Annotated in this window: 60 protein-coding genes, 2 tRNA genes and 2 pseudogenes (2 of these 64 running past the window's edge); 32 read left to right on the top strand and 32 right to left on the bottom strand. The window is 65.5% G+C overall.

Annotation, left to right across the window (positions count from 1 at the left end):
• Positions 1-886, top strand: the 3' portion of a protein-coding gene (glpK, locus tag ACFOWB_RS21635; RefSeq protein WP_261402204.1) for a glycerol kinase GlpK. Its footprint begins 605 nt before the window's first position; only the last 886 of its 1,491 coding nucleotides appear in the window; its start codon lies off the left edge, out of view; the stop codon is at positions 884-886.
• A 4-nt stretch (positions 887-890) separates the two neighbouring features.
• Here glpK and ACFOWB_RS21640 read toward each other — a convergent pair whose 3' ends face one another.
• Positions 891-1,418 carry a flavin reductase gene (locus tag ACFOWB_RS21640; RefSeq protein ID WP_261402203.1) on the bottom strand — a complete coding sequence of 176 codons (528 nt, stop codon included), beginning with the start codon at positions 1,416-1,418 and terminating at the stop codon, positions 891-893.
• A gap of 118 nt (positions 1,419-1,536) precedes the next feature.
• Between ACFOWB_RS21640 and ACFOWB_RS21645 the strand changes: the two genes are divergently transcribed.
• Positions 1,537-1,773: an Lrp/AsnC family transcriptional regulator gene (locus ACFOWB_RS21645; RefSeq protein WP_261402202.1), complete on the top strand. Its 237-nt coding sequence runs from the start codon at positions 1,537-1,539 to the stop codon at positions 1,771-1,773.
• 223 nt (positions 1,774-1,996) lie between these two features.
• Here the strand turns inward: ACFOWB_RS21645 and hisS are convergent, their stop codons facing one another.
• Entirely contained in the window at positions 1,997-3,475 is a 1,479-nt protein-coding gene (gene hisS, locus ACFOWB_RS21650; RefSeq protein WP_261402201.1) for a histidine--tRNA ligase, read from the bottom strand.
• Positions 3,476-3,765: 290 nt separating this feature from the next.
• Here hisS and ACFOWB_RS21655 point away from each other — a divergent pair, with 290 nt between their 5' ends.
• Both ACFOWB_RS21655 and bfr read left to right on the top strand, forming a co-directional pair.
• Positions 3,766-4,080 carry a (2Fe-2S)-binding protein gene (locus ACFOWB_RS21655; RefSeq protein ID WP_261402200.1) on the top strand — a complete coding sequence of 105 codons (315 nt, stop codon included), beginning with the start codon at positions 3,766-3,768 and terminating at the stop codon, positions 4,078-4,080.
• A gap of 150 nt (positions 4,081-4,230) precedes the next feature.
• Positions 4,231-4,716: a bacterioferritin gene (gene bfr / locus ACFOWB_RS21660; RefSeq protein ID WP_261402199.1), complete on the top strand. Its 486-nt coding sequence runs from the start codon at positions 4,231-4,233 to the stop codon at positions 4,714-4,716.
• Positions 4,717-4,857: 141 nt separating this feature from the next.
• On the opposite strand, the gene ACFOWB_RS21665 is transcribed toward bfr, so the two are convergent.
• Positions 4,858-5,697, bottom strand: a complete 840-nt coding sequence (locus ACFOWB_RS21665; protein WP_261402198.1) for a hypothetical protein — start codon at positions 5,695-5,697, stop codon at positions 4,858-4,860.
• Positions 5,694-6,143, bottom strand: a complete 450-nt coding sequence (locus ACFOWB_RS21670; RefSeq protein WP_261402197.1) for an ABA4-like family protein — start codon at positions 6,141-6,143, stop codon at positions 5,694-5,696. Before ACFOWB_RS21670 ends, ACFOWB_RS21665 begins: the two co-directional genes overlap by 4 nt.
• Positions 6,144-6,181: 38 nt before the next feature.
• Here ACFOWB_RS21670 and ACFOWB_RS21675 point away from each other — a divergent pair, with 38 nt between their 5' ends.
• A complete protein-coding gene (locus ACFOWB_RS21675; RefSeq protein ID WP_261402196.1) occupies positions 6,182-6,826 on the top strand; it encodes a TetR/AcrR family transcriptional regulator in 645 nt (214 codons plus the stop codon).
• Here the strand turns inward: ACFOWB_RS21675 and ACFOWB_RS21680 are convergent.
• Positions 6,823-7,440 (bottom strand): glycoside hydrolase family 25 protein, encoded by a 618-nt coding sequence (locus ACFOWB_RS21680; protein WP_261402195.1) that lies wholly within the window; start codon positions 7,438-7,440, stop codon positions 6,823-6,825. The two genes, ACFOWB_RS21675 and ACFOWB_RS21680, sit on opposite strands and share 4 nt — an antisense overlap.
• Positions 7,441-7,670: 230 nt before the next feature.
• Here ACFOWB_RS21680 and ACFOWB_RS21685 point away from each other — a divergent pair, with 230 nt between their 5' ends.
• From ACFOWB_RS21685 to ACFOWB_RS21700, 4 genes and pseudogenes are all read left to right on the top strand, one after another.
• Entirely contained in the window at positions 7,671-8,846 is a 1,176-nt protein-coding gene (locus tag ACFOWB_RS21685) for a CobW family GTP-binding protein (RefSeq protein WP_261402194.1), read from the top strand.
• 172 nt (positions 8,847-9,018) lie between these two features.
• Positions 9,019-10,029, top strand: a complete 1,011-nt coding sequence (locus tag ACFOWB_RS21690; RefSeq protein ID WP_261402193.1) for a WD40 repeat domain-containing protein — start codon at positions 9,019-9,021, stop codon at positions 10,027-10,029.
• Positions 10,030-10,402: 373 nt separating this feature from the next.
• Positions 10,403-10,756, top strand: a complete 354-nt coding sequence (locus tag ACFOWB_RS21695) for a hypothetical protein (RefSeq protein WP_315855072.1) — start codon at positions 10,403-10,405, stop codon at positions 10,754-10,756.
• A pseudogene (locus ACFOWB_RS21700) lies at positions 10,702-11,676 on the top strand (alpha-hydroxy acid oxidase). Before ACFOWB_RS21695 ends, ACFOWB_RS21700 begins: the two are co-directional and overlap by 55 nt.
• Before the next feature lie 44 nt (positions 11,677-11,720).
• On the opposite strand, the gene ACFOWB_RS21705 reads toward ACFOWB_RS21700, so the two are convergent.
• Positions 11,721-12,353 (bottom strand): S24 family peptidase, encoded by a 633-nt coding sequence (locus ACFOWB_RS21705; RefSeq protein ID WP_378149294.1) that lies wholly within the window; start codon positions 12,351-12,353, stop codon positions 11,721-11,723.
• Between the two features lie 212 nt (positions 12,354-12,565).
• Here ACFOWB_RS21705 and ACFOWB_RS21710 point away from each other — a divergent pair, with 212 nt between their 5' ends.
• On the top strand, positions 12,566-12,934 hold the full coding sequence (locus ACFOWB_RS21710; RefSeq protein WP_261402192.1) for a DUF952 domain-containing protein: 369 nt from the start codon (positions 12,566-12,568) through the stop codon (positions 12,932-12,934).
• Positions 12,931-14,025 carry a quinone-dependent dihydroorotate dehydrogenase gene (locus ACFOWB_RS21715; protein ID WP_261402191.1) on the top strand — a complete coding sequence of 365 codons (1,095 nt, stop codon included), beginning with the start codon at positions 12,931-12,933 and terminating at the stop codon, positions 14,023-14,025. The genes ACFOWB_RS21710 and ACFOWB_RS21715 overlap by 4 nt, the downstream gene beginning before the upstream one ends.
• 7 nt (positions 14,026-14,032) lie before the next feature.
• On the opposite strand, the gene ACFOWB_RS21720 is transcribed toward ACFOWB_RS21715, so the two are convergent.
• The 4 genes from ACFOWB_RS21720 to ACFOWB_RS21735 form a co-directional block, all read right to left on the bottom strand.
• A complete protein-coding gene (locus ACFOWB_RS21720; RefSeq protein ID WP_261405806.1) occupies positions 14,033-14,341 on the bottom strand; it encodes a DUF6460 domain-containing protein in 309 nt (102 codons plus the stop codon).
• An 89-nt stretch (positions 14,342-14,430) separates the two neighbouring features.
• A complete protein-coding gene (locus ACFOWB_RS21725) occupies positions 14,431-16,008 on the bottom strand; it encodes a S8 family serine peptidase (RefSeq protein ID WP_378149297.1) in 1,578 nt (525 codons plus the stop codon).
• A gap of 553 nt (positions 16,009-16,561) precedes the next feature.
• A complete protein-coding gene (locus ACFOWB_RS21730) occupies positions 16,562-18,205 on the bottom strand; it encodes a lysine--tRNA ligase (RefSeq protein WP_378149299.1) in 1,644 nt (547 codons plus the stop codon).
• Positions 18,206-18,445: 240 nt separating this feature from the next.
• Positions 18,446-19,318: a transporter substrate-binding domain-containing protein gene (locus tag ACFOWB_RS21735; RefSeq protein ID WP_378149301.1), complete on the bottom strand. Its 873-nt coding sequence runs from the start codon at positions 19,316-19,318 to the stop codon at positions 18,446-18,448.
• 93 nt (positions 19,319-19,411) lie between these two features.
• On the opposite strand from ACFOWB_RS21735, the gene ACFOWB_RS21740 reads away from it, so the two are divergent.
• Genes ACFOWB_RS21740 through ACFOWB_RS21750 form a run of 3 tightly spaced genes read left to right on the top strand, consistent with a single transcriptional unit; the run spans position 19,412 to position 21,099 of the window.
• On the top strand, positions 19,412-20,392 hold the full coding sequence (locus ACFOWB_RS21740; protein ID WP_378149303.1) for a hypothetical protein: 981 nt from the start codon (positions 19,412-19,414) through the stop codon (positions 20,390-20,392).
• A gap of 9 nt (positions 20,393-20,401) precedes the next feature.
• Positions 20,402-20,824 carry a hypothetical protein gene (locus ACFOWB_RS21745; protein WP_261402185.1) on the top strand — a complete coding sequence of 141 codons (423 nt, stop codon included), beginning with the start codon at positions 20,402-20,404 and terminating at the stop codon, positions 20,822-20,824.
• Positions 20,809-21,099 carry a hypothetical protein gene (locus ACFOWB_RS21750; protein ID WP_261402184.1) on the top strand — a complete coding sequence of 97 codons (291 nt, stop codon included), beginning with the start codon at positions 20,809-20,811 and terminating at the stop codon, positions 21,097-21,099. The genes ACFOWB_RS21745 and ACFOWB_RS21750 overlap by 16 nt, the downstream gene beginning before the upstream one ends.
• A gap of 343 nt (positions 21,100-21,442) precedes the next feature.
• Here ACFOWB_RS21750 and ACFOWB_RS21755 read toward each other — a convergent pair whose 3' ends face one another.
• Positions 21,443-22,402, bottom strand: coding sequence for an IS1595 family transposase (locus ACFOWB_RS21755; RefSeq protein ID WP_261402183.1), 960 nt, complete (start codon positions 22,400-22,402; stop codon positions 21,443-21,445).
• Positions 22,403-22,508: 106 nt separating this feature from the next.
• Between ACFOWB_RS21755 and ACFOWB_RS21760 the strand changes: the two genes are divergently transcribed.
• The 7 genes and pseudogenes from ACFOWB_RS21760 to ACFOWB_RS21790 all read left to right on the top strand — a co-directional run bounded on the left by ACFOWB_RS21760 (position 22,509) and on the right by ACFOWB_RS21790 (position 25,625).
• Entirely contained in the window at positions 22,509-22,736 is a 228-nt protein-coding gene (locus ACFOWB_RS21760; protein WP_261402182.1) for a DUF6471 domain-containing protein, read from the top strand.
• A gap of 60 nt (positions 22,737-22,796) precedes the next feature.
• Positions 22,797-23,279, top strand: coding sequence for a Panacea domain-containing protein (locus ACFOWB_RS21765; RefSeq protein ID WP_378149308.1), 483 nt, complete (start codon positions 22,797-22,799; stop codon positions 23,277-23,279).
• The gene (locus ACFOWB_RS21770; RefSeq protein ID WP_261402180.1) at positions 23,203-23,565 is read left to right on the top strand and encodes a hypothetical protein; all 363 of its coding nucleotides are present in this window, start codon (positions 23,203-23,205) and stop codon (positions 23,563-23,565) included. Before ACFOWB_RS21765 ends, ACFOWB_RS21770 begins: the two co-directional genes overlap by 77 nt.
• Positions 23,534-23,716: a DUF6471 domain-containing protein gene (locus tag ACFOWB_RS21775; RefSeq protein WP_378149310.1), complete on the top strand. Its 183-nt coding sequence runs from the start codon at positions 23,534-23,536 to the stop codon at positions 23,714-23,716. Before ACFOWB_RS21770 ends, ACFOWB_RS21775 begins: the two co-directional genes overlap by 32 nt.
• The gene (locus ACFOWB_RS21780; RefSeq protein ID WP_378149365.1) at positions 23,668-24,564 is read left to right on the top strand and encodes a hypothetical protein; all 897 of its coding nucleotides are present in this window, start codon (positions 23,668-23,670) and stop codon (positions 24,562-24,564) included. The genes ACFOWB_RS21775 and ACFOWB_RS21780 overlap by 49 nt, the downstream gene beginning before the upstream one ends.
• Before the next feature lie 70 nt (positions 24,565-24,634).
• Positions 24,635-25,060 (top strand): annotated as a pseudogene (locus ACFOWB_RS21785) (glycosyltransferase); the annotation flags it as partial.
• Between the two features lie 55 nt (positions 25,061-25,115).
• The gene (locus ACFOWB_RS21790; RefSeq protein ID WP_261402177.1) at positions 25,116-25,625 is read left to right on the top strand and encodes a hypothetical protein; all 510 of its coding nucleotides are present in this window, start codon (positions 25,116-25,118) and stop codon (positions 25,623-25,625) included.
• On the opposite strand, the gene ACFOWB_RS21795 is transcribed toward ACFOWB_RS21790, so the two are convergent.
• The 3 genes from ACFOWB_RS21795 to ACFOWB_RS21805 all read right to left on the bottom strand — a co-directional run bounded on the left by ACFOWB_RS21795 (position 25,551) and on the right by ACFOWB_RS21805 (position 27,755).
• A complete protein-coding gene (locus tag ACFOWB_RS21795; RefSeq protein WP_378149312.1) occupies positions 25,551-25,850 on the bottom strand; it encodes an HVO_A0114 family putative DNA-binding protein in 300 nt (99 codons plus the stop codon). The two genes, ACFOWB_RS21790 and ACFOWB_RS21795, sit on opposite strands and share 75 nt — an antisense overlap.
• A gap of 267 nt (positions 25,851-26,117) precedes the next feature.
• On the bottom strand, positions 26,118-26,666 hold the full coding sequence (locus ACFOWB_RS21800) for a DUF6036 family nucleotidyltransferase (protein ID WP_261402176.1): 549 nt from the start codon (positions 26,664-26,666) through the stop codon (positions 26,118-26,120).
• A gap of 75 nt (positions 26,667-26,741) precedes the next feature.
• Positions 26,742-27,755 (bottom strand): IS1595 family transposase, encoded by a 1,014-nt coding sequence (locus ACFOWB_RS21805; RefSeq protein ID WP_378149314.1) that lies wholly within the window; start codon positions 27,753-27,755, stop codon positions 26,742-26,744.
• Between the two features lie 98 nt (positions 27,756-27,853).
• Here ACFOWB_RS21805 and ACFOWB_RS21810 point away from each other — a divergent pair, with 98 nt between their 5' ends.
• Positions 27,854-28,108: a helix-turn-helix domain-containing protein gene (locus tag ACFOWB_RS21810; RefSeq protein ID WP_378149317.1), complete on the top strand. Its 255-nt coding sequence runs from the start codon at positions 27,854-27,856 to the stop codon at positions 28,106-28,108.
• Positions 28,109-28,187: 79 nt separating this feature from the next.
• Here the strand turns inward: ACFOWB_RS21810 and ACFOWB_RS21815 are convergent.
• Both ACFOWB_RS21815 and ACFOWB_RS21820 read right to left on the bottom strand, forming a co-directional pair.
• Positions 28,188-28,262 (bottom strand) — tRNA-Gly (locus tag ACFOWB_RS21815).
• A gap of 41 nt (positions 28,263-28,303) precedes the next feature.
• A complete protein-coding gene (locus ACFOWB_RS21820; RefSeq protein WP_261402175.1) occupies positions 28,304-28,777 on the bottom strand; it encodes a hypothetical protein in 474 nt (157 codons plus the stop codon).
• 130 nt (positions 28,778-28,907) lie between these two features.
• Between ACFOWB_RS21820 and ACFOWB_RS21825 the strand changes: the two genes are divergently transcribed.
• Positions 28,908-29,750 carry a glycosyltransferase family 2 protein gene (locus tag ACFOWB_RS21825; protein ID WP_261402174.1) on the top strand — a complete coding sequence of 281 codons (843 nt, stop codon included), beginning with the start codon at positions 28,908-28,910 and terminating at the stop codon, positions 29,748-29,750.
• Here the strand turns inward: ACFOWB_RS21825 and ACFOWB_RS21830 are convergent.
• Both ACFOWB_RS21830 and ACFOWB_RS21835 read right to left on the bottom strand, forming a co-directional pair.
• Positions 29,741-30,337: an SCO family protein gene (locus ACFOWB_RS21830; protein ID WP_378149320.1), complete on the bottom strand. Its 597-nt coding sequence runs from the start codon at positions 30,335-30,337 to the stop codon at positions 29,741-29,743. The genes ACFOWB_RS21825 and ACFOWB_RS21830 overlap by 10 nt on opposite strands.
• Positions 30,338-30,350: 13 nt before the next feature.
• The gene (locus tag ACFOWB_RS21835) at positions 30,351-30,554 is read right to left on the bottom strand and encodes a hypothetical protein (protein ID WP_261402173.1); all 204 of its coding nucleotides are present in this window, start codon (positions 30,552-30,554) and stop codon (positions 30,351-30,353) included.
• 141 nt (positions 30,555-30,695) lie between these two features.
• Here ACFOWB_RS21835 and ACFOWB_RS21840 point away from each other — a divergent pair.
• Positions 30,696-30,769, top strand: a tRNA-Gly gene (locus tag ACFOWB_RS21840).
• A 267-nt stretch (positions 30,770-31,036) separates the two neighbouring features.
• Here ACFOWB_RS21840 and ACFOWB_RS21845 read toward each other — a convergent pair.
• From ACFOWB_RS21845 to ACFOWB_RS21870, 6 genes are all read right to left on the bottom strand, one after another.
• On the bottom strand, positions 31,037-31,315 hold the full coding sequence (locus ACFOWB_RS21845) for a DUF6634 family protein (protein ID WP_261402172.1): 279 nt from the start codon (positions 31,313-31,315) through the stop codon (positions 31,037-31,039).
• Positions 31,315-33,291: an AAA family ATPase gene (locus ACFOWB_RS21850; RefSeq protein WP_378149323.1), complete on the bottom strand. Its 1,977-nt coding sequence runs from the start codon at positions 33,289-33,291 to the stop codon at positions 31,315-31,317. Before ACFOWB_RS21850 ends, ACFOWB_RS21845 begins: the two co-directional genes overlap by 1 nt.
• Positions 33,263-33,673 (bottom strand): hypothetical protein, encoded by a 411-nt coding sequence (locus tag ACFOWB_RS21855; RefSeq protein ID WP_261402169.1) that lies wholly within the window; start codon positions 33,671-33,673, stop codon positions 33,263-33,265. Before ACFOWB_RS21855 ends, ACFOWB_RS21850 begins: the two co-directional genes overlap by 29 nt.
• Before the next feature lie 31 nt (positions 33,674-33,704).
• Positions 33,705-34,256 carry a hypothetical protein gene (locus ACFOWB_RS21860; protein WP_378149325.1) on the bottom strand — a complete coding sequence of 184 codons (552 nt, stop codon included), beginning with the start codon at positions 34,254-34,256 and terminating at the stop codon, positions 33,705-33,707.
• A 411-nt stretch (positions 34,257-34,667) separates the two neighbouring features.
• On the bottom strand, positions 34,668-34,934 hold the full coding sequence (locus ACFOWB_RS21865) for a helix-turn-helix domain-containing protein (protein ID WP_261402167.1): 267 nt from the start codon (positions 34,932-34,934) through the stop codon (positions 34,668-34,670).
• 146 nt (positions 34,935-35,080) lie between these two features.
• Complete coding sequence (locus ACFOWB_RS21870) at positions 35,081-35,818, bottom strand: SOS response-associated peptidase (RefSeq protein ID WP_261402166.1); 738 nt, start codon at positions 35,816-35,818, stop codon at positions 35,081-35,083.
• A gap of 95 nt (positions 35,819-35,913) precedes the next feature.
• On the opposite strand from ACFOWB_RS21870, the gene ACFOWB_RS21875 reads away from it, so the two are divergent.
• Complete coding sequence (locus ACFOWB_RS21875; RefSeq protein ID WP_261402165.1) at positions 35,914-36,234, top strand: hypothetical protein; 321 nt, start codon at positions 35,914-35,916, stop codon at positions 36,232-36,234.
• Positions 36,235-36,255: 21 nt separating this feature from the next.
• On the opposite strand, the gene ACFOWB_RS21880 is transcribed toward ACFOWB_RS21875, so the two are convergent.
• From ACFOWB_RS21880 to ACFOWB_RS21890, 3 genes are read right to left on the bottom strand one after another with little or no spacing between them, the layout of a single operon-like run.
• Positions 36,256-39,525, bottom strand: coding sequence for an error-prone DNA polymerase (locus ACFOWB_RS21880; RefSeq protein WP_378149328.1), 3,270 nt, complete (start codon positions 39,523-39,525; stop codon positions 36,256-36,258).
• Positions 39,522-41,042, bottom strand: a complete 1,521-nt coding sequence (locus ACFOWB_RS21885; RefSeq protein WP_261402164.1) for a Y-family DNA polymerase — start codon at positions 41,040-41,042, stop codon at positions 39,522-39,524. Before ACFOWB_RS21885 ends, ACFOWB_RS21880 begins: the two co-directional genes overlap by 4 nt.
• Complete coding sequence (locus ACFOWB_RS21890; RefSeq protein WP_378149331.1) at positions 40,957-41,709, bottom strand: ImuA family protein; 753 nt, start codon at positions 41,707-41,709, stop codon at positions 40,957-40,959. Before ACFOWB_RS21890 ends, ACFOWB_RS21885 begins: the two co-directional genes overlap by 86 nt.
• 74 nt (positions 41,710-41,783) lie before the next feature.
• Between ACFOWB_RS21890 and ACFOWB_RS21895 the strand changes: the two genes are divergently transcribed.
• Entirely contained in the window at positions 41,784-42,233 is a 450-nt protein-coding gene (locus ACFOWB_RS21895; RefSeq protein ID WP_378149333.1) for an HNH endonuclease, read from the top strand.
• Between the two features lie 172 nt (positions 42,234-42,405).
• Complete coding sequence (locus ACFOWB_RS21900) at positions 42,406-43,509, top strand: NADH:flavin oxidoreductase/NADH oxidase (protein WP_378149335.1); 1,104 nt, start codon at positions 42,406-42,408, stop codon at positions 43,507-43,509.
• Positions 43,510-43,695: 186 nt separating this feature from the next.
• Here ACFOWB_RS21900 and ACFOWB_RS21905 read toward each other — a convergent pair whose 3' ends face one another.
• The 5 genes from ACFOWB_RS21905 to ACFOWB_RS21925 form a co-directional block, all read right to left on the bottom strand.
• Positions 43,696-43,803, bottom strand: a complete 108-nt coding sequence (locus ACFOWB_RS21905; RefSeq protein WP_261402162.1) for a hypothetical protein — start codon at positions 43,801-43,803, stop codon at positions 43,696-43,698.
• A gap of 38 nt (positions 43,804-43,841) precedes the next feature.
• Positions 43,842-44,750, bottom strand: coding sequence for a LysR family transcriptional regulator (locus ACFOWB_RS21910; RefSeq protein ID WP_261402161.1), 909 nt, complete (start codon positions 44,748-44,750; stop codon positions 43,842-43,844).
• Between the two features lie 75 nt (positions 44,751-44,825).
• The gene (locus ACFOWB_RS21915; protein ID WP_261402160.1) at positions 44,826-45,740 is read right to left on the bottom strand and encodes a bifunctional 5,10-methylenetetrahydrofolate dehydrogenase/5,10-methenyltetrahydrofolate cyclohydrolase; all 915 of its coding nucleotides are present in this window, start codon (positions 45,738-45,740) and stop codon (positions 44,826-44,828) included.
• 7 nt (positions 45,741-45,747) lie between these two features.
• Positions 45,748-46,596 carry a formyltetrahydrofolate deformylase gene (gene purU, locus ACFOWB_RS21920; RefSeq protein ID WP_261405804.1) on the bottom strand — a complete coding sequence of 283 codons (849 nt, stop codon included), beginning with the start codon at positions 46,594-46,596 and terminating at the stop codon, positions 45,748-45,750.
• Between the two features lie 207 nt (positions 46,597-46,803).
• On the bottom strand, positions 46,804-47,763 hold the full coding sequence (locus ACFOWB_RS21925) for a LysR family transcriptional regulator (RefSeq protein ID WP_261402159.1): 960 nt from the start codon (positions 47,761-47,763) through the stop codon (positions 46,804-46,806).
• Positions 47,764-47,974: 211 nt separating this feature from the next.
• Between ACFOWB_RS21925 and ACFOWB_RS21930 the strand changes: the two genes are divergently transcribed.
• From ACFOWB_RS21930 to ACFOWB_RS21950, 5 genes are all read left to right on the top strand, one after another.
• Entirely contained in the window at positions 47,975-48,868 is an 894-nt protein-coding gene (locus tag ACFOWB_RS21930; protein ID WP_378149339.1) for a 3-methyl-2-oxobutanoate hydroxymethyltransferase, read from the top strand.
• 42 nt (positions 48,869-48,910) lie between these two features.
• A complete protein-coding gene (locus tag ACFOWB_RS21935) occupies positions 48,911-50,095 on the top strand; it encodes an ABC transporter substrate-binding protein (RefSeq protein WP_378149341.1) in 1,185 nt (394 codons plus the stop codon).
• Positions 50,096-50,355: 260 nt separating this feature from the next.
• Positions 50,356-51,108: an ABC transporter permease gene (locus ACFOWB_RS21940; protein ID WP_378149343.1), complete on the top strand. Its 753-nt coding sequence runs from the start codon at positions 50,356-50,358 to the stop codon at positions 51,106-51,108.
• Positions 51,105-51,923: an ABC transporter permease gene (locus ACFOWB_RS21945; protein WP_378149345.1), complete on the top strand. Its 819-nt coding sequence runs from the start codon at positions 51,105-51,107 to the stop codon at positions 51,921-51,923. Before ACFOWB_RS21940 ends, ACFOWB_RS21945 begins: the two co-directional genes overlap by 4 nt.
• Before the next feature lie 83 nt (positions 51,924-52,006).
• Positions 52,007-53,098, top strand: the 5' portion of a protein-coding gene (locus tag ACFOWB_RS21950) for an ATP-binding cassette domain-containing protein (RefSeq protein WP_378149347.1). The gene runs 102 nt beyond the window's last position; the window shows 1,092 of its 1,194 coding nt (coding positions 1-1,092); the start codon lies at positions 52,007-52,009; the stop codon falls past the right edge of the window.

Here is a 53,098-nt window from a genome sequence, read left to right on the forward strand (position 1 = left end):
GTGCGAACGGTTCGGCGTGCCGGCCGCACTACTGCCGGAGATCCGCGACTCCTCCGGCTCGTTCGGCGAGACGCTTCCGGGCCTTTTCGGCGGCCCGATCAGAATCCTGGGCGTCGCCGGCGACCAGCAGGCCGCCACCGCCGGCCAGGCCTGTTTCGAGCCCGGAATGGCGAAGGTCACCTACGGCACCGGCGCCTTCGCGCTGCTCCACACCGGCGACGCTCCGGTGTTCTCGGACAACAAGCTGCTGACGACCGTCGCGCTGCAGCTCGGCGGGCGGAGGACCTTCGCGCTCGAAGGCGCGATCTTCGTCGCCGGCGCGGCCGTGCAGTGGCTGCGCGACGGGCTGAAGCTCGTGCGCGAGGCGAGCGAGACCGAGGCGCTGGCGAAGGCGGCCGATCCCGAACAGGACGTCTATCTCGTGCCGGCCTTCGTCGGCCTCGGCGCGCCGCATTGGGACCCGGAGGCGCGCGCCGCGCTGATCGGACTGACGCGCGGGACCGGACAGGCCGAAATCGCCCGCGCGACGCTCGAAAGCGTCGGCTACCAGACCGCCGATCTCATGGACGCGATGCGGGCGGACTGGCCGCGCGGCGAGGTCGGCCGCGCGCTGCGCGTCGACGGCGGCATGGTCGCGAGCGACTGGACCATGCAGTTCCTCGCCGACATCCTCGACGTCGAGGTCGACAGGCCGGAAATCCGCGAGACCACGGCGCTCGGCGCCGCCTATCTCGCGGGGCTTGCGGCGGGAGTTTGTCCGGAGCCTGCGGAGTTCGCGAAAGCCTGGCGGCTCGAACGGCGGTTCTCGCCCGCGATGGACGCCGAGACGCGCCGCCGCAAGCTCGCGGGATGGGCGGACGCAGTCGGGCGCGTGAAGAGCCGGTGAGGCCTCAGCCGGCCGCGCCCGAATAGGGGCGATAGCGGCGGCGGTGATAGGACAGCCCGTCGGTCGGCCCCTTGGCGAAGCGGACCGCCTCGAGCTGCACCACCATGGCGGCGTGGGTGCCCACCACGATCTCGGAGACGATGCGCCCGTCGAACACCGCGAGCGCATGTGCGAGCGTCGGCGCGCCGGTGATGAGCGGCGCCCATTCGCCATGGGCGAAGCGGTCGTCGCCCGCGCCGCCCGACGAGCGCGAGAACGCCCGGGCGATGTCCTCCTGGTCGGCCGAGAGCGCGTTCACGGCCACGATGCCGTTCTGGCTCGCGATGCGGTGGCTGCGGCTCGACAGGTTGAGGCAGACGACGAGCGTCGGCGGCTGGTCGGTGAGGCTGACCACCGAGGTCGCGGTGGCGCCGTGGCGTCCCGCCGGCCCATCGGTCGTCACGACATGGACGGTGGCGGCGATGCGCGACATCGCTTCCCGGAAGCGTTCGGCCTCCGGCGAGGGTTCGGTCACGGCGATTTTCGTCTTCATCGATCCGCCTTCAACGTGACGTCGCGACTTTGCGCGCCCAACATGGCATGAGCGCGGTTGTGGCCCAGTTAATCCGGCCGCGGAATCACCGCCATCGCGAACCGAAGACGACCCCGCCATGCAGACCTTCTTCGTCCAGATCAAATGCGAACTCGGCCGCACCTACGAGGTCGCGGAAATGCTCGCCGATCAAGAGCTGCATTCGGAGATCTATTCGACCGCGGGCGACTACGACCTGATCGTGAAGTACCATGTCGAGGACGGCGTCGACGTCGGCCACTTCATCGGCGAGAACGTCCACGCGATCGACGGCGTCCGCGACACCTACACGCTCGTGACCTACAAGGCGTTCTGAGGCTTTCGCGCTCTCTCCGCAGACTGAATCCGGGCTCGGAACCGAACCGCGTGCTTCGAGACGCAGCCCGGTCGGGCCGCTCCTCAGCATGAGGAGCGTCGGCGCGGCGCCCCTCATCCCGGCCGAAGAGCCGGGATCCAGAACCGAGCCGGTCCGCCCAGATTTCGAAAGCGCGTCGGTTCTGGGTCCCGGATCAAGTCCGGGACAAGAAAGGCGGCTCGCCTCACGCCTGCCGGGCGAGGATCGCCTTCACTTCCTCGACGAGCCGGTCCTCCGCCACCGTCACCTGCGCGGGGCGGCTCTCGGTCCATTCGGCGCGGTCGGCGATCGCCTTGGCGGCGGCGGCGCCTGCGACGAGGTCCTTCAGCGTCACCTCGCCCTTCTCGCGCTCGTCCGAGCCCTGGATGACGACGCAGGGGGAGCGGCGCCGGTCGGCGTATTTCATCTGCGCCTTCATGCCCGAGCCGCCGAGATAGACCTCGGCCGTGATCCCGGCGTCGCGCAGGCGCTTGGCCTGGGCCATCGAGTCGCCGATGCGGTCCCGGTCCATGACGAGCACCACGACCGGGCCGTCCGCCCGGGTCTCCTCCTCGCCCTTCAGCGCCGAGAGCGCGGCGAGCAGGCGCGAGACGCCGATGGAGAAGCCCGTGGCGGGAACGTTCTCGGCCATGAAGCGGCCGACCAGCCCGTCATAACGCCCACCGCCGCCCACAGAACCGAACTGGATCGGGCGGTCCTCGTCGTCGTGGACGGTGAAGGTAAGCTCGGCCTCGTAGACCGGGCCGGTGTAGTATTCGAGGCCGCGCACCACCGCCGGATCGACCGAGACGCGGCCTGAGTAGCCCGCCGCATCGACGAGCTTGGCGATCGTCGCCAGTTCTTCGGCGCCTTCGCGGCCGGTCGCGGTCTCGGCGAAGGCTTCCGCGAGCGCCGCGGCCGTCTCCTCGTTCGAGCCGCGCTTTGCCTCGAGGATCGACAGCACGCGGCTCGCCGCCGCCTCATCGAGCCCCGCGCCCTTAGTGAAATCCCCGCTCTCGTCCTTGCGGCCGGCGCCCAGCAGCGCCCGCACCCCGTCCGGCCCCAGCCGGTCGAGCTTGTCGATCGCGCGCAGCACCGTCAGCCGGCGACCCGCGTTCTCCTCGCCGCCGAGGCCGATCGCCTCCATGACGCCGTCGAGGATCTTGCGGTTGTTGACCTTGATGACGTAGTCGCCGCGCTTGACGCCCACGGCCTCCAGCGTGTCGGCCATCATCATGCACATCTCGGCGTCCGCCGTGACGTTCGGCGCGCCCACGATGTCGGCGTCAAACTGCAGGAACTGGCGGAAGCGGCCCGGGCCCGGCTTCTCGTTGCGGAACACCGGCCCGAAGCGATAGCTGCGATAGGGCTTCGGCAACCGCTGAAAGTTCTCCGCCACGAAGCGCGCGAGCGGCGCGGTGAGGTCGTAGCGAAGCGACATCCACTGCTGGTCGTCGTCCTGAAGCGAAAACACGCCGGCGTTCGGACGGTCCTGGTCCGGCAGGAACTTGCCGAGCGCGTCGGTGTATTCAAACACCGGCGTCTCCAGCCCCTCGAAGCCCCAGAGCTCATAGGTCGCGCGGATCGCCTCGGCCATCTCGCGCACGGCTTTCAGCTCGGCCGCGCCGCGGTCGGCGAATCCGCGCGGCGAACGCGGCGCGATAAGGTCTGAGCGAGAAGCCATCGAAAACGTCCGGATTCTGGAAAGCCGCCGGGGCCACGACGGCCCCTGCCCGGCTGCTCCTAGAGAAAATCAGCTTCGCGCGAAAGCCTGAGGTCCGAAGGAGGATGGGGAAGCGCACGGTTGCGGGGCGTTGCAAAAACACCCACCTACCGTGGGGAAGTTGTGGGACGACGCCCCCGACATTGACGCGGGACGCCTCCGCCGGTATCAATAAAATGCAGTTGGATCAGTAGTTTATAGCTATTCTAATCTGCATTCGAGAGACGTCAGACACCACCGTTGGACGCCCAATGATCGTCTGCTCCTGTAACGTACTGAGCGACGCCCAGATTCGGACGACGATCGGCGACGTCGAGGCCAAGCCTCAGACGCCCGGTCAGGTCTATCGCTGCCTCGGCTGCAGCCCGCAATGCGGGCGCTGCGCGCGCACGATCCGGGCCATGCTCGCCGACATCAAGGGTCTGCAGCCGCGCACCGACGAGGCTTCGGCTTGCGGAACGTGCCCTGCCGCCTGCCCCGCCGTGACGCATGGCGTCGGCGAGGTGCTGGACTTCGTCGACGACGTCGTCGAGGTCGCGACGATCGACCGCCGCCGCGCGGGCTGACCGCGGCGTTTTCCGACTGTCATCCGCGTTCCTGCCCCTATAACGCTTCCAAGGAATGCGTTTCGGGGTTGGCTTGCTCGTGGCCGCCACCTAGTTTAGAAGCATTCTAGGTTTTGGGACGGCGGCGGCGACGCCGCGAGGGAGCTTGCCATGAAGGGCGACGCGAAAGTCATCGAATATCTCAACCGCGGCCTCCGCTCCGAGATGACCGCGATCAACCAGTACTGGCTGCATTACCGCCTGCTGGACGACTGGGGCTATCTCGAGCTCGCCAAGAAGTGGCGCAAAGAGTCGATCGAGGAGATGGAGCACGCGGACAAGTTCGTAACGCGCATCATCTTCCTCGAGGGCTTCCCGAACATGCAGGTGCTCGACCCGCTGCGGATCGGCCAGAGCGTCAAGGAAATCCTCGAATGCGACCTCGCGGCCGAGCTCGAGGCCCGCGCGCTTTATCGCGAGGCGGCGCTCTATTGCCAGGACATCGGCGACCTGCCGTCGAAGAATCTCTTCGAGGAGCTGATGACCGACGAGGAAGGCCACATCGACTTCCTCGAGACGCAGCTCAACCTCGTGGCCCAGCTCGGCGAGCAGCTCTACGCCCAGAAGCATGTCGGCCACGTCGGCGGCGAAGACTGAGTTTTCCTGAGCCTTCGGGCTTTGCGGAATGACGAACGGCCGGAGGGTGACCTCCGGCCGTTTTTGTTTGGGAGCGCTGGACCCTCAGCCGTCATGCCCGCGTCTTCGCGGGCATGACGGCGGAGAGGGCGACGTCTGGGCTCACCCCAACGGAAAGGCCTGACCCATCACCGCCTGCGCGAACACCGCGACGGTGATCGCCGCGATCGCGACGCCCGCGGCGATGACCAACCGCCGCGATCCGAGCGCCCCGAACGCGCCCGTCGTCAAGGCGGCGACGACGGGCAGAAGCTGCTCGCCATGCATGCCGAAGAAATGCGCGACCCGGAGGTCGCCGCCCGCCCGGTTCCAGCCGAACAGGGGCGTCGCGCCGCCGACCGCGCCGACATTGTGCCCTGCCCCATATTGCTGGCTCATATACAAGCCGGACAGCGCCCCGAGCACGACCGTGAGCGCGATCCCCGCCACGACCGCGAGCCTGAGCGTCGGGTCGAGCCCGCGAACAGGACGCCGCCAGATCTCGAGCGCGAGCGGGATCTTGGTCAGGAGCATCGTCAGCGCGGCCGCGCCCATCGCCCCATAGAGCCAGAAATGCGCGGCGTCGGCGCGGTTGAAATGCGACCGTTCGCCGAGCCCCGCCTGAAGCGTGATGTAGCCGAGCTCGAACACGCCCGCGGCGATGACGATCCGCACGCTCCAGCGCAACGCCGGAGCGTCTCGACGGTCGGGCCGGACATAGCCAAAGAACCAGGCGGAGGTGAGCAGGAACACGCCCGTCGACAGGAAGAACTTCGCGGGCTTGGTCCAGACCGAGACGCCGTCGAGCGTCCGTCCGTCGAACAGCTGAAGCGCCGAGGCGACGGCGAACAGCGCGAGGAACGCAAACCCCGCCGCGGCGAGCGCCGGCTGGCGCTCCCGAAGCTCCGCGATCGGCGAGGCGCTGCGGATCGCGGCGGCGTCGAACGTGGCGGCGGCGCTCATGACAGGCTCTCCTGCAGGCGCCCGCCCTGGCCGATGCGGATGATGACATAGGTCAGCAGCCCCACCGGACCGAACAGGAACGTCAAGGCGAGGGTCGGCGGAACCAGGATCGCGGGCGTTCCGGCGCGCGCGGCGTCGCGGGCGATCAGCGTGCCGACGATGAGGTCGAAGGCGAGGTAGTGGATCCAGCCGGCGGTCAGCGCATGGTCGTTCTGGAACAGAGCCCGCACCTCGTCGATCGACCCGAAGCCGCCCGACGCGCCGCCGGCCAGACCCGCGATCAGCGAACCGAGATAGGCGACGGCGAAGAGCGCCGGAACCGCGATCCCGGTCGAGATCCAGACCGTGGGCCGGATGCGGGCCAAGAAGGCCGAAAGGCCGAGCGCGAGCCAGCCGACAAGCGCGATGGAGTTGGAGGCTGCGAAGACGTCGTCAGGGGTGAGCATGGCTTGCCATCCATTATCTTTACATCGTACAGATGACCATGAGCGATAATCTTTACACTGTCAAGACTCCGGCGGTGACCTCGCAGAAGCGTGAGGGCTACCATCATGGCGACCTCCGCGCGGCGCTGGTGCGCGCGGCCGAAGAGGTGATCGCCGAGCGTGGCGTGGACGGGTTTTCGCTGCGCGAGGCGGCGCGCCGGGCCGGCGTGTCCGCCGCCGCGCCCCAGCACCATTTCGGCGACGCCCGAGGTCTGCTCACCGCCGTGGCGCGGCTCGGCTTCGAGGGACTTTGCGAGGCGCTCGTCGCCGCGAACGCCGCACATCCCATGCCCGCGGGAGACGAGGCCGCCCGTCGCGCCCGTCTCGACGCCCAGGCGCGCGCCTATGTGGCGTTCGCCATCGCCGAGCCCGCGCGGTTCGACGTGATGTGGCGGAAAGCGCGGATCGACACCTCAGACGAGGCCTATCACGCCGCCGCCCGCCGGGCCTTCGTGCTGCTCGACGAGGCCATTCGCGGCGAGGCGGCGGAACAGTGCGAGGGCCCGCGCGACCCGCGGACGATCGCGGCGTGGGCGGCCGTCCACGGCTTCGCGAGGCTCGCGCTCGACGGAGCGTTTGGGCCCGACCCGCAAGGCGCCGCCGACGCGATGCTCGGCGCGGTGATCGGGCGGCTTGATCTTTAGAACGGCCAGCGCGCGCGGAGTTCGTCCTCCGTCCCGTCGAAGGCGTCGCGATCGCAGGGGCCGATCCCGTCGACCTCGCGCGGCTCGGCGCCCGAAGCGCCGTCCGTGTGCTGCCAGAGCGTCCAGCGCGCCCACAGCGCCGGCACGCCCCGCGGCGCATCGCTGAAGCGCGCGTACCAGAGCCGACAGCGCGCCAGCGGCGACGCCTCGACGCCCGCAAGCGTCTCGCGCAGGTGGCGGCCGCCATAGACCACCGGAGGCCGCCCGATCCGCGCCTCGACCAGCGCCACGAACTCTTCGGCCTGCGCGAGGCTCATGTCGGCGCCGGCCGTGCTCTCCTCCCAGTCGAGGCAGACGAGTTCGTCGGGCTGAGGATCGGCGTAGGCGAGATAGTTCTCGACCTGCGCCGCCACCTCGACGCCGCTCGAATAGTGATAGGAGCCCCACAGCAGGCCCGCGGCCCGCGCGGCCTCGCGCCGCTCGCGGAACCTCGGGTCACGGAACGTCGCGCCCTCGGTGGCCTTGTGGATCACGGCGACGATCCCAGCCCTGCGCACGGCGGTCCAGTCGGCCACATGGTTGTGGTGCGAGAGGTCGATCACGCCGTCGAACATGGTCGCTCCGATGGTGCGCGCTTCGAGACGGCCCGTCGGGCCTCCTCAGCATGAGGCAGGTTTGCGGAACTCAACGATCCTCATGCTCGAGGAGCCCGCGTCAGCGGGCGTCTCGAAGCGCGCGAATTCCGTTCCGCATGCCCGGATGACGTCCCGCCCCGCCGTCGCTATATCAGGCGCGACCCTTTCCGCCTCGCCGCTCCAACGCGCGCAATCCCCCCGGAGGCCCCATGCTCGACGCCGCCAAAGACGACAAGACGCCCGTCACCGTGCTCACCGGCTATCTCGGCGCCGGCAAGACGACGCTCCTCAACCGCATCCTCTCGGAGCCGCACGGCAAGAAATACGCCGTCATCGTCAACGAGTTCGGCGAGATCGGCATCGACAACGACCTCGTCGTGGGCGCCGACGAGGAAGTGTTCGAGATGAACAACGGCTGCATCTGCTGCACCGTGCGCGGCGACCTTATCCGCATCCTCGAAGGCCTGATGCGCCGCAAGGGCCAGTTCGACGCGATCATCGTCGAGACCACCGGCCTCGCCGACCCCGCGCCGGTCGCTCAGACCTTCTTCATCGACGAAGAGGTGGGCCGCAAGGCGCGCCTCGACGCCGTGGTGACGGTCGCCGACGCCAAATGGCTGACCGAGCGGCTCAAGGACGCGCCCGAGGCCAAGAACCAGATCGCCTTCGCGGACGTGATCCTGCTCAACAAGACCGATCTCGTCTCCGAGCACGACCTCGAAGAGGTCGAGGCCCGCATCCGCGGCCTCAACCCCTACGCGCGCGTCATCCGGACGCAAAAGTGCGACGTCGCGCTCGACGCGGTGCTCGACAAGGGTGCGTTCGACCTCGACCGAATTCTCGCGATCGAGCCTGCCTTCCTCGAGGCCGACGATCATCACCATCATCACGGGCACGACCATGGCCACCACCATCACGGCCATGACCACGGGCACGAGCATCACGAGCACGGGCCCGACTGCGGCTGCGGGCACGACCACCATCATGATCACGGCCACGACCATCATGCGCACGAAAAGCCGGGCTTCGAGCACAAGGACCACGGCCATGGCGAGCACTCGCATGGCGGCCTGAAGACCTATCACGACGAGACCATGCAGTCGGTCGCGCTCGAAATCCCCGGCGACGTCGATCCCAACAAGTTCATGCCCTGGGTGAACGAACTCGCCCAGACCGACGGCGCGAATTTCCTGCGCTGGAAGGGGATCCTCGCGTTCAAGGACGAGCCCCGCCGCTTCGTGTTTCAGGGCGTCCACATGATCCTCGACGGCGACCTCCAGCGCGAGTGGAAGACGGACGAGAGGCGGCGATCGAAGATGGTCTTCATCGGCAAGGAGCTCGACGAGGCCAAGCTCCGCAAGGGCTTCGAGGCCTGCGCGGCGTAAGGGGCCGCTGTCTCCCAACGAACTGCGTGCTTCGAGACGCCGGCCCTTTCGGGCCGGCTCCTCAGCATGAGGACCGTTGGAGTTTCCTGAACCAGAAACCTCCCTCATGCTGAGGAGCCTTGGCGTCAGCCAAGGCGTCTCGAAGCACGCACTCGGCTAGATCCTCGCTCCCATGTCCCTCCCCCACGACGCCGGCTATCCCTCGCTCACCGAGCGCCTGACCCCGATCGAGGCCGGCGCTTACGTCATCTCGGCGAGCTTCATCGGGACGGCGGCCGTGTTCGCGCTCGCCGACGGCGCGGTGCTGTTCGTCACCGAAGAGGGCGAACTTCGCGTGCCCGCCCATCAGGGCTCGGTCAACGTCGCGGCGACGGGGAAGAACGTGCTCGTCACCGGCGGCGACGACGGCAAGGTGCTCCGATTCACCGGAAACGACACGCCGGAGCCGCTCGGCGCCGCGAAAGGCTGGATCGACGCGCTCGCGATCGGCGCCGACGGCGCGGTGGCGTGGTCGTCCGGCAAGACCGTCTTCGCCCGCGACGGCAAGGGCGAGGTCAAGACCTTCGAGGCCCCCTCCTCCGCGCGCGGCCTCGCCTTCGCGCCGAAGGGCTACCAGCTCGCCGTCTCGCGCTACAACGGCGTCTCGCTCTGGTTTCCGCGCGTCACGGGCGCGCCCAAGGAGCTGACCTGGAAAGGCAGCCACATCGACGCGATGTTCTCGCCCGACGGGCGCTTCGTCGTCACCACCATGCAGGAGAATGCGCTGCATGGCTGGATCGTCGCGACCGGCGGCCACATGCGCATGTCCGGATACCCTGGGAAGGTGCGCTCGACCGCCTGGACCGCCGACGGCAAGTGGCTCGCGACCGCGGGAGCGGACGCCGCGATCCTCTGGCCGTTCCAGGCCAAGGACGGCCCGATGGGCAAAGCCCCCAAGGAGCTCGGCATCCGCCCCGCGCGCGTCTCCCGCGTCGCCGCGCATCCGAAAGCCGGCGTCGTCGCGCTCGGCTATGAGGACGGCGCGGCGCTGATCGTGCGGATCTCCGACGGAGCCGAGATCCTCGCCCGAAATCCGGGCGACGGCGGCGCGGTCACGGCGCTCGGCTGGGACGGCCGGGGAGACCGCCTCGCCTTCGGGACGGAAGACGGCGCGGCCGGCGTGGTGGCGCTTCCCGAGGAGTGAGCGGCGCCCGTCTGTCCCGGCCTCGAGCCGGGACCCGAAACCGCTTCGGTTTCAAAGATAGACGTCACGGCCGAAGCGCCTTTTTGCCTGAAGGGCGTCGGCTCTGGGTCCCGGATCATGTCCGAATAGGATCCGCAAAGTCAGGCATGCCACAGCTTGCATGAGGCGCATGGCGCCCATGCCGCGCCGGATTTGAACTAGACAGGCCCGCGCCCGGCTGCGATCACGCAGACATAGACTTTCGTCTAAGTCTAATTCTCGTCTCGCACCCATTCCCGGCGCATCCAGCGTCCAGCCCCTCGCGCGCTCTCCCGATCCGTGCCCGGTCCTCCGGGCGCGGCGACGATGGCGCGCGGCCGATGGAGACCTTCCGATGAGCGCCAATCCGGACCGCATCTCGACCGATCGCCGGAACTTCATCCGTTTTCTCGCCGCGAGCCCGCTGATGACGCCGGCCGGCGTGAGCGCGATCGTCGGCGGACTGACCGCGGCCTCGGGAGCGGCGTTCGCCCAGAGCTACGACGTGCTGCGCGCGCCGGCCTCGAAGGTCGGCGACGTCATCGCCTCGCCTGACCAGGCGCTTGAAGTGATGGACTTCGAGCCGGCGGCCAAGCAGGCCTGCCCCCGGCCCATTACGGCTATCTGGCGTCGGGCGTCGACGACGACGCCACGCTGTTCGCCAATCACGACGCCTTCTCGAAGCTGCGCATCCGGGTGCGGCGGCTGATCGACGTCCGCAAGATCGACACCAGCGTCACGATCTTCGGCCAGACCTGGAACAGCCCGATCGCGCTCGCTCCGGTCTCGAGCCAGGGCGCGTTCCACCCCGAGGCCGAGTCCGCGGTCGCCCGCGCCGCCAAGGTCCAGGGCCACGGCATGATCCTGTCCACCGTCGGCTCGACCTCGATCGAGGACGTGACCGCCGAGCGCGGCGCGCCGGTCTGGTACATGCTCTATCCGACCGACGACTGAGCGGTGACCGAGGCCATGGTGAAGCGCGCCGAGGCCGCCGGCGCGCCGGCGATCGTGCTGACCGTCGACCGTCAGGGCGGACGCAACACCGAGACGCTGTTCGAGATGCGCCGCGACGACACCCGCGACTGCAAGGCCTGCCATGCCGGCGGCTTCAAGAACGAGGTGAGCCGCAAGCCGATGTTCGACGGCCTCGACGTCTCGAAGGTCACGAACCTCTACGGCACCGGCATGACCTGGGACTATGTCGATCGCCTGCGCAAGATCGTGAAGGGCAAGCTGGTGCTGAAGGGCGTCATGACGCGCGAGGACGCGGCGGAAGCGCTGAACCATGGCGTCGACGGCCTCATCGTGTCGAACCATGGCGGCCGCGCCGAGGAGAGCCTGATGGCGACCATCGACGCCCTGCCGGAGGTCGTCGCGGCCGTCGACGGCAAGATCCCGGTTCTGGTCGACGGCGGCTTCCGCCGCGGCACCGACGTGCTCAAGGCGCTGGCGCTCGGCGCGACGGCGGTGTGCATCGGCCGGCCCTATTGCTGGGGCCTCGCGGCCTTCGGCGAGCCGGGCGTCGCGGCCGTGCTCAAGATCATGCAGCGCGAATTCGAGACCATCATGCGCCAGGTCGGCGCGACCAAGATCGCCGACATCGGCCCGGACAACGTCGTCCGGGCGTGAGAACTGGCCAACGCCACCTCGCCGCATGCCGGCGGGGCGGCGGCCTACTGGCTCGCCCAGACGATCCGGGCGATCCACGCCACCTGCGAGGCCGCGAAAACGCGGTCGGGATGCTCGGGATTGAGCGAACGGAGCTCCACCTGCTTGGCGGTGCGGCGCGCCAGCTCCTTGGCCAGCACCTCGCCCTCGGTGGTCTTCACCACCACGCGGTCGCCTCGCCGGATCGGCGCGCCCGGCGCGACCATCACGACGTCGCCGTCGCGATAGACCGGCGCCATCGAGTCGCCGGCGATCTCGAGCGCATAGGCGTTTTCGTGCTCGTTGTCCGGAAACGCGATCTCGTCCCAGCCCTGGCCGACCGGAAAGCCGCCATCGTCGAAATAGCCGCCCTCGCCCGCCTGAGCCATTCCGATCAGCGGAACCGTGCGTCGCCGTCCGGACGGACCATTCCCGGTGAGGATCTCCATGAAGCCGTCGAGCGGCGTCGAGGTCGCGTCGAGCGCCTTTGCGATCGACTCGGTCGAAGGCCAGCGCGGCCGGCCGTCGCCCGCGATCCGCTTCGAGCGATTGAACGTCGTCGGATCGAGCCCGGACTTGCGGGCGAGACCCGAGGCCGAGAGCCCGTTCTTTGCGGCGAGCGCGTCGATCGCCGCCCATATCTGGCCATGGCCAAGCATGCGCCTGTCGCCTCCTCGCGGCCGCCTTTGGTTCAAAGTACGGCAACGATACCTAGAACTAGGAATTACTACCTTTAACCGTCGATGTCCAGCGGACATCGCACGCGCTCTTGCCTCACGCCTCCCTGTGGTCCTAAACCTCGCGGCCGCCAGTCCGTCCAACGTCCGATGACGGACTGCGTTCCGCAACCGCCAACCGATGCGAGGTCGCGATGACCGATGCGACCATCTACAAGATCGCGCCCGCGGCGCTCTGGGAGGCGGCGGCGCGCGCCGGGACCTTCGACGGCGCGCCGGTCGATCTCGCCGACGGCTACATCCACTTCTCGACCGCAGACCAGCTCGGCGAAACGGCCGCCAAGCATTTCGCGGATCAAAACGACCTCGTGCTGATCGCCGTCGCGACCGCCCCGCTCGGCGACGCGCTGAAATGGGAGCCCTCGCGCGGCGGCGCGCTGTTTCCCCATCTCTACGCGCCGCTGCCGACCTCCGCCGCGATCTGGGTCCGCGCGCTGCCGCTCGGCGAGGACGGCCGGCACATTTTCCCGAGCGAGGCGGCGCCTGCCGGAGCGCCGGCGTGATCGGCGCGCTGTGGCCGCTCGTCCGGCCCGCCTTCCATGCGCTCGATCCCGAGCGCGCCCATGAGGCGACCCTCGCGGCGCTGGAGCTCTTGCCGCGCGGCCGCCCGCCGGCCGTGGATCCGCGGCTTGCGGTCGAGGCCTTTGGGCTGCATTTTCCGAACCCCGTCGGCCTCGCGGCCGGCTTCGACAAGGACGCGCGCGTGCCCGACGCGATGCTCGGCCTCGGCTTCGGCTTCGTCGAGATCGGCTCGGTGACGCCGCGCCCGCAGGCCGGCAACCCGAAGCCGCGGCTGTTCCGCCTCGCCGAGGACCGCGCGGTGGTCAACCGCATGGGCTTCAACAACGCCGGGGCGAGCGAGGCGGAGTCCCGCCTCGCCCGCCGCGCCGGACGCCCCGGGATCGTGGGCGTGAACGTCGGCGCCAACAAGGATTCGGAGGACCGCGCCGCCGACTACGCGCTCGGGATTTCGGCCTTCGCGCGCCACGCCTCGTTCTTCGTCGTCAACATCTCCTCGCCCAACACGCCGGGCCTGCGCGACCTGCAGGCGAAGGCCGCGCTCGACGACCTCGCGGCCCGCGCGATCGAAACGCGGGACAAGGCCGCGGCGCAAGGCCTGCCGCGACGGCCTGTGCTGCTCAAGATCGCGCCGGATCTCGACCTGCTCGGCCTCGACGACGTGGTGGAGGTGGCGCGCGCGCGCGGCTTCGACGGGCTCATCGTCTCCAACACCACGCTCGCCCGCCCGGCGACGCTGAAAGGGGCGGCGGCCAAGGAGGCCGGCGGCCTTTCGGGCGCGCCGCTGATGCGCCGCTCGACTTGGATGCTGGCGCAGGCCCATCTGCGGATGGAAGGCGCGATGCCGCTCGTCGGCGTAGGCGGGGTCGCGTCGGGGGCCGACGCGCTCGCCAAGATCCGCGCCGGCGCGACGCTGGTCGAGCTCTACAGCGGGCTCGTGTTCGAGGGTCCGGACCTCGTCCGCCGCATCCTCGCCGAACTGAGCGCAACGCTCGGCCGCGAGGGCGTCGGCTCGCTCGCGGCTCTCGTCGGCCGCGACGCTCAAGCGGTCGCGGCGGAGGGGCCCGGCGACTGACGGCTCGTCAGCGCCGCCCGCCGACGTTGAGCACCCGCATGACGATCCAGATCGGGATGACGACCGCCGCGCCGATCAGGAAGTAGCGGCCGATCAGCCGCAGCACGTCGGCGGAGTTGCGGATGAGATTCTCGATCTCGTCGGCGACCCAGCGGAACAGCTCGAAGGCGTTGAGATCGAGCTGGTCGAGGATCAGGCCGACGATCACGCACAGCAGCGCCAGCCGGATCAGCACGCCGAGCGGCGAGCCGCCGAAGATCCGCGTCATCGTTCCGGAGCCGTAGCGGGTTCCCGCCTCGCCGTCCCTGCGAAACACCAAGGTGAGTTCCTTCCCTCTCGCGCCCGCCTATCGAGATAGCGGTTCGCGAGCGTCATGCAAGCGCGGGTCTCCCTGCGCCCTCCCCGCTACTTGTAGTCGACGTCGTACTCGCACCCGCTGACGCATTTGCAGGTGCTGCTTTCGTCCTTCGTCGACTCGGCCGGGCCAGAGCACCTGACGACCTTTTTCGCGACGTTGACGGAGAGGCGTTCGACGACGCCTCCCTCCGCGTTCACGATCACCGCCTCGGTGTTGAAGAAGGGATACGGCCAATTCCAGACCGTCTCGTTGTCGCGCTCCCTGCCGGCAGTGAACCACTCTCCGTTCGAGGCGCCGTCAATCACCTCGTCCCGGATCATCCCGACCCCCTTAATCTTCAGTTTGTTTTTCTTTCCACTAAAGCTTGGTCCATAGAACGTAAAAATCTTTGACGATTGGCATCCGGACGTTCTGAATTTGTAAAATGTGTTATTCGCTATGTTTCGATCATACTTCTCTTCGTCGATGCACGCCGCAGCGATTTCCGGCCTGTTCGTCGTCCAGTTGAAGTAGTCGAACTTCGGAACCGCCGGCACGAAGGTGTCGAACCTCCGCAGTGAGGCGGCGGCGGCGTCGACGCGCGGCACGTAGCCCACTCCCTCGGCTCCCACGCCGGGAGCGCGCTTCCCGAGCGCGATCGGAATCTTCGGAGCCGCAAGCAGCCCGATGGTCCCGGCCTGCAGCCCCAAGACATGCGCCGCCGACAGTTGCGGCGCGGCGAGCGACGTTCCCCGGCGCCGCTCCATGGCGTATCGCCCCTGTCCCACGGACGCCGCCATCACCGGCAGGCCTTCGCTGACCGCGTAGCGATCCGCCCGATTGGTGATCGGGTTCTCGCCCAGCGTATAATCCATCGCGACTTCTCCGACCCGCTCCGCGTAGGTGGCGCAGGCCGGCCAATCGGATTTCGCGTCGTCGTCGTCGAAGGAGCCGCCGTTGCCCGCCGCCGCGACCGTCGCCACGCTGCGAGATCGCCTCATATTGTAGATTTCGTCGGCCCCATACGCGAAGCGGAAGCCGCTGCATTCCATGCCGAGGCTGATGTTGAGCGCGCCGATCCGGTACTTCAGCGCTTTCTTCTTCGGCGTCATGACCTCCGCGTTCACGCGCTCGATCGCGGCCAGGACGTCGTCGAAATAGATGGCGTAGAGATTGCCGTCCTTGTCCGGTTTCGCGAGCTTTCTCAACGTATTGATCGAGATGATCTTCACGTCGCGCGCAAAGCCGCGATACTCGCTCGCCGTGTCCGAGCCGACAATGACCGACGCCACCATCGTGCCGTGCTCGCAGCCTGCGAACGCGCAGGTCTGGGATCCGGCCGCGAGGCTGCGCGCGCCGAACTTCACGCCGGCGGGACACGAACTCGTCATGCCGAGTTTCTTGTCCGTGCGAGAGAAGCAGAAACCGTCGACGACCGCCCGCTTCATCGCCCTCACCGTCAGGTCGACGCCCCCGTCGATCATCACGATGGAATAGCCAGCGCCCGTCAGACCAGCCTTCGCCAGCTTGTCCACGCCGAGAAGCTTCTGCGCGGCGACCAGCACCTGGTCCTTGTTCACGCCAGAGGGCGGAGGCGGCGCGACGGCCGGCCGGACCGCGAACGTTCCGCGCGGCACGATCGCCACGAACGACACGTCCGGATCGCGGAGAAGGCCTTCGACTTCGCCGGCCGAGACTGTCGCAGACAGCAGTCCGCCGCTCCTGAACGTCAAGAGACCGTAGTCGTCCTCGGCCTTGACCGCTCCGCCAAAGTGGCGCGCCAGCACGCGCGCCTTCTGGGCGGCGACGGCTGGAGCGCCCGCTTGGCGGCCGGCCCCGTCCCCGCCCGGCGCGTCGTCCTTCATGTGGATGAAGACGCGGTGATAGGGCTCGGCGCCCGATGCGATGGCGCGCGCGTCCCTGACGGAGATCCGCCCGCCGTCGGCGCTCCGGCGCAACGTCTCGGCCATCGGGGGTCCGACGTCGGCCAGCGCCGCACAGGTTGAGGCGAACAGGAAGACGACGACCCAAACAAACTTCACGCCATCTCCCCGAGAATTCAACAGAACGCAGCCATGCCGAGCGCTGTTGTTTCTCGATCAAGAAACGACGGTCAATATTCCTGCCGGTAAACTCTACTTGTGTAGGTAATCTTACGTAGACGCCGCCCTTCGTCGCCTCTGAGGCGAACCGCCTCGGTCACGCCGCCTTCGCCAGCTCCCCGTCGAGCGCCCGGCGGATGAGCGCGCGGGTCTCCTCGACGCCGTAGAGCGCCGCGAAGGAGCCGAAGCGCGGGCCCTTCTCCTGGCCGATCAGCGTGCGGTAGAGCGCCGCGAACCACTCCTGGCTCACCCCCGGCCGCTCGGGCGTCGCGCCCTTGGCGTTGAAGTCCTGGTAGCGCGGCACGGCCCGGGCGACGTCGTAGAGCGCGGTCTGGACGTCTTCGGGGCTCGCGCCCGCCGGCAGTTCGCCCAGCGCCTTCTCGAGGCTCGAGAGCGCCTCGCGCTCCACCTCGTCGGGCGCCGAGAAGCGCTTGGTCGGCTTCACGTGGTCCTCGTAGTAGCGGATCGCGTAGCCGACGAGCTCGTCGAGCTTGGGGTGCGTCTGGGGCGTCACGCCCTGCGCGTAGCGGCCGATGAAGCCCCACAACACGTCGCGGTTTTCGGCGTTCGAGGCCGAGACGAGGTTGAGCAGCAGCCCGAAGCTCACCGGCAGGCCTTCGGCCGGCGGGTTCCCGGAATGGATGTGCCACACAGGATTGCCGAGCCGCGGCTTCCACTCCTGCCGCTCGTAGCCGCCGAGGAACTGGAAATACTCGTCGACTGCGCGCGGGATGACGTCGAAATGCAGCTTCTTGGCCTCTCGCGGCCGCTGGTACATGTAGAGCGCGAGGCTTTCGGGGCTGGCGTAGGTCAGCCACTCGTCGATCGTCAGGCCGTTGCCCTTCGACTTCGAGATCTTCTGGCCCTGCTCGTCCAGGAACAGCTCGTAGACGAAGTGCTCCGGCGCGACGCCGCCCAGGATCTCGCAGATCCTGTCGTAGAGCGGCGCGTTGGTCTGATGGTCCTTGCCGAACATCTCGAAATTGACGCCGAGCGCCGCCCAGCGCGCGCCGAAGTCCGGCTTCCACTGCAGCTTCACCTTGCCGCCGGTGACGGGAACCGTCTTGTCCTGCCCGTCCTCATCCGTGAACGTGATGGTCCCGTTCTTGGCGTCGACCGCCTTCATCGGCACGTAGAGCACGCGCCCCGACACCGGCGAGATCGGCAGGAAGGGCGAATAGGTCGCCTGCCGCTCTTCGCCGAGCGTGGGCAGCATCACCTTCATGATGGCGTCGTACTTCTCGACCGCGCGCAGCAGCACGGCGTCGAGCTTGCCGGAGCGGTAGTAATCGGTCGCGCTTGCGAACTCGTAGTCGAACCCAAAGGTGTCGAGGAAGCGCCGCAGCATCGCGTTGTTGTGGTGGCCGAAGCTCTCGTAGTTCCCGCCGAAGGGGTTCGGCACCGAGGTCAGCGGCATTTGAAGATACGGCGCGAGCGCCGCAGGATCCGGCACGTTGTCCGGGACCTTCCGCATGCCGTCCATGTCGTCCGAGAAGCAGAGCAGCCGCGTCGGGATCTTGTCTTCGGTCAGCACCCGGAAGGCGTGCCGCACCATGGTGGTGCGCGCCACCTCGCCGAAGGTGCCGATATGCGGCAGGCCCGACGGCCCGTAGCCGGTCTCGAACAGGACCGGCCCGTCCTTCGGCCGCTTCTTCAGCCGCGCGACGATCTTTTTCGCCTCCTCGAACGGCCAGGCGTTCGCGGCGAGAGCGACGTCGAGGGGCGGAAGGTCAGAGGCCATTTTTGGAACCGGTCCGAATGCGTCGTGAGGAGCGATCCTACTACTGCATGCGGCGGAAGAGTGGAAACCGGGTTCTGGTTCGAACCCCGTTCCAGCCGAACTGCGGGTTTCGAGACGCGGCCTGAAGGCCGCTCCTCCGCATGAGGAAGGTCGAGGGCGTTTTAGGAACGATCCTCATGCTGAGGAGGCGGCTTCAGCCGCCGTCTCGAAGCCCGCAGTTCCTCGGGGAGCGAAACCGCCTCACCAGATCCCGACGGGGAAATGCTTGAGGTAGATCTCGGCGTAGGTCCCGTTCTCGTCGAGCCGCCGCAGCGCGTAATCGATGGCCTGCCGCAGCGTCTCGTCGGCGGGCGAGACGAGCGCGCCGACGCCCTCGCCGAAATAGCGCGCGTCGACATAGGGGCCGCCGACGAAGCGGCAGCAGTCTTCCGAGCCCGTGCCGTTCAGCCAGAAGGCGAGCGAGACGGCGTCGCCGAAGGCGAGATCTGCCTCGCCGGCCTTCACCGCGGCGCGGGCGGCGTCGGCGCGGTCATAGGGCTTGGGCGTCGCGTCCGGGAAATAGGCCTTTAGGAACGCCTCGTGGGCCGAGCCCTTCACGACCGCGACGGTTCGGCCCTTCAGCGCCTCGGGTGTGGCGTCCGGAACCGCCTTGTCGCTGCGCGCGACGAAGCGCGCCGGCGTCTGGTGCACCCGGTCCGTCATCAGGAAGCGCTGGCGAAGCTGCGGGGTCGGGCGCGCCATGGCGAGGATGACGTCGGCCTGCCGCTTCTCGATCGTGTCCATCAGCGCGTCCCAGCGCCAGGCCTGGAGCGTGCAGGCGATCTTCAGCTCCTCGCAGATCGCGCGCGCGAGATCGACCGCGAAGCCCGTCGGCTGCCCCTCGGCGTCGATGTAGTGGAACGGCGGATAGTCGTCGCCCGTCGCCCATTTGAACACGCGGTTGCGCGGCAGGTCGGGCTTCTCGATGCGGGATTTCGGATCCGAATAACGCGGGATCGCGACGCCGCCCTGGTCCGACTGGGCGGACGCCGGGGCGGCGAGCGCGGCGGCGACCAGGACGGCGCCCGAAAGCGCCGAAAACATTCGCGCGAGGCGTCCGCTCTTTGGTTGCATTCGACTCGACTCCTCGCCCGCGCCGATCGTACTCTCGTACCCGCTTGGGTCGAGCCTGCCGCCCTCCGGCGGCGCGTCGGGGGACGCACAGCCTTGATACACGAGTCCGCGCGCGCTTTCGCGCATCCGATCGCGCTCGGCGGCGCGAGACCGTCCGACGGCCGCGCCCTGCGCGCCGAGCCGGCGGCGTACGCGCGCGAAACCGACGGCCTCCCTGCTCTCAGGCCCGCGGGCCCCGGCCTCCCGTCCGATCTCGCGGCGCTGGAGCGCGCCGGCCTGCCGCCGGGACCGGTCCATGCGGCGCTCGTCGAGGCGCGTCGGATCGGCGCCGAACCGTTCGACGTCCTGCTGGCGTCCGGCGCGTTCGACGAGACCTTCTTGATCGAAACTTTCGCCCGCGCGCTCGGGCTCGACGTCGCGGGCCCGGAAGACGCCGCCGCCGGCCCGATCGACGCCGACACTTTCGAGCTCGCCTGTGCGAGCGGCTATCTGGCGTCCCTCACCGCCGACGGACGACCGCGCTTCGTGATCGCGGCTCGCGGCCCCGCGATCCGCCGGCTCGCCGCCTCGCGCCGCGGACGGCCGCGCACGCGTTCGTTCGCGATCGCGGGCCCGCGCGCCTTTCTCGATCTTGCATCGGCGCGCGCCGGCGGCGGGCTGTCCGCACGGGCGGCCGAAGGCCCGGCCGCGACGGTGCCGGAGCTCAGCGTCGTGGGCGGCATGCCGCGGGTCGGCCGCGGCGCGCAGGCCGGCGTCTTGCTGATCGCCGCGCTCGTCGTCGCCGCGGCGATCTTCGCGCCCGGCGTCTGGGCGACGCTTCTGCTGCTCGGCGGCCTCGTCTTCGCGACCTCCAACGGCTTTCGCCTGATGCTCGCGCTTACGCCGCCGGCCGAGGCGCCCCGCCGACTGTGGAGCGACGACGCGTCCCTTCCCGTCTACACCGTCATGGCGGCGCTTCACCGGGAGGCGGCGGTCGTTCCCTCGCTCCTCGACGCGATCGAGCGGCTCGACTATCCGGCCTTAGGTAGCAACGGCACCACAACCCCTAGAGCCTCAACGGCAGCGACCCGCTAAACTCGGGCCATGTCCGAACCCAACGTCGTCCTCACCCTTCGCCGCAAGCGCGACGAGATCGAAACGGCGATCGTCACGTACACGCGCAGGCTGGAGGAGGCGCGCCGCGACCTCCAGCACGTCGCCGCCACGCTCCAGCTATTCGAGGCTGCGGCGGCTCCAGACGGCGTGCGGGTTTATCAGGACGTCCACCGGCTGTTCCGCAAGGGCGAGATGACGGGGATCTGCAAGGCTGCGCTGGCTGAGCGCGGGCCGATGGACACGCGCGAGCTTGCTTACGCGGTCATGAAGGCTAAGGGCTTTGCGGCCGATGAGGAGCTACGCAAGGCGATCACTTATCGGATCGTGCAGGCCTTGCGGATGCAGGAGAAGAGGGGCAGCGTAAGCGGGCGCGGCAGAAGAAAGGGATTACGAGTATGGGCGTTCGTCTGACAATTGAGAGCGACGGAAATCAGCTTTTTGAGATCAGTGGCAGCAACGCGCTCGCCCCCATGAACGAAGGCGAGCGCGCGATTGTTTTTGGCGTCCTTATGGACGCTTTATCGATCCTTGCCGGAATTACGCCGCCAAAGTCATCTTGCGCCACGGAAGCTGTGACGGATGGATATTCCGAAGCCATCGAACAATGTCAGACGGGCCATAGCTCTGGAACCGTCGTTCGCTTAGCAAGGCGACACGGCACCCAAGTTCGTCCTGCCACGCCATGATTACGCGATCGCGATTGTGGATGTCCGCCATTGCGGACTCCGTCACGAGCACGATTGCAAAGACCTGCCCTTGCTCTCTCGTGAGTGCGACATTCCAACTAGACATAAAGACCTCGTTATATGAGGCCGGCCTCGGGTTGACATGAATCGAGATCGGAGCAAATGATCCGATCGTGATCATATCGCCGCCTTGGCCGGGCGGTTCTGACCAAAGCCCAGTGCGTGAACCCATCACGTGCTGGGCTTATTCTTTGGCGACTCGCCGCAGAACGACTCAGGATTCCACATCTTTACGATGTGTCAATCTTCTGTTCTCTCTTCTCCCCGATTTGTTCTCCGTGCGTTACGCTGACCGCTGCCAGTAACCCTTCCACGAGCGGCTAACGCCGTGCGCGAGGCCAAGGCCAAGTGAGCGAAACGCCAGCGCGCCATTGTCCATGCGGCGATGATCTTCCTTCCAAGCCGCCTCATGGGCGTACTGGCTGAGGTAGCGCGGCGACACGCCGTGATGCTGACCAGTCACCATGCGACGCAGGCGTGAGAAGTAGCTTTCCGCCTGATTGGTGCAGCCGATCCCGTCGCTGTAGGCCTGCGAGTGGTTGATGCGGAAGGTCTTCCAGCCAGCGTGCAACGCGTCCCAATGCGCCGCCTCGTCAGCGTGGATGACCGCGAGGCGGTCAACGACGCGCTTGGCGATCTCGACGCCTTCGCCTTCAGCGCGGCAGACGAACGGGAGGGTGCGGCCACCGCGCTCGCGCAGGACGACCACAACGCGGCGCGTGCCGGTCTGGTGCTTCGCGAGGCGACGGTCGACGCGATCCTCAAAATGGTTCGCCGGACGGATATGGCCGCCGAAGTAAGCGCCATCCATCTCCACCACGTCGTCGAGCGTCTCGCCTTCGACTTCGGCCGCCATCGCCTCACGCAGCTTGTGGCAAAGGACGAAGGCCGTCTTCTGCTGGCAGTCAAGGTCGCGCGACATCTGAAGCGAGCTGATGCCCTTCACGGCGTTGGTGAAGATGCAGATCGCGGCCAGAAGGTCGACGAACGCCATCTTGCGGCTGGCGAAGATCGTGCCGCTGGTGACGCTGAACTGATGGTGGCAGGCCACGCACTTGAACTTGCGGCGGGTCGGGATGCCGTAGCTCTCGACACAGCCGCAGCGCGGGCAAACGGGCTCGCCGTTCGTGGCGGCCCAACGGATCGCCTTGAACGTCTCGTAAGCCTTGGCCTCGCCCGCCTGGTAGATCGTGCGGAGGGAGAGGGTGCGGGCCTGAGCCGATAAGAGAAAGTGCTGAGCCATTGCCGTCGTTTCCGATGCTTATGCATCGTATATGATGGCAAATGAGTATCGTTGTCAATGTCGATTGCATCTCATATGATGGCATACGTAACGCACGGGATGCATCATGACCGATAACGCAGAATGGGAAGCTCGCGCCAAGGGGCTCTTGAAAGCGGAGCTTAAGCGTCGGGGGGTCTCTTACGCCCAGCTCGTTGAAAAGCTGGCAGCGATCGGCGTCAGCGAGACAGAGCCAAACATTCGCAACAAGCTCGCGCGAGGGAAGTTTACAGCGGTGTTCATGATTCAATGCCTTGAAGCAATTGGCGTTTCCAGAATTGAGCTATCTAACTGAATTATATTGACTTTTCCAATCTGATCATTATCTTTGTGAGTGTCGCCAGCAGGCTTGGTCATGACCGTTTCGGCACTCTCCGCAGCTCGCACTCTCGGTGAGCTTAGGGATTGGACTCTGTCCAATCTCGAAATCCAGAAGATCCTTTACCTTGCTCACATGTATCATCTGGGCCGGACCGGGCAGCCGTTGATCAACGAAGCCTTCGAGGCGTGGGATTACGGACCGGTAGTGCCGGAGGTTTATGGTCGAGCCAAAGGCACTGGCAGCGCGCCAATCCGTCCAAGCGCCTTCAGCTGGTATGTCCCTGTAATGCCTGGGACTACCGAATTTAATATTCTGAAAGACGCGGCGGATGGCTTAAAAGGCGTGAGGCCCGGCCATCTCGTTGACCTTACCCATCGGAAAGGTGGCGCTTGGGCTGATAATTACCGGAATGGCGTTCGAGGCATAAAGATCCCGAACCATGACATTTACCGAGAATACTGGAACTTCGCCGCTCCAAACGACCCCGGAGCGCCCGCCACTCGGCCTTGGGGATGACAGTCGAGAAGACGATGACCCCCGCGATGACGTAATAGCATCTCTGCAATCCGATAAGGAAAATCTTCAAAAGACGCTAAACGAATACAAGTTCTTGTCAGTTGTTCTGTGTACAATTATATTCGACACGTATTTTTTAACATCAGCCAACAATTGGGGAACGCCCGTTGTGATCGGGCTTTTGCAACTTGTGGGACTTGTTGTCCTCGCTGAAAAATGCAGCGTCAATCCGATCAATCAACTGATCGAAAAACTTGCCACAGTTTGGAAGACGCCAGTTAAATAGCCTGCGCGCCGAAAAGCTTGCGGCATTCGGAATCCACGAGACGAAACGGAACATCGCCAATAAGATCCGCTGCGGCGGATTCACGGCGGTGTTGCTTTTTCTATGGCTGGAAGCGATTGGCGCGTCTTCTCTCCGGTTGGGTACGGATTAGCGATAGCTATAATACCAATCGGGTTTGTGCTGTTTGCTTTAGCTTACGGCGAGTACCCACAACGCGCAGCCCAAAACGCCGAAACCAGAGAGCAGTACAACAAGTCCGGCAATGACGCCTTGTTGCTTGCGCTCAGGGATCTTCCAAGCCCCTATACTAATGAGGATCGCTGCGAGAATAGCGAGAGCGATAACGGCCCAGATCTTTGCGCGCAGTGGGTAGCCGCTAATGCCGCTAGAGAGTCCTATAGACTGAGTTTTAAAACATTTATCGCCACCATAGCCGGTGTAATTGCTGCTTTTGGGGCTCTTATTGCAACTGTCTGGGCTGCGTGGGCCGCTACTGAAGCGGCGAGAACGGCTAGAGACGTCAGTATCAAACAGTTTGCTTCTTACCCACACTTGAAAAAGGGTACTGTAAAAGTTTTGAACGGAACTGCATTTTGTAAGACAACCATTATTAATAATGGGCTGTCTCCAATTAGTGTTTTTCGGCTTGAAGTTTTTTACGTTGCCCACTTTACAGACGAAGAATACCAGTACGACAGTTGGAATGCTGAACTTTACGCTTTTATTGGACCTAATGATGATCTCACGCACCGCATTCAGATCACTATAAATCCTGAAGATGCTTTGATATCTATGGCGGGACGGCACATTGCTGTTGATTATACGTTTCATTACGAAACGTTGTCCGGTGAACGAAGAAACGTCTTCGTACCCCTTATGACCACCTGTCCCGAAGAGGGCGCTAAAGGAGTAATGGCTCTCCGCTTCCGGCGTGCAGATTCTCAATCCGGAAAATACGACGATCGCCCACTTAGCGAGCAAATAGTTCAGCACGGATAGTCTCCTACCCGGCCTTCGGCTCTCACGCGTTGGTGCGTTTGATACCTAAGGCCGCGACTATCCGCCGGCGAAACTCGACGTGAAGATCCTCGTCGAGGAAGGCGACGCCGAAACGCTGGCGGCGCTCGCGGGCCGGCCGCCGCGGGCCGGGACCGAAGTGCTCGTCGTGCCGCCCGGCGAACCCCGCACCAAGCCGAGGGCGCTCAACGCCGGCCTTTTGTGCGCGCGCGGCGAATTCGTCACCGTCTACGACGCCGAGGATCGGCCTGATCCCGCCCAGCTGCGCGTCGCGGTCCACGCCTTCCGGCGATCAGGGCCGGAACTCGGCTGCGTGCAGGCCAAGCTCGCGATCGACAACATCGGCGACGGCTGGCTCGCCCGCCATTTCGCGATCGAATATGCGGCGCTGTTCTATGTGGTGCTGCCTGCGCTCGCCACGCTTCGGCTGCCGATCCCGCTCGGCGGCACGTCGAACCATTTTCGCGGCATCCGGTAGCAAACGCACCTCGCGATCCGTTCTCAGTTCCGCTTACCTGAGGCACTCTCAGGTCATGAAATCAGCGACCTCTGACGGCTACGACCACACCATTTCCGGACTGCTGAGGAAGCGCGCCGAGCTCTTCAACGAGGCTGAGCGCATCCGCGATCGGATGGCCGAGATCCGGAACGACATTGACGCCCTGGATCGGACGTTGGCTTCGTTTGGCTACAAGGGCGATCTGGACGCCGCCATGCCCCGTCAGAAGCGCCAGGTCATGTTCGGGACCGGCGAGCTGACCCGCGCCTTGATGCGGGAGATCGCGGACGCAGATAGGCCGATGACGTCCCGGGAGCTTGCTCAGAGCGTGATCGCATTACGAGGCGACGATGCCAGAGACAGGAAGCTCCTGTCGGAGGTCACGCGGCGCGCATCGAAGGCGCTTCGAAAGCAGCGTGACGATGGGCGCGTGCGATCGGCGGCCGATGGAAACGGCAACCTGCTTTGGTCACGACGTGTCTGGCCGGGGCACCTTCCCGGAAACTCGACTGCTCTGGATCTCAGAAAGATCCAAACAGATTGACCCTCTGCATAAACGCGGTCGCTTCGGGCGGCCGCCTTCGAGGCTGATAATTCCGAGTTTTACAAGTGGCACCAAAGATCTTGATACATTGGACTGAGATCTTCCTAATATTCTTGCCAACTCAGCAATGCTCTCAGGCGCATCGCCATTGATTGTCGCGATAATATCTATGTTTCTCGATGTAAGGGCTTTTAAGACAAGCTCCGCTTCAGATAACTGGCGCATTCGCTTTATCGTTCAGACGGTGAACGACATTGTCGATCCGGTCGGGCGTCATGGCGCTCCACCCTGCAAGGTGGAAACGAGTCACGGCCGACCTCCAAGTGAGGAATAGGGCCGGATCAGTTGCCGCAAGCTCCGTGGGAGCGTCAGACGTCGCAAGGCGGGAAATTTCGCGGAGCAACTCCCAATCTCGACTGTGGGCGACAGAAGCCGTGTTTCCACGAAGTAGCGCGTCTAGCGCAGAAACATACAGTTCCCGAGGAGATCTGCTCATTTGCAATCTCGACCAGTGGTTAGTTCGACGAACACCAGATTTTCAGCAGCTGCTTCGCGGTGTGATGCCTTGGGAAGTTGCTTGATCGCCAACTCGATGTCACTGAGATCAAGACCCCTCTGCTTAACCCACCAAACAACGTCCTGAACATCAGTTGGGCTCGACCTGACAAGCTTCGCTGCAGCCAACAATTCAGGACTTGGCATTATCACAGTAAGATTGCCATATCTCCCAATGATTTCCGTTTCAAATTCCTTAGGAAGCTGAACTACACCAGGACGAATTATTTGAATGTATATTTTTTCTGGGTCGATTTCTTCTGATTTTGGATCATAAAGAACGCCAATTTTGCGACAGACCTCATTCAACTCTGTCGCATCAAAGCTCGAACCGGCAAACCACACGTCAATATCCGGGGTTTGCCGTTCATTTTGACCTGTGGCGATCCCGGGAGTGCTCCCGATCACGCAAAGCGTTGTTGGCTTTTTGAGTTCTGCGCCGATCTTCGCAAAGAGGCCCTCAATGGTCGAAGCTTCGATCGGCATGCTCTCTCCTCAATGCTGCTTTAATATATCCCTGTATGATATAAAATTCAACAGAGCCGCAGGACCTATGAGGCGTTACTGCCTACTGATTTTTGATGTTTTTGCTTTCTGCCAGTAGCCCTTCCAGATCGCTGACGGTTCATGGCCGATCGCCGCCAGCGCCATCAGCAGAAACTGCGTCCCGTTGTCGATCCGTCTGGCGTCTTCGCGCCAAGCCATCTCCTTGGCGTAGGCCTCCAGGTAGGGCCCGGCGATGTGGTGATGCATGCCGATCTCTGCGCGCCGGATCCGCGAGAAAAAGCTTTCCGCATTGTTCGTGCAGGCGCCCTCGTCGCTGTAGGCGTATTTGTGGTTGATCCGCTTCACGTTGAGGCCTGCGTAATGGAGCGGGTTCCACGAGTTTGCCTCGTCGGCGTGGACCGTGCTGCCCGGCCGGATGCGCCGTTCGAGCGTCGTGACCGACTGGGCCTCGTGCTTGACAACGAACGGCAGCGTGCGGCCGCCGCGCTCTCGCATGATCACGACCACCCGGCGCTTGCCGTTCTGGTTCTTCGCCAGTCGGCGATCGCGCCGGTTCTCCCAATAGTTCGCAGGCTTGATGTACCCGCCAAAATAGGCCCCATCGACCTCGACGGTGCCGGAGGCCTCGCGCTCGTCCATGCCCTTACCGAGCGCCTCTCGGATTTTGTGGGCGAGGACGAAGGCCGTCTTGTACTGGCAGTTGAGCTCTCGTGAGAGCTGGAGCGCTGAGTGGCCCTTTACGCCGTTCACGAAGATCGCGATGGCGAACAGGATGTCGCGAACGTGCAGCTTCCTTGAGTGGAAGATCGTGCCGCTCGTCGCGCTGAACTGCGCCGCGCAGCCCTTGCAGGTGAAGATCTTACGCTTGCCCTTATGGCGATAGACCGTCAGACAGCCGCACTTCGGGCAGACGGGCTCGCCTTGGGTGTCGCACCAGCGCACGCCCTCGAAGAGCTTGAGCGCGTCTTCATCCGACAGGCGGGCGATGTCGAGCAGCGAGAGCTGGCGCGCGTCGGCCGACTCCAGAAAGTGCTGCCCCTTCCGCGTATCGCCCGCTTCTCGATCCACGCCCGTTTGACCAACGATTATCGTTGGCGTTACACTTGAACGTTGAGTCTCGGAACGTCAACGCTAATCGTTGACGTTCCCTATAAAAGTTGACTGACATGCCTGACGTGATCTCCATGGAGCAGTGCCGCGCGGCGCGCGCGCTGCTTGATTGGACCCAGGAAGAGCTGGCGAACGCGGCCAACCTTTCGCTGTCGACCGTGCGTGACTTCGAGAAGGGCCGGCGAACGCCAATCTCGAACAACATGCTGATGCTAAAGCAGGTTTTCGAGGATGAAGGCCTCGTCTTCACCTACCACGAGGAGGAGATTCCGCTCGGCGTCGAGTTCCATTACACGCGCCTGAGGATCTGAGCTCGCCAAGCAAGCGCGCGCCAGCCTTGACGCATGGCGCCAACGGCGCGAACCTGCGCTCGAATCCGGTTCGAATCGGAGCAGACGACGGGATTCGGACCCGCATCTTGTCGGGGGGCAACCGACAGGTTTTGGCCTGTTAAACTACGTCTGCATCTGGGAACGGCGTCGGCGGCCACCGACGCCGTTTTCTTTTTACGGGCCGCCCGGAGGGTGGTGCCCGTTAATCTTTCGGCGGCCGGCGGCCGTGATCGACCACCGGCACTTCGCCGCGGTCACGAAGCCATCCTTCCTCAGGTTCGACTTCGCCTTGATCGCGGCAGATCTCGTGAGCCCTTGCTCGGTGACCAGCTCGTCCAGCTCACTGGTCGGGACCGGCGACCGGCTGTCTCTCAATCGATGGAGGATGATGTCTGACGCCGAGCGGCGCGGCCTCTCCTCGACGATGTGCTCTTCGACCTCGATCGCCGGGATGGCCTCACCGTCGGCGAGCTTGGCAACGATCTCGAGACGGCTCAGCCGCTGACAGATTTCGGACTGACGGACGATCTCCGATCGGAACGATTTCTGGATCATAGAGACGGCCTGTTCCAGAACCGCGAACGTCTGCTCGTGGGAGCGATCCAGTTCGGATCTGAGATCGGCTATCTGGCTTTTCAGATCGGTCACGTCGACCTCCTGATTCGCTTCCGGCCAAGGATAGGCACTTCCGAAAAGCGATGTCCACGAGGTTTCGCGTCCGATTTCGAGTAGAGGCCAAGGTTCAAGGATTATAAGTCCCGAACCCTCAAATGGCTTTATGGCTGTTCCTCAAAGCGTCAATAACCGTTCATTCCCTTGGGTCTTGTGTGGGCGCATTGCAAGCGAGCCTGCTCCAGAACGCGCTTCAGACTTTCTTTCTAAACTATCGTGTCTGCGCTCTTTCAACTGGCTGTCGGAGCAGGCTGCAGGTCAAGAGAATGAGGGGCCGATGGCCTCATGCGTTTGCTGCCAGATGCCGCATTTTCGCGTCGAGGCCCTGCGCGCGCTCGGCGGCTGGGACGCGAGCAACGTGACGGAGGACGCCGACCTCGGCCTGCGTCTGGCGGCCTCGGGCCTGCGCACGGAGACCATCCCTTCCGTGACCTGGGAGGAGGCCCCGATCAGCCTCGGGGTCTGGCTGAAGCAGCGAACGCGCTGGATGAAGGGCTACATGGTCACGGCGCTGGTGCACGGCCGCAGCCCGGGACGGCTGCTCCTTCACGCAGGCCCATTCGGCTTCGCCGCCGCCCAGCTCGCCGTGTCGGGCGTCGCGCTCTCCGCCCTCGCCTTCCCGATCGTGCTCGCCGCGTTCTTGTGGAGCGGATTGACCGGCGGCCTGTTCGCCGCGCCGACCGGCGTCGCGGACGCGGCGCTGACCGCGTTCCACTTCGCCAACCTGATCCTGGGCTTTGCGGGCGCGCTCGCCTGCGGCTGGATGGGAGTCGACCGCCGACTGCCGGGGCGGCTCGCGCTCTCGCTCGTCACGTTGCCGATCTACTGGCTGCTCGTCGGGCTCGCGGCCTGGCGCGCTTTGTTCCAGATCCTCGCCGGCCAGACGCACAGCTGGGAGAAGACCCCGCACGGCCTGTCGCGCCGCCGCGCGACCCCGCTTCAGCCGTAGCGGCGAATCTCGGCCGCGATCTCCTCGGGGCTGCGCTTGACGTTGAGCGGCGCGACGAAGGCCCCGTTGCGATCCATCAGATAGACGATCGCGGTGTGGTCCATCGTGTAGTCGCCGTCCTTGGTCGGCGCCTTCTTGGCGTAGGCGCGATATTCCTTGGTCATCGCCTGCACGGCCTCGAGCGTGCCGGTGAGGCCCCGGATCTGCGGCGAGAAGCTCGACAGATAGCGCTTGAGCGCATCCGGCGTGTCGCGCTCGGGGTCGACGGTGACGAACAGCGCCTGCGCCTTGGCGGCGTCCGGCCCCATCGCGGCGAACGCCTGGCTGATCTCGTAGAGCGCCGTGGGGCAGATGTCGGGACAGCGCGTGAAGCCGAAGAAGACCAGCGTCGCCTTGCCCTTCAGGTCGGCTTCCGTGACCGCCCTGCCATCCTGGTCGACGAGGCGGAACGGCCCGCCGACCGACGAGGCCTGCGTCGCCGTCTGCCCGCCGCCCGAGGCGCTTATGTGGAGGACGGCGGCCGCAAGGCCCGCCGCGCCGACGAGAAACGCCACGGTTCCGGCGATGAAGGCCGTGCGGGGGGACATGGGGGACGCTCCGTTACAGACAGGCCAGCATGGCGGAAAACCCCGCCTCGACGAACACGCGCGCGCCTTCCGAGGCCCACAGGACCACGCCCGCGACGAGCGCGAACGCGCCTCCGGCGAACGCCGCCCAGCCGCCCGCCGCCCAGAGCCGCGCCGCCGGCGGGCGTGCGGCCGCGGACGGTTCGATCCGGTCAGCGCCGTGGCCTGCAAGGCCCATAGAGCCGGCTCCCTGGCGGCGGGTGATGACGGGCGTTTCCTACTCCCTCGGCGCGCCGGCGTCGACGGTTCCGACGATCACGAGGAAGCGTGCGCCTTGCGCTTGTCGGCGCGCGCGGCCCGGCCTATGTTCGCCGCCGCCGCGGGCGTAGTTCAATGGTAGAACGGCAGCTTCCCAAGCTGCATACGAGGGTTCGATTCCCTTCGCCCGCTCCAGATTTTCCTTTACATTCTCTTGGCTTTCAGACGACATCGCCTCGGCTGTTTTCGTCGTCAGCTCTGCCGTTACCAGCTTTTTACCAGCCTTCGCCGGGCGTTTCGCCTGTTTCCTGATCGCGTAGGCGACCGACATCGCCAATCCCTCATTGGCGGCCTGCGGCTTGAGGGAAAGGCAGTTTCGGCCGGCGCCGGCCGGGCTCGCGGGCGCTTCCATTGATCCCTGATCAATCGGAGCCCGTTTGAGGGACTGGATGTCGCAATGCCTCATTGCAGCTTCCGCCAGTCGTCGAGGCTCTGGCCGAGCCTGTAGAAGCGGTTGCGGGTCTGGGCCCATCCGGCCTCGGGCTCGAGGCGGCGCAGCCGGCTGGTGCGCACGAAGCGCCCGTCGGGGAACAGCGGGTGACCGGTGACGACGCCGACGAGGCACGGGACCCCGAGCGAACGATCGAGCAGCCAGCGATCGAGCAGCGGCTCGCTTGCGAGCGCCTCCTGGCACGCCTGACGCAGGCGCCGCATCGTCTCGTCCATCGGATCGGGGGTCATCAGCGACCGCCCTCCGGAAGGGCTGGACCCTGGAGCGCATCGGGCTGCTCGCCGGCGCCGTCGCTGTCCTGCCCGCCTTCCGTGACGCGCTCGACGATTCTGCCCCAGACCGCCGCGGCGCGACTGGCGGGATCCGCCGCGATCGCATCGTCGACCTCTGTTTGCGTGATGACCCGGTTTGCGACGAGCGTGCGCGCAAGGCACTGGATCGCGCCTCGATGGAGCGCCACCAGACGGCGCGCCTCCCCCATCAGACGCTGCAGGTCGGCCTCGACCTTGCCCGCGAGGCTGCGATCGAACCTGAGCGCCACGACGGCGTCCTCGATCGAACCGACAGAGCTTAGACGCCCCTGCAGGCCGTAGGCGGCATGAGTGGCGGCGACCAGGCCGGTCGCCGTGTGCAGGTCGCCGATCGCCCCGCCTTCTGCGGCACCGTTCAGAAGTTCGTCGCCGGCGCGGCCGGCGAGACCGCACACGATATGGGATTCGATCTGGGCTTTGGTGGTCGGGGCGTCGTCCTCGGTGAAGGAGGCCTTGCCGGCCACGGCGCCCTGCCTGACCAGCGTGACGGAGCGGACCTTGAAGCCAAGGATCCGGCCGACCACGGCGTGGGACGCCTCGTGAAGCGCGATCGCCAGCTCTTTTTCGGGCGAACGGTCGGGCGACGGCGTCGCCTGCTCCACGAGGTCGGCCAAAATCAGGTCGCGCGCATTGGAGCGCGCGCGCTCGCGCGCCGCGCGGACCCAGGATTCGACCACCGCGCCGGTCGCGCCGCGCGCCAGGGCGGCTCTGGCGACGCCCGACAGGTCCGCGTCGGGCAGCGCGCTATTGAGGTGCTGCCGAAGGATCTCGGCAAAGTCCTGCTCGGTGGTCGGCCCGGAGAGCTCGAGATGGTTGTCGAAGCGACCCGGCCGCACCAGCGCCTCGTCGAGATGACGATAATGATTGGTCGCCCCGATCAGCACGACGCCGCGGCTCGTCGCGCGGAGCCGGTCGATCGAGAGCAGCACCATGGTGATGATCGGGGTCCACCATTCGCGGTCGCGGGCTTCCAGATGCATGCGGTCGGGAAGCGCGTCGAGCTCGTCGATCAGGGCGATGCAGGGCGCGGCGGACGCAGCGCGCTCGAAGAATTGGCGAGCCTGCCCGATGACTGTCCCCAAATGCGCGCGCTCGCCGCTGAACCAGTCGCCGATGCTGGTCTGGACGAGCGGCAGGCCGACGGATTTAGAGAGCGAGCGCGCGAGCATGGTCTTTCCGGTTCCGGGCCTGCCATGCAGCAGAAGCGACGGCAGCTCGGCGCCGGAAAGCTTTCCGTCGCGCACGCGGCGGATGTCTTCGGCGATCGCGAGCAGACGAGACTTCGCCTCGCCATAACCTGCAAGATCCTCCAGGACCGGCGTGCGGTCGGCCGCGACCGGCGCGCTCAGGCTCATGGCGATCCTGCGCCAGCGCGCCACGACCTCTCTCGGGGTCGAGCCGGGGCGCAGGGCCACGAAAATCTCCGGGCCGTCGAGCCCGGCGAAGTCGGCTGGGCGGACGACGGCGCGCTTGCCATAGAGCCTGGTCAAAGCGCGCCGCAGCGCACGCGCGGTCGGCCGGACCGAAATCCGTATGTCGGCGCCGGCGACGAGCTCAGGCGGCAGGCGCATGGGATCGCCGAGCACGAGGAAGGTCGGCCCGTGCACGATCGTGGAGCTGCGGCCCTTGGCCGGCGTCGAGACCATGTCGATCGGGATGCGGACGTCGGCGTTTTCGAAACGGCCTCTCAGCGCAGTCGCGATCGGGCTCAACCAACCTGAACCAGGGACGTCCAGCGCGAAGATCCTCGGTTCGCCGCGCCTGACCGCGACGAGCACGGATCTGGGGAGCGCGGCGTGCAGGATTTCGGTCGCGACGACGCCGACCGGATCGAACGGTTCCGGGGCGTCGGCCAGCGCGTCTTCCTCAAGCTCGGCTTTTGACTTTTCTCGCATCGGGATCCGTCTCGGCGATCCGCTCTCGCATCACGCGCAGCAAAAGGATCGACGCCGGGTCCCCGGCCGAGGCGCTGAGCCACAGCGCGCACAGAATGAGGTCGCGGCGCACGTCCACGAGCTCTCGTGTCCAGATCCGGCCAAGCGTGAGCGCGATGGCGGCGCTGGCGTCCCCGCCGGCCGCGGCCGGCCAGCGGGGGTCGTCGTGAAGGGCGATGCGCTCGAGGGCGCGCCCAAGCGCCTGCCGACGCCCCTCGTCGGACGAGGAGATGGCGAAACGCCAGTCCTGATAGGCGCGCGGATGGCGGCGTGGCGCCCGCTTGCGGCGGAAACACCCCCGGATCACCTGCGCGCCGCGACGTCGCGGCGCCGGCTCCGTCATCTGTCTGGCGACGCGGTCTCGACGAGCGACATCAGGCTACGCCTGCGGCGGTCTTGGCGACCGTCGTTCCGACCACGGGTTCGGGGGCGCCGCCGCGGGCCAGATCCGCTCCGCGCGGATCCGCAGCGCCGCGGACGCGGCGCCCCGTTGCCGACAGCAGACGCGTCAGGCCGCGGCGGTCCTGCCCGACGGGTCCCTCGATCGCGCCCGTCAGATCGAAGGGGATCCGGCCCAGGACCGCGTGCTTGGGCACGATGACCGTGCGGCGGCCCTGGACGCGGCGCGCCCGGGAGAGCCTGTCGATCTGCTCGCGGACGTCGGGCCTGGCCTCATTGAAGTAACAACCGGGAGCGCAGAGGAGCGTGGCGGCGCGCAGCCCGAGCCTGACCTTCAGCGCAATGAGGCCGACGATGTCGCAGCCGAGTTCGTGATTGAGCTTTTCGGCGTCGGAGTCGCGAGCGAAGCCTTCGGCTCCGATATCGCGCGCCATCCGCCTGAGCCTCCGGCTCAGCACCTTGCTTTCGTGAATGAGCCGCTTTTCCTGGGCGGACCCGGTACGCACAACACGCATGACATTCCCCAACTATCGAATGATCGACGGCGACCTCGGATGCTGGTCGCCCGGGCGGTCTGGACTCTGAGAGTCGCCGACCTGTCATCTCCGTGCTGCCGTGTTGGACCCTGCAGCTTATGGAAGTTTATAGACTACATCTGGGCGACTTGTCAATCGGCTTCACAAGATCTCATCCTCCCTCTTTCGCCGCTTTGCTGACGCCCTATCAGACCGCCTCAGACGGCATCCTGCATCGGAACCTCACGGCGACATGGTTCTTCGTTCTCTTGAACGTCTAATCTATGTGCCGTATGCAGCACGCGCCTTCGCGCGCGCGAGCGCAGGCCAATGATATTTCCTGAAACGCGAAATTTGTTCCTCAATACTGCCTGAGAAACATGGATTGCAGGCTGGATTGAGGAAGCGGCTGCGCCGATGCTTTCAGGATTTAGCCTGATCAGGCGACGGCGGCGCAGGCTGGCGCGGCTGAAGCAGCAGCTCGACCGGATCGACGCCCAGCGCATGCGCCAGACGCTCGACCATGTCGAGCGTGACGTTGCGGCCCAGGGCCTCGAGCCGGTTCATGTAGACGCGATGTAGGTCGGCCTCGAAGGCGAGCTTCTCCTGGCTCCAGCCAAGGCGTTGGCGGCGCCTTTTAACATTCTCGGCGAAAGTCGCGCGCAACGCGCCGGCGGCGAAGGGCTCCACAACGGCACTGGAAGAGGTCCGAAGGATGCTGACGACAGTCTAAATGTTACATTCGTGACCGGCATTGGCGAACGAGAGGACGAGGCGCAAGACGTCTGGCGATCGACGTCACGGAGGCGAAGCCTCTCCGCGCCTTCCGGGCGTGATCAATCGGCCGGAGCCAGACCATCCCGGCTCGCGCCCCTGGCGACGACGACGAGCCTGTCGTCGGGCAGCGGCCGCTGAAGCGTTTTCGCCTCGTCCCATGGCGCCGTCAGCCAGATCTCGATCTCATCCGGTTCCGTCAGGATCACAGGCATGGCCTTGGGATGAACCGGCGCGACGACGGCGTTGGGCTCTGTCGTCAGGAACCCGAAGACCTCGACGCCATCTTCCCAACCGGTCTTGATCTTGCGAACGCCCGCCCACGTCGTCCAAAGGCCCGCGAAGACGGCGAGCGGACGGCCCTCGTCGATCGCGAACCAGGTCGGCGAGAACTTGCCGTCCGGTCCACGCTCATATTCGCTGAAGCTCGTGAAGGGCACGACGCATCGGCTCTCAACGCCAAGCCACGGTTTCCAATGCGCGCTCGAGACATTGCGGATGTTTGTCGTGCCGCCGTCAGGCTCCATCCGAAGCAGTTCGGCGAAGTCGACGGCCTTGCCCTTCTTCTGCAGCGCGGCGGCGCGCTTTTTGGCTGCTTCGAAGAGCGCCTTCTTCGATGAGGGCATGCCCCACCGAACCAGAGCGATCTCGCGCTCGCCGCCGTTGTTTCTCACGATGGGCGCCGGATAGTCCGGGAAGATCCCGGGCATCGGAGGCATGTTGCCGGTGCGGTCGACCATCGAGCGCGTCAGCTCACGGATCGCGGCCTGTCCCTTGGTGAGCGAGTAAAGATTGCACATGCCCGTACATTGCGGCCTGACGCGCGGATGGGCTAGCCCGCCGGGAACAGTCGTGCCCCAGATGCTTCAGCAATGAACCGCCACGGAGGTCGCGGGTGAGAACCGCAGCGACATTACTTCTGATGCTCGCTCCTTGCGTCGTGGCCCTTGCGGCCGACGACGTTCAGTTGCTGCGACAGCTCGGCTATGTCGCCGGCCAGGCCGTCGCCTGCGACATCGAGGAGCCCGACATTGCGGCGCAGGTCGCGACCGCAATGGCGGACGCCATGGGTCTGACCGACGAGGCCAGTCACACGGTGATGATCGATCAGGCGCTTCGCGCCGCGGCCGGTCCATGCGCGGCGCCGGCCGGTCGACTCGAAGAGGTCAGGACCAACTGGAAAGCCATGCGCCGACGGGCCGGGCTCGACCGATGATAAGCGTCCTCTGAGGCGATCCTACCGGAAGTCCCGTGTCTTCACCTTGATCGTGTCGAGGTGGAGGTCTCGGACATAGATGTCCCGCGGCGTGAACCCTTGTGACCGCGATCCGCGCGGATCCGGCGTCGAGCCATGATGGACTTCATCGCCTCTGCCGTGCGGCAATGGAAACGCCCCGTCTCGTTCGCCGACGCTCGCAAGCTCCGCTGACAGGTTCGTCAAACGCTGGGCGACCAGATGGACGACCTCGCCCTCGCGCTGAACCCGGCCGTAAACCGCGATCATTCCGGCGCTCAGGATCGTGCGGCGGTTCTTCTCGAACACATTCGGCCAGACCACGAGATTGGCGACCCCGCTCTCGTCCTCGAGCGTGATGAACATCACGCCCTTGGCGCTGCCAGGCCGCTGGCGGACCAGCACGACGCCGGCGATCTCCAGCCAGCGCCGGTCGCGCGCCTCCATGGCTTCGAGACACGTCACCATCCGCCTCCGCGTCAGCTCCTGGCGCAGGAACGCCACGGGATGGGCGCGTAGCGACAGGCTGACATGGCGGTAGTCCTCAACGACCTCGCCGCCGGCCGTCATCGGCCGAAGGGCGACGGCCGGTTCCGCAACTTCCGGCACAAATTCATCTTCGCGCGCCGAAGCGGCGGCGAACAAAGGAAGCGGTTCGTCGCGCAGACCCCGGATCGCCCAAAGGGCTTCGCGGCGCGCAAGGCCGAAGGCCGGACGGAAGCCGTCGGCTTCGGCAATCTGAGTCAGCGCCATCACCGGCACGCCAGCGCGACGCCAGAGATCGTCCATCGACACTAACGGCCTGTCGCCGCGCGCGGCGACGATCGCGGCCGCATGGGCGTTCGACAATCCCTTGGTCATGCGTAAGCCGAGCCGAACCGCAAACCTGGTCTCGTCGTTCGTCGGCTCGAGCGTGCAGTCCCATCTCGAGGAGTTGGCGCAGACCGGCCGGATCTCGACGCCATGGTCGCGCGCGTCCCGGACGATCTGGGCGGGCGCATAGAACCCCATTGGCTGGCTGTTCAGCAGGGCGGCGCAGAACACGTCCGGGTGCCAGCATTTGAGCCACGCCGAGGCGTAGGCGATGAGCGCGAAGGACGCCGCGTGGCTCTCGGGAAAACCGTATGAGCCGAAGCCTTCGAGCTGCTTGAACGTCCGCTCGGCAAATTCGGCCTCGTAGCCGTTCGCCACCATGCCGTCGACGAGCTTCTGCCTGAACTTCGACACGCCGCCGGAAAATTTGAAGGTCGCCATCGATTTGCGAAGCAAATCGGCTTCCCCCGGCGTGAAGCCCGCGCACTCGATCGCGACCCGCATCGCCTGCTCCTGGAACAGCGGGACGCCGAGCGTTTTGCCCAAAACCTTCTCGAGCTCGGGCTTTGGGAAGTGGACCGGCTCGAGGCCCTCACGCCGCCTCAGGTATGGGTGGACCATGTCGCCCTGGATCGGCCCAGGGCGGACGATCGCGACCTGGACCACGAGGTCATAGTAGGTGCGCGGCTTGAGGCGCGGCAGCATCGACATTTGCGCGCGGCTCTCGATCTGAAAGGTACCGAGCGTGTCGGCCTTGCGGATCATCGCGTAGGTGCGCGGATCCTCCGCCGGAATGGTCGCGAGGTCGTAGGTCGCGCCCTTGTGCTGGCTGAGGAGATCCAGCCCCTTCTTCATGCAGGTCAGCATGCCGAGCGCGAGCACGTCGACCTTCATGAACTTCAGCGCGTCGATATCGTCCTTGTCCCACTCGATGACCTGCCGATCGGCCATGGCGGCCGGCTCGATCGGCACGAGGTCGTCGAGGCGGTCATGGGTCAGCACGAAGCCGCCCGGATGCTGGCTGAGGTGCCGCGGCGCGCCCATGAGCTGGCGTGCGAGGTCAAGCGTCAGACGCAGCCGGCGGTCCGCGAGGTTGAGGTTCAGCTCCTCGACATGGCGTTGCTCGACGCCCTGATCCGACCAGGACCAGAGCTGTCCCGACAACGTGCCGATCAGGTCCTCGGGCAGTCCGAGCGCCTTGCCGACATCGCGGAGCGCGCCCTTGGCGCGATAGCGGATGACCGTCGAGCACAGCGCCGCGTGGTCGCGGCCGTAGGTCTCGAACACCCACTGCATGACGATCTCGCGCCGTTCGTGCTCGAAGTCGACGTCAATGTCCGGCGGCTCGCGGCGCTCCTCCGAGACGAAGCGCTCAAAGAGGAGGTCATTTCGGCCCGGGTCGATCGAGGTGATCCCGAGCACGAAGCAGACCGCGGAGTTCGCCGCCGAGCCGCGGCCCTGGCAGAGGATGTCCCTCGACCGGGCGAAGCGGACGATCGAATTGACGGTCAAAAAATACGGCGCGTAGTTGAGCTTCTCGATCAGCGTAAGCTCGTGCTCAAGCGCTGCGCGGACGCTCTCCGGCAGGCCTTCGGGATAGCGCTCGGCCGCTCCCGCCCAAGTGAGCTCCGCCAGGGTCTCCTGCGGCGTCAGCGTCGGGTCGTCGCGTTCCTCGGGATACTGGTAAGCGAGCTCGTCCAGGCTGAAGCGGCAGCGGTCGACGATCTGCAGCGTGCGGGCGAGAGCCTCCGGATAGCGGCTGAACAGCCGGTGCATCTCTTCCGGAGGCTTCACGTAGCGATCGGCGTGACGCTCGCGCCGCTCACCGAGCGCGTCAATCGTCACGGTGTGCCGGATGCAGGTGACGACGTCCTGCAGCATGCGCCGCGACGGCTCGTGGAACAGGACGTCGTTGGTGACCACGGTCGCCACGCGCATCCGGGTCGCAAGGTTCGACAGCTCGTGCAGCCGAAGCTGGTCGTTCGGACGGCGGAGCAGGGTTAGCGCGAGATAGGAGCGGTCGCCGAAGGCGTCGCGCAGCCGGCGAAGGCGAAAGGCGCACTCCTCGTCTGCGAGGTCTGGAACAAGGACAGCGAGCAGCCCCTCGCTATAGGCGACGAGGTCCTGCCACTCGAGCCGGCACCTCGCCTTGCCGCCGCGTTTCTTACCCACGGACAGGAGCCTGCAGAGCCGGGAATAGGCCGCCCGGTCGGTCGGATAGACCAGCACCGACATGCCGTCGACGAGATCGAGCCGGCAACCGACGACGAGCCGCACGCCCGTGACCTTGGCCGCCTCATGGGCGCGGACGATCCCTGCGAGCGAGTTTCGGTCGACGACCGCGAGCTCTTCGATCCCGCAGACTGCGGCCTGAGCAAACAGCTCCTCGCAGGACGACGCCCCGCGAAGAAACGAGAAGTGCGAGGTGACCTGGAGCTCGGCATATCGCGGGCCGCTCATCCGAACACGCCGTGAAGAAACCAGCGGTGCGATCCGGTCGCCGCGTCCTCGCCATCGCCGGCCCGGTAGAGCCAGTAGCGCTCGCCAGCGTCGTCCTCGACCCGAAAATAATCCCGGACGGCGACGAGCTCGGCGTCGCGCTTCCACCACTCGCCGAAAACCCGTTCTGGTCCATCGGCGCGCCGCACACGCCGGCGCACGCCGCGCCAGGTGAAGGAGACCGGCGGATGATCAGGAAGCAGCGCGACGGTTTCCACGGGTTCGGGATGGGCGAGCAACCGGGATGGCCGCGGCCAGTGTCCGGGCCAATCTGCGCCGCTGTCCGCCGCCATGGCGGGCACCCGGCAGACCGATCGCTCGGGCACGTCACTGGCGACCGGAGCGAACCGGTAGATCGCGCGCTCGCCGACGCGGTTCATCAGCGTGTCGACAAGATCGGAAACGTCGGCGACCGTCTCCTCAATCAGTGAGCTCACCACCTGCTGGCGCTTAAGCGGCTCCGCCACGGTGGCGGCAAGCGTCATCAGCTCGATGCCAAAGCCCGGCGCGATGGTCTCGATCTTGTCGCAGAGCAGCCGCGTCAGCCGCTTTGCGTCGCATACAGGCATGGCCATTCCCACGCGCACAGCCTGGGCGTCGTTATCCACACGACGGCAGATGAGATCGAGGCGGCGGGCGCCGAGCCCGTGCTCCTCCAGTCGCTCGCAGAGCTCGTTCACGAGCTTGCCGACGTAGCGCGCGATGGTCTCTGCGGCGCCGATCGGTTCAGCGAAGGCGCGCCGGACCTCGATCAGGCCGCGCGGCCGGATCGGTTCGATCGGCTCGGCGGCGTCTCCGAGCGCCTGATCGATGCGGCGGCCAAGCTCCGGGCCGAAACGAAGCGCGAGCGGCGCGCGCGGTTGCGCGAGCAGATCGCCAATGCTCTGGAAGCCGAGCGTCCGCAGCGCGGTCGCAGTGGATGGCTGGATTCTCAGGGCTTCGAGCGGGAGTTCGGCGAATGCCGCGGAGCCATGCCGCGCGCGCGCGATCGCGATCGGCCGCTCGACATGGCGCGCGATCGCATGCGCGGCGCCCCATGTATCGGCGACGGCGGCGCGCGCGTGCGCGCCAGCGATCGCAAGGCGCCCGACCAGCGTCTCGAGCATCGCCGCCTCGCCGCCATGGAGGTGATCGGCGCCGGTCGTGTCGATCACAAGGCCGTTCGGCGGATCGGGCGCCACGATCGGCGCAAACCGCAGCGCCCAGATCGCGAGCCGCTCGAGCGCCTCGGCGTCCGCCGCAGGATCTGCGTCCTGAACGATCAGGTCCCGGACCAGCGCCTGCGCCTTGGTGGCGGCCATGCCGACGCGCAGGCCGGCGCCGTAAGCTGCGGCGTCGACAGCAGCGACTGCCCGCCTGCTCCCCTCGCGGCCGATAAGGACAAGCGGCGCCTCAGCTGACGGCGCCGCGGCGCTGGCCTTGCGCCGAACCCTGTCGGTGGACCAGCTCGGTAGGAAGAGCGAGACGACCCGTGCCATCGCACGCCTCCAGTTCGAAATCAGCGCTTTCGCCCGCCCGGGCCCGGATCAGTTCGACAAGCCAGCGATGGCGCCCAACGCCTGGGACCGGCAGCGGCGCCGAGGGCACGACCGAGATCCGCCACCTGGTGGTCGCCGCGGTCGGCTGCCCGAAATCCATCGCTTCCGCCTGCCGCCGCCAACGGCGCAGCGCGATGCCGATCGAGCCTGTGCCTTCGGCTGCAAGCTGCAATCGCCGCGACGCGGTCATGGCGAGCCGGGCGAGCTCCCCGATCACGGCTCCCAGGCCGCCATGGCGAAGCCCCTCCTCCATGCAGGCCAGAACAGTCTTGTCGTCGCCGGCCTCGACATAGATCACCCGGTCCGCGATGAGCCCCGCCTGCGCGATCGCCGGCGCGAACAGGTCTGGCCGCGTGACGCACCAGAGGACCTTGCCCCTCGTGCGAGCCGCGATTCCTGCGCTAAACAGCGCTGCCGCTGCGCCATCGATGGCGCCATTGCCGCCGCCGGCGACCTCATGGAGTGCACCAAACGCGAGGCCTCCTCCAGGAAGACGAGAATCGACCTCAGCGATCCCGAACGGGAGCGCCGATCTCGCGCGCTTCGAACGGCCTTCGATCCGTTCGATCTGCGCGCGGAGAGCGTCGATTGCAGGCTGCGGCTGCACGCGGTCGTTTTCCTCCGAAGTCGAGCGGCATCATTGTTCGCTCTTTGTTCTAATTCCGTTACGTTGGAGTCAAGATGCCGTGGACTGAAGAGCCCACCGCGGGCCTCAATCCGATGGCGGACGCGCTAGCTCGCTGGCTTCCGAAATCCAGGGACATTGAACGTCCGAAAGGATCCATGAGCCGCGCAAAACGCATTCAGGCGGAGCTCGAAAAAATTGAGACCGCTGCCGACGAGGCGCCGCGCTGCGCGCTCTGCCAGCGACTGGTCCCGCCGACAGCGCGACAGTCCGAGCACCACCTGGTCCCGAAATCGCGCGGCGGCACGTTTGGGCCGAAGGTCCTGCTCCACCAAATCTGCCACAACGTCATCCACGCGCTGTTTTCCGAGAAGGAGCTCGAGCGTCGGCTGTCGGATATCGAAGCGCTCCGGGCAGAGCCCGAGATCGCGGCGTTCATCGTCTGGGTGCGCACGAAGCCGGACGATTTTCATGCCCCCACACGACGGGCGAAGGCGCGCCGCTAGCTCGCACCTGCGGAACGGCATGGTCCAGCGGGCGATCCCGCATGCATATTTGCCAATCTCGGGCTCGCGCGCAGCGCCGCCGTCGACCATCTACATCGTTCAATTCAGGTCGCGCTCGAAGCGCTGCGATTTCGCGCGACCAGCACACCGACTTTCATTGGACGAGATCCGCATGACCGCACTGTTCACGCCGTTCGACCTGAAGAGCGTCACGCTCCGCAATCGCATCGCGGTGCCGCCGATGTGCCAGTACAGCGCCTTCGACGGTTTCGTCAGCGACTGGCATCTCGCCCATTACGCCGGCCTCGCGCGCGGCGGCGCCGGTCTCGTCATCGTCGAGGCGACGGCTGTCTCGCCGGAAGGCCGCATCACTCCGGGCTGCACCGGAATCTGGAGCGACGAGCACGCCGAAGGCCTCGCGCGCATCGCCGCCGCCATCCAGGCCGCCGGGGCAGTGCCCGGCATCCAAATCGCCCATGCGGGCCGCAAGGCCAGCGCGAACCGTCCTTGGGAAGGCGACGACCACATTCCGGACAGCGATCCTCGCGCATGGGAGACCATCGCCCCGTCGGCGGTCGCCTATGGCGCGAACTTGCCCAAGGTTCCGCGCGAGATGACGATCGAGGACATCGCCCGCGTCCGGGATGATTTCGCGAGGGCTGCGGCACGAGCCCGGGACGCAGGCTTTGAATGGCTCGAGCTTCACTTCGCCCATGGCTATCTCGCCCAAAGCTTCTTCTCGGTGCACTCGAACCATCGGACCGACAGCTATGGCGGGGACGCCCACGGCCGCGGACGCTTCCATCTGGAGACGCTCGCGGCGGTCCGCGCCGAGTGGCCGGAGCGCCTGCCGCTGACCGCCCGCTTCGGCGTGATCGAATACGACGGCCGCGATGAGGAAACCCTGACGGAGTCGATCGCGCTGACGAAGCGTATGCGCGACGGCGGCCTCGACATGTTGAGCGTCAGCATCGGGTTCTCGACGCCGGCCGCCTCGATCCCGTGGGGGCCGGCTTTCCTCGCCCCGGTCGCCGAGCGCGTTCGGCGCGAGGCCGGACTTCCGGTCTCGTCAGCATGGGGGTTCGACGATCCGCAAGTTGCAGATCGGATGTTGTCCGAGAGCAAGCTCGACCTGGTCATGATCGGCCGGGCGCATCTCGCCGACCCTCACTACCCGTACACGGCGGCGCAGAAGCTCGGAAAGGAGCGCCCGACTTGGGTGCTGCCCGCGCCTTACGCTCATTGGCTGGAGCGCTATCGGCCTTCGGCTGCGTGACATGACTCTGGCTGGCCCCGGCCGCTTCACCGGGACCAGTCCGCGCCGTACGCGTCGGTGACGATGCAGTCAGGCGTCGCTCGCTAGTCGGCGGTCCGCGCCATTCGCACTCGTAGTGAACGCAGCCGATTTGCGCCAATAACGGGCATCCGCCGACGTCTGCGAAGCGGACACTTAGGTGAGTGATCACAGCGCCTGCCGGAACGCCGACGGCGTGGCGCCAGTCGCCTTCTGGTAGCTGGACGCGAAGGCCGAAGGCGTGTGGCAGCCGACTGCAGGCGCGACGTGGCTCACGGGTAAATCGGGGCTGGAGAGCAGATCACGCGCGTGTATCAAAAAGTCAGATCTGCTATCTGATCTGTTGAAGAACTAGATTTCACCACAGATACTATTGCATTAATCAAGGGCGCGGGGTTGCTGATATTCAGCCATACCATGGCAAGTTCATGCGTCGCGGTTTCGGACGTTAAAACGATGGTGCGACTGGCCGTCGCAACACACGCATCCTCGATACAACTGAGCGGCAGGATGGTCGCCGTATCTCCAATTGCGACGCTCTGAAAAATTTCTGCAATCGTCTCCGATTGGATGACAGGTTCTGGATTAAATCCAGCTTCCTGAAATTGAGCGTCGATCGCCCGACGCTCGTAAGTCTGTCGCGAAAGTAGCGACAGAGGCAACTGAGCGACCTCCGACCACGTCGCGCAATCTCTCGTCGCCAGTTGAAAGTTGTTTGGAATCAGCGCCGCCATCTTCTGTCGACTTAGAACGTGATGGCCGAAACGTCTATTTTCTTCGTCAAGGAACGTGATTCCTGCGTCTAGTTGAAAGTCCTGAAGATCCGAAGGGAGACGTTCGTGGCGAACATGGATGACTTCGAACTGGACGGTCGGATGAATGACGCGAAAATTCTTGACGATCCTCGCGACGGTCGCCGCGGCGCTTGGCGCGACGCCGATGCGCAGCCGGCCCGACAGCCCGCTGCGCATTGTCGCCATCTCGTCGAGCATCGCCCGCTTGTCGGCGAGGATGCGCCGGCACCATTCCACAAGCCTTTCGCCCTCCGGCGTAAATCCGTCGAAGCGCTGGTGGCGCTGGACGATCGGCGTGCCGATCTCGGCTTCGAGCGTCTTCAGCGCGCTGGACAAGCCGGGCTGTGTGACGCCGCAAAGCGCCGCGGCCCGGCCGAAGTGCCGTTCCTGTGCAAGTGCGACCACATACTCCATGTGGCGGAGCAGCATTCGGCGTTTCCTCCACCGCGTTCAGTCGCGGCTTGTTTTCATCAGTTTCCCGCCGGCGCATCGGGAAGAAGCGTTCTAGACGAAGACGGTTTCTCCTTTCATCCTCGAGACGTCACCGGCGGCGCCCGCCGATGACAGGCCTTTTGCGCAGGCTACGGTATTCGACATCAAGGCGGCGACCGTCATGGGTCCAACGCCGCCGGGAACCGGCGTGATCGCTCCCGCGACGTGCAAAGCCGCCGCGAAATCGACATCGCCGACGATCCTGCCTGCGTCGCCAGACGCCATCCGGTTGATGCCGACGTCGATGACGATGGCGCCGGGCTTGATCCAGTCGCCCTTGATCAGGTGCGGATGTCCGACGGCCACCACCAGGATGTCGGCTTCGCGGCAGTGACCCGGGACGTCGCGCGACTCCTTGTGGGTCACGGTGACGGAACAGTCCTCGTTGAGGAAGACCTGCGCCGCGGGCCTGCCGACGATCCGGGAATGCCCGACCACGACCACGTCCAGCCCCGTCAGGTCGGATCGAACGGATTTGACGAGCCGAAGACATCCGAGCGGCGTGCAAGGGACGATCGTCGGCCTGCCGACCGCAAGCGAACCGGCGTTGGCGGGATGAAAGCCGTCGACATCCTTCTCCCGGATGATGCGGCTCAGCACGCAGTCGGTCGATATGTGCGGAGGCAGCGGAAGCTGGACGAGGATGCCGTGAACAGCCGGATCTTCGTTCAGGGCGTCGATGATCTCCATAAGTTCGGCCTGCGTGGTTGAAGCCGACAGCGCATGCTTCACCGACCGGATCCCGACCGCCGCGGCCAGTTGGGTCTTGCTGCGGACGTAGATCTCGCTTGCGGGATCATCGCCGACAAGGACTACCGCAAGGCAGGGTGTGACGGCGGTCTGCCGCTTCAGTTCCGCAACGCCGAACCCGACTTCGGCGAGCAGTTTGTCGGCTTCCACGCGGCCGTCGATGATCTGGGCTGTCATCGCGGCGTCAGTCCGGAAACACCACGGTCCGGGGACCGTTGATCATCACGCGGTCGTCGATGTGATAGCGAACGGCCCGGGCGAGCACCCGGCGCTCGATATCGCGACCCTTGCGGACCAGCGCATCGGGAGTGTCGCCGTGAGAGACGCGTTCGACGTCCTGCTCGATGATCGGCCCCTCGTCGAGTTCGCCCGTGACGTAATGGGCGGTCGCGCCGATGAGCTTCACGCCGCGGGCATGCGCCTGATGATACGGCCTTGCGCCCTTGAAGCCCGGCAGGAACGAATGGTGGATGTTTATGCAGCGGCCCGCGAGCCGTTCTGTGGCTTCGTCTGACAGCACCTGCATGTAGCGCGCGAGAACAATCAAGTCCGCCTCGGTTTCATCGATGACCTCGAACAGGCGCTTCTCCTGCTCCTTCTTCGTGTCCTTGGTGATCGGGAGGTAGTGGAACGGCGCGCCGTCGAAATCGAGACGGGCAAAGGTTTCCCGCGGATAGTTCGCGACGACGCCTGCGATCTGCATATTCATTTCGCCGACATACTGGCGGTAGAGCAGGTCGGCGAGGCAGTGATCGAAGCGGGACACCAGGACAAGGACGCGCTGCGGCCGCTTGTCGAACCGCAGGGAGCTCGTCATCTGGAAGTGCTTTTCCGTGGCGCCGAGCCGGGCCTCGAGATCTGCCCGGGCGCCCGAGCCGTCGAAGGCCACGCGCATGAAGAACTGGCCGGTCTCGTGATCGTCGTATTGCGCGGCCTCCCGGATGTTAAAGCCCGCTTCAAACAGCATATTGCTGACGGTGGCGACGATCCCGCGCCTGTTCGGGCAGGCAAGCTTCAAGACATTCGGCGCCATTTCTCCGTAGCTGAGATCGGAGAGGTGGATATTTTCGGCTGCGCTGGCGGTCACGTCTTGAGAATGGATAGCCGTTGCAGAGCTGTTCGGCGCATCGTTGAGCATGTAAATCCCCAAATGACTTTCGATAACTGCAGCCTAGGCTCCGATCGATTGCGTGCGGAAGCCGTCTGGCGCGCATCGGGGTAGACCGCAGGCGCATGCCCCTCACACGGCGGTCTCCCGCAGCGGCTGGAAGTCATCGCGTGCTTCCGACATGAGAAACTTAGTCAGCGCCTCGATCCGGCGGGACTTTCGAACCTCCTCTGGGTAGACGAGGAAGGCCTCGACGACGGGCTTGCGCGTGTCCTCTAGGACTTCGACCAGATCGAGAAGATCCTCCTGGAGGTAAGCGGGCAGCAGGCCCAGCCCCAGGCCGCCCTTCACCGCCCTGAGGATCGCGTACACGCTGCTCGCCCGCATCACGGCGGGCCTCGGCTGGTCGGCCGGAATGCCGACCTTCACCAGCCAGTCCAGATCGTGGACGTGAGCCGGCAGGTAGTCGCCATAGGCGATCAGGTCGTGCTCATCGAGATCGGCGACCGTTTGGGGGACGCCCTTTCTCGCGACGTATTCGCGCGACGCGTAGACCCGAAAAGGCAGAGCCATGAGGTGTCGCTGGATGAGGTTCGGCTGCGTCTGATTGAAGAAGCGGATGGCGATGTCCGCCTGACGCGTCGACAGATCGAGCTCGATATTGTCCGACAGCAGGAGCGTCGGGCTGATGTCCGGAAATTCTCGGCGGAACTTCGCCATCTTTGACGTCAACCAGGACGACCCGAAAACCACCGCTGTCGCGATCCGCAAGGGCCCGCAGGCCGCGCCGCGAAAATCGTCGATGCGCGCAAGCCCCATGGCGAGGCGCTCGAACATCGACGTGACGGTGGCGTGAAAGATCTCGCCGACTTCGGTGAGCGCCAGACCCTGCGCGCCGCGGTGAAACAGCGAGATCTTCAGCGAAGCTTCGAGACCCGCGATCTGCCGGCTCACCGCTGATTGGCTGAGGCCCAGTAGCGTTCCGGCCCGCGTGAAGCTGCCGGCTTCGACGGCGACCCGGAAAACCCGCAGCCGGTTCCAATCAAACTCGCCGAAATCGGCGAGAAGAGCATACCTGGCAGAGTAGTTCATTTCGGCCCCTCCCGGGTATGCCTATGAAATCGCCACAAGATTTTTCACTGATAACTGCGAATTATGATCCGATTAGTTACAGTAATAACATGTGTATTATCCCGTCACGCTTGCTGTTATTAATTTCATCCGTCTAATGTCAGTCCTGCACCAAAAATGTCAAGCACTACGATAATGATGAAGGTGCTGATTTTACATAGGGAGTTCTGATATGGATCCTGTGAAGCGCAAGAAAGTTACGATCAAATCGGTTCACGACAAGAAGAAGGCCGGTCAAAAGATCACGTCGATTGGCGTATACGATGCGCCTATGGCTGCGATCGCCGATCGCGTCGGGTTCGATTTTCTGGTGGTCGGAAATGCCGGACCGATGGCGCTGCTCGGCCATCCCGATCCGACGACGGTGAAGTTCGAGGAGCAGCTCGCGCTGACGCGTGCGGTCAGCCGCGTGACCAAGTACGGCTTCGTCGTCGGCCATATGCCCTACATGAGCTATCACGCGTCCAAAGAGCAGGCGATCGCCAGCGCGACCCGGCTCGTCGCGGAAGGCGGCGCCGATTGCGTCAAGTGCGAAGGCAATCGCTACACGGCCGAGTACATCGCCGAGATCGTTCGCGCCGGCATCCCGGTCATGGGTCACATCGGCATGCAGGCGTCCCGCCGCACCGAGCAGAGCGGCTTCGGCGTAAAGGGCCGCACGGCCGATGACGCGATGAAGATCATCGACGATGCTCGCGCGTTCATCGACGCCGGCGTCTTCGCATTCATCGTCGAGCAGGTGCCGACCGATGTCGCCGCCTATCTGTCGCAGACGTTCGAGGCCCCAATGATCACGCTGGGCGGCGGCACGGTGAACGACGGCGTCTATCACATCAGCGGCGACCTGGTCGGGTACAGCGCGTTCCCGATCCCGAAGAACCGCGGCGCGTTCGCCGACGTCCGTCCGATCATCGAAACCGCGCTCACCGAATATCGCGACGCGGTCGTGGCGGGCTCTTATCCGCTCGAGGAGAACACATTCCGCATGACGCCCGAAGAGAACGAGAAGTTTCTCAAGCGCGCCGGAACAAACAATGGAGGCTTCGCCAGCCAGGCTGCCGAATAAGAAGCTCCAAGAACTCGAGAAAATAAAAAACGAGGAAACGCAATGGCGATGAAGCTCAACAGAAAACTGTGGGCGGTCACCGTCGTGGGGGCGCTCATCGGCGCCGACCCGGCCACGGCCACCGAATACAATACGTCATCGTATGACGCAGTCGCCCAGCAGGCGAAGCGCGCATCCGGCGACCCGGTCTCCATCAGCACCAACCTGTTTGTAGGCTGGACCGGCGCCTGGGACACGATCCTGATGAAGCAACTGAACCTCTGGCAGAAATGGCTGCCGGAGGGGAGCAAGGTGGAGTGGAAGCGCAATCTGCAGGGGCCGCCGGTCATCACCGACCTGCTCGCCAACAAGCAGCAGATCGGCTACCTCGGCGACAATCCTGCGGTGCTCTCGACGACCAAATCCGCCATCGCGCCGGTCTACCTGGTCGGCATGAATGCGGTGTCGCCAAGCCGGATGTGCGGAGTGCTCCTAGTCCGCAAGGGCGCGCCTCATTTCGCCACGACCGACGAGGCCGTCAAATGGCTCGACGGTAAGACGGTCGGGGTTCCGAAAGGAAGCTGCGCCGACCGTCTGGCCCAGGGCGTGACGAAGAAGGCGGGCGTCAAGCCCGTCTGGCAGCAGATGCAGGCCGAAGTGATCGTCACCAGCCTGCAGGCCGGCCGCATCGACGCGGCGGCCGTCTACGAACCGCACGCGACCAAGGCCGTGTTCGACGGCTACGCCGACTTCGCGGCCTCCTCGGCGGATCTCGGCGAGAGCGACGCCAACGCCATCCTGATGCGCGGCGACTTCATCGACAAGAACCGGGCCGTCGCGGTCGCCTGGCTCAAGGCGAACATCGAGGCCCTCTATTATCTCCGCGACAAGCCGAAGGAGGCCATCGAAGCCCTCAAGGCCGAGCTGCCGGACTACACGCGTGAAGAGCTGTGGCACTCGATCTACGGCAATCCGCCGGAGAAGTTGAAGCCGGCCCCGGTGGCGTTCAAGGCGATGATGACGGTCACCTCGCAGGAGAGGGAGCTGGTCGGCCGCATTTATGAGTTCCTGAAAAGCCTGAAGGTCGTCCAGGCGCCCTCGCTCTCCGACAACGCCATCAGGACGGACCTCGTCGAGCAAGCGTTCAAGGAGCTCAATCTCGATCCGACGAAAGGGCTGTTTGAACTCACCGCCAAGGCGGCGGAAGACTGTCCCTACAAGGGCGACCAACTCGTGTCGGGCGGCTGACTGGCAGCGCCGACGATCGGCCCCGGGCGTCACAGACATGACGTCCGGGCCATCCCGCCAGCACACGAGAGAGACACGTCATGGCAACAACTCAGATTGCGGCGCACCGAACGCATGATGCGACGGTCGCGCCGGGCTTGGACGACTACGACGCGCGCTTGAGGCGATCGGCCGATTGGCCCATCGCACGCGGCGCCCCGCTGCTCCGACTGCGCCGCGCGGCGGTCAGCAAGCCGGTTCGCAGGACCGTCGTCGGGTTCGTGGTCTTCTTCGTCCTCTGGTATCTCGCGACCGCAGTATTTCAGCTGCCGCGGTTCAACTTCATCCCCAATCCTCTCTATCTCTTCGAGCAGTGGACCAGCCGTGAGCCGCAATACGGCATTTCGCTGTTCACCCCGGACTACTATGAGCACATCGTTACCAGCGTCCTGCGGGTCTACGTCGCTTTCTTTCTGTCGATCGCGCTCGGCGCGCCGCTCGGCATCCTGATCGGATGGAGCAAGCTCGGCCGGAACCTGTTGTTTCCGCTCGTTGAGCTCCTACGGCCCATCCCCCCTCTGGCGTGGGTTCCCATCGCGGTCCTGATCTTCGCAGGCACAGAGACGCCCGTCATCTTCGTGACGATGCTCGCAAGCTTCTTTGCGACCGTCCTGAATACATACCTTGGCGTGCGCTCGATCGACGAAAATTACTTCCGCGCAGCTAGTTGCCTCGGCTACTCCAAGCGCGCGGTTCTGTTCAGGGTCGTCGTGCCGGGCGCGCTGCCGTTCATCTTCACCGGCATGCAGATCGCCATGGGCGTCGCCTGGTTTTCGCTTGTTGGCGGCGAACTCATCGCTGGACGCGCCGGCCTCGGCTACATGATCTTCGACGGCTACACCCAGGTGGCCATTCCCAACATCTTCATTGGCATGATCACGCTCGGCGTCCTCGGCTGGCTGTCGAGCGCGATGATCCGGGCCGTCGGCCAGTTCCTTATGCGCTGGCAGCAGAAATCCAGAGGTGAGGCATGAGCGCTCAAGCCGACTCCGCCGCCATCACGCCCGCGCCGCAGGCCGTCCGCCACAAGGCAAAGAGCATGTCCATCAACTCCACGCTTCTCCAGCAAGCCGTCGGGATTCTGCTCTTCTTCGCCGTCTGGCAGATGGTGCGGACGCTTGGATATCTTGTCCTGCTTCCGAGCCCGGCAGAGGTCGCCGTCGCCATTCCCTCGTTCATCCAGCAGGAAGGCTACTGGATGAGCTGGGTGAGCAGCGCGCGCCGCGTGTTCCTCGGCTTCGGGATCGCCGCCGCTCTCGCCGTGCCGCTCGGAATCTGGATGGGCACATCCACGCGCGCCCGACAGTCGGTGTTCCCCATCCTCGAAATCGTCCGGCCGATCCCGCCGGTCGCCTGGCTGCCGCTGGCGATTCTTTTCTGGCCGTCGTCCGAGATGACGATGGTCTATCTGACCTTCATCGGTGCCTTCTTTCCGATCTTCATCAACGTCCTCGCGGGCATCGACAATGTCGACATTCGCTACATCCAAGCGGCGCGATCGCTCGGCGCCTCGCGCGGCGCCATGTTCTGGAAGATCCTCGTGCCGGCCACCCTGCCGTCGCTGTTCACGGGACTGACAATCGCAATCGCGATCACCTGGGAAGTCGTCATCGCAGCGGAGATGGCTTCCGGGAGCGACGGCCTCGGCTATCTGACCTGGAACTCGTACATGAGCCAGTCGATGGTCGGCATCATCATCGGGATGATCAGCATCGGCGTCGCAGGCCTGCTGTCGAGCGTGGCGATGAACCTGATCGGGCGCACCGCAGCGCCTTGGACCCGGCGTTGAGGGGGAGCGCACCGATGACCACTCGTGAAAACCGACTCAGCGTTCTCCGGCTCAACTCTTTCATGAGCCAGGCGCCCCGACCCATGCTCGACGAGATCTCGTTCTACGCTCGCGAGGAGACCTTCGCCGCCCACGATTTCATTTTCGCCAAGGGCGACCAGGCGGCGGATTTCTACATCCTGATCGACGGGCGTGTCGGCCATCCGGAAGTCCGGCTCAACGATCATAACCTGTCCATCACGCAAGAGACCGCGACGCCCGGACAGCTGTTCGGTTACGCCGCGGCCGTCCAGGGCGCGGCCCGCGTGATCTCCGCGCGTTGCGAGACCGAAACCAAGGTCCTCGCCATCGATGGCGGCCGCTTCCAGGAGAGCTGCCGACGGAACGGAGCGTCGGGCGAGGCGCTGATCCGCGAGCTCGCCAGGATCTATGCGAGCTACGAGTTCAGGACCACAGGGCAGTCGGGCTGGATCTCGATCCGCAACGCCTCGAAGGTCTATTCTCCGGGCCCGAACGCAGTCGTCGCTCTGGACAACTGCTCGATCGAAATCCGCCCCGGCGAGTTCTGCGCCATCGTGGGTCCGTCCGGCTGCGGAAAGTCGACCCTCCTCAACGCGATCGCCGGCTTCGACGAACTTTCCGACGGCGTCGTCTATCTCGACGGCGAATGGATCAACCGACCGGGATCGGCTCCCAAGCCCGGACCGGACCGCATCGTGGTCTTCCAGAACGGAGCGCTGTTTCCGTGGGCCACGATCCGGGAGAATCTCATCCGGGGGCCGCTGCTGCGCGGCCAGGAAAACGAGGCGAGCGTCACGAAGCGCGCCGAAGCTCTGCTCGCCCGCGTCGGCCTGTCGGACGTAATGGATCTTTATCCCGGGATGATCTCTTCGGGCATGTGCCGGCGAGTGGAGATTATCCGCGCGATCCTCAACAATCCGAGGGTCATCCTGCTCGACGAACCGTTCCGCGGTCTCGACGCGCTGGCCAAGACCGTCACGCAGAACGCTCTTCTCGAGCTCTACGACATGTCGAAGAAGACCGTGCTCTTCATCACCCACGATCTCGAGGAGGCGATCTATCTCGCCGACCGCGTTCTGGTGATGTCCTCCCGTCCTGGGCGGATCAAGCAGACCATTTTCGTCGACCTTCCTCGCCCGCGCGACATCAAGATG

This window comes from Chenggangzhangella methanolivorans (genome assembly GCF_042648545.1).
Taxonomy (GTDB): domain Bacteria; phylum Pseudomonadota; class Alphaproteobacteria; order Rhizobiales; family Methylopilaceae; genus Methylopila; species Methylopila methanolivorans.

What these genes read in the sequence shown, in the direction of transcription:
- ACFOWB_RS21675 (WP_261402196.1), top strand. Translation starts at nt 6,182, where the DNA reads ATGAGCGATAATCTTTACACTGTCAAGACTCCGGCGGTGACCTCGCAG.
- ACFOWB_RS21900 (WP_378149335.1), top strand. Translation starts at nt 42,406, where the DNA reads ATGACCGCACTGTTCACGCCGTTCGACCTGAAGAGCGTCACGCTCCGC.
- ACFOWB_RS21665 (WP_261402198.1), bottom strand. Translation starts at nt 5,697, where the DNA reads ATGAGCGCCGCCGCCACGTTCGACGCCGCCGCGATCCGCAGCGCCTCG.
- ACFOWB_RS21755 (WP_261402183.1), bottom strand. Translation starts at nt 22,402, where the DNA reads ATGGCTCAGCACTTTCTCTTATCGGCTCAGGCCCGCACCCTCTCCCTC.
- ACFOWB_RS21745 (WP_261402185.1), top strand. Translation starts at nt 20,402, where the DNA reads ATGTCCGAACCCAACGTCGTCCTCACCCTTCGCCGCAAGCGCGACGAG.
- ACFOWB_RS21945 (WP_378149345.1), top strand. Translation starts at nt 51,105, where the DNA reads ATGAGCGCTCAAGCCGACTCCGCCGCCATCACGCCCGCGCCGCAGGCC.
- ACFOWB_RS21780 (WP_378149365.1), top strand. Translation starts at nt 23,668, where the DNA reads ATGGCTGGAAGCGATTGGCGCGTCTTCTCTCCGGTTGGGTACGGATTA.
- ACFOWB_RS21645 (WP_261402202.1), top strand. Translation starts at nt 1,537, where the DNA reads ATGCAGACCTTCTTCGTCCAGATCAAATGCGAACTCGGCCGCACCTAC.
- ACFOWB_RS21795 (WP_378149312.1), bottom strand. Translation starts at nt 25,850, where the DNA reads ATGCGCCAGTTATCTGAAGCGGAGCTTGTCTTAAAAGCCCTTACATCG.
- ACFOWB_RS21730 (WP_378149299.1), bottom strand. Translation starts at nt 18,205, where the DNA reads ATGGCCTCTGACCTTCCGCCCCTCGACGTCGCTCTCGCCGCGAACGCC.
- ACFOWB_RS21800 (WP_261402176.1), bottom strand. Translation starts at nt 26,666, where the DNA reads ATGCCGATCGAAGCTTCGACCATTGAGGGCCTCTTTGCGAAGATCGGC.
- ACFOWB_RS21850 (WP_378149323.1), bottom strand. Translation starts at nt 33,291, where the DNA reads ATGCGAGAAAAGTCAAAAGCCGAGCTTGAGGAAGACGCGCTGGCCGAC.
- ACFOWB_RS21680 (WP_261402195.1), bottom strand. Translation starts at nt 7,440, where the DNA reads ATGTTCGACGGCGTGATCGACCTCTCGCACCACAACCATGTGGCCGAC.
- ACFOWB_RS21830 (WP_378149320.1), bottom strand. Translation starts at nt 30,337, where the DNA reads ATGTCCCCCCGCACGGCCTTCATCGCCGGAACCGTGGCGTTTCTCGTC.
- ACFOWB_RS21695 (WP_315855072.1), top strand. Translation starts at nt 10,403, where the DNA reads ATGAGCGCCAATCCGGACCGCATCTCGACCGATCGCCGGAACTTCATC.
- ACFOWB_RS21880 (WP_378149328.1), bottom strand. Translation starts at nt 39,525, where the DNA reads ATGAGCGGCCCGCGATATGCCGAGCTCCAGGTCACCTCGCACTTCTCG.
- ACFOWB_RS21640 (WP_261402203.1), bottom strand. Translation starts at nt 1,418, where the DNA reads ATGAAGACGAAAATCGCCGTGACCGAACCCTCGCCGGAGGCCGAACGC.
- ACFOWB_RS21705 (WP_378149294.1), bottom strand. Translation starts at nt 12,353, where the DNA reads ATGCTTGGCCATGGCCAGATATGGGCGGCGATCGACGCGCTCGCCGCA.
- ACFOWB_RS21885 (WP_261402164.1), bottom strand. Translation starts at nt 41,042, where the DNA reads ATGGCACGGGTCGTCTCGCTCTTCCTACCGAGCTGGTCCACCGACAGG.
- ACFOWB_RS21685 (WP_261402194.1), top strand. Translation starts at nt 7,671, where the DNA reads ATGCTCGACGCCGCCAAAGACGACAAGACGCCCGTCACCGTGCTCACC.
- ACFOWB_RS21835 (WP_261402173.1), bottom strand. Translation starts at nt 30,554, where the DNA reads ATGGGCCTTGCAGGCCACGGCGCTGACCGGATCGAACCGTCCGCGGCC.
- ACFOWB_RS21760 (WP_261402182.1), top strand. Translation starts at nt 22,509, where the DNA reads ATGACCGATAACGCAGAATGGGAAGCTCGCGCCAAGGGGCTCTTGAAA.
- ACFOWB_RS21655 (WP_261402200.1), top strand. Translation starts at nt 3,766, where the DNA reads ATGATCGTCTGCTCCTGTAACGTACTGAGCGACGCCCAGATTCGGACG.
- bfr (WP_261402199.1), top strand. Translation starts at nt 4,231, where the DNA reads ATGAAGGGCGACGCGAAAGTCATCGAATATCTCAACCGCGGCCTCCGC.
- ACFOWB_RS21750 (WP_261402184.1), top strand. Translation starts at nt 20,809, where the DNA reads ATGGGCGTTCGTCTGACAATTGAGAGCGACGGAAATCAGCTTTTTGAG.
- ACFOWB_RS21935 (WP_378149341.1), top strand. Translation starts at nt 48,911, where the DNA reads ATGGCGATGAAGCTCAACAGAAAACTGTGGGCGGTCACCGTCGTGGGG.
- ACFOWB_RS21690 (WP_261402193.1), top strand. Translation starts at nt 9,019, where the DNA reads ATGTCCCTCCCCCACGACGCCGGCTATCCCTCGCTCACCGAGCGCCTG.
- purU (WP_261405804.1), bottom strand. Translation starts at nt 46,596, where the DNA reads ATGGCGCCGAATGTCTTGAAGCTTGCCTGCCCGAACAGGCGCGGGATC.
- ACFOWB_RS21710 (WP_261402192.1), top strand. Translation starts at nt 12,566, where the DNA reads ATGACCGATGCGACCATCTACAAGATCGCGCCCGCGGCGCTCTGGGAG.
- ACFOWB_RS21670 (WP_261402197.1), bottom strand. Translation starts at nt 6,143, where the DNA reads ATGCTCACCCCTGACGACGTCTTCGCAGCCTCCAACTCCATCGCGCTT.
- ACFOWB_RS21735 (WP_378149301.1), bottom strand. Translation starts at nt 19,318, where the DNA reads ATGCAACCAAAGAGCGGACGCCTCGCGCGAATGTTTTCGGCGCTTTCG.
- ACFOWB_RS21895 (WP_378149333.1), top strand. Translation starts at nt 41,784, where the DNA reads ATGCCGTGGACTGAAGAGCCCACCGCGGGCCTCAATCCGATGGCGGAC.
- ACFOWB_RS21915 (WP_261402160.1), bottom strand. Translation starts at nt 45,740, where the DNA reads ATGACAGCCCAGATCATCGACGGCCGCGTGGAAGCCGACAAACTGCTC.
- ACFOWB_RS21790 (WP_261402177.1), top strand. Translation starts at nt 25,116, where the DNA reads ATGAAATCAGCGACCTCTGACGGCTACGACCACACCATTTCCGGACTG.
- ACFOWB_RS21845 (WP_261402172.1), bottom strand. Translation starts at nt 31,315, where the DNA reads ATGACCCCCGATCCGATGGACGAGACGATGCGGCGCCTGCGTCAGGCG.
- hisS (WP_261402201.1), bottom strand. Translation starts at nt 3,475, where the DNA reads ATGGCTTCTCGCTCAGACCTTATCGCGCCGCGTTCGCCGCGCGGATTC.
- ACFOWB_RS21925 (WP_261402159.1), bottom strand. Translation starts at nt 47,763, where the DNA reads ATGAACTACTCTGCCAGGTATGCTCTTCTCGCCGATTTCGGCGAGTTT.
- ACFOWB_RS21810 (WP_378149317.1), top strand. Translation starts at nt 27,854, where the DNA reads ATGCCTGACGTGATCTCCATGGAGCAGTGCCGCGCGGCGCGCGCGCTG.
- ACFOWB_RS21825 (WP_261402174.1), top strand. Translation starts at nt 28,908, where the DNA reads ATGGCTGTTCCTCAAAGCGTCAATAACCGTTCATTCCCTTGGGTCTTG.
- ACFOWB_RS21770 (WP_261402180.1), top strand. Translation starts at nt 23,203, where the DNA reads ATGACATTTACCGAGAATACTGGAACTTCGCCGCTCCAAACGACCCCG.
- ACFOWB_RS21930 (WP_378149339.1), top strand. Translation starts at nt 47,975, where the DNA reads ATGGATCCTGTGAAGCGCAAGAAAGTTACGATCAAATCGGTTCACGAC.
- ACFOWB_RS21870 (WP_261402166.1), bottom strand. Translation starts at nt 35,818, where the DNA reads ATGTGCAATCTTTACTCGCTCACCAAGGGACAGGCCGCGATCCGTGAG.
- ACFOWB_RS21765 (WP_378149308.1), top strand. Translation starts at nt 22,797, where the DNA reads ATGACCGTTTCGGCACTCTCCGCAGCTCGCACTCTCGGTGAGCTTAGG.
- ACFOWB_RS21910 (WP_261402161.1), bottom strand. Translation starts at nt 44,750, where the DNA reads ATGCTGCTCCGCCACATGGAGTATGTGGTCGCACTTGCACAGGAACGG.
- ACFOWB_RS21855 (WP_261402169.1), bottom strand. Translation starts at nt 33,673, where the DNA reads ATGACGGAGCCGGCGCCGCGACGTCGCGGCGCGCAGGTGATCCGGGGG.